The organism is Mesorhizobium sp. M7A.F.Ce.TU.012.03.2.1 (assembly GCF_004006095.1).
GTDB lineage: Bacteria > Pseudomonadota > Alphaproteobacteria > Rhizobiales > Rhizobiaceae > Mesorhizobium.
Window position 1 is genome coordinate 6,568,213 of the sequence record NZ_CP034779.1, and the last position, 57,671, is coordinate 6,625,883.

Here is a 57,671-nt window from a genome sequence, read left to right on the forward strand (position 1 = left end):
TCCCAGTGCTCGTCGGGCAGGTTCTCGATGGCGCCGTCGGGGTTCCTTTCGCCCGTCGGGGTGTTGAAGCCCGGCCCGGCATCGATCCCGGCATTGGCGAACACGATATCGATCGAGCCCGCCTCCCCGGCGACCTTGTCGAAGGCTGCGGCCATGGCCGCGCGGTCGCCGACATCGACAACCTGGCCCCAGACATCGCCACCCACCGCCCTGATCGCGGCCACGGTCGTGTCAAGCCCGGCAGGGTTCAGGTCGAAGATACAGACCTTCGCCCCGTGCTCGGCCATGATCTCGGCATAGGCCTGCCCGATGCCGCTGGCGCCCCCGGTGACGATCACCGACTTGCCTTTGACATCGAACATCTTTTCAAGTGCGGCCATCAGTTTCCTCCCTTGTGCGACAGCACGAAATCGAACTCCACGTCGTAGAACGGGGCCGCAACCTCGACCCTGGCGGCAGCTTCGGCGTCTTCGACCTTGCGGAATTCGGCGAGCAGGCTCTTCTTCACGCCGAAGACGGCATCTGAATCGATGTACGGGTCGTCCGGGTCGAAGATGTGCGTGGTCAGCGCTTCGAAGCCCGCGGCCTCGACGATGTAGTGGAGATGCGCCGGACGATTGGGGTGACGCCCCAGGGCGCCCAGCAGCTTGCCGACCGGGCCATCATCCGGGATCGGGTAGTATTTGGGCTTCACTCCGCGAAACCAGTAGCGCCCGTCCATGCCGGTGCGAAAGACGCCGCGCAAGTTGAAGTCGGGTTGGATGCCCTTCTGCTGCACGTCGTAGAAGCCCTCGTCATTGGCCTGCCAGACGTCGATCTTGGCGCCTGCGATCGGGTTGCCCTCGGTATCGAGGATGCGGCCATGCACGAACATGGGCTCGCCCTTCTGGTCGAGGCAGATGTTGGAGCCCATCGGCAGTTCGGGGGCGTCGGCGACGTGGAAGGGTCCCAGCACCGTCGATTCCGAGGCGCCCGACGGCTTGCGGTTGTTGATCGCATCGACCAGCATCGAGACACCGAGAACATCCGACAGCAGGATGTATTCCTGCCGCCACTCGTTGCAGATCTGGCCTGTCTGCGTCAGGAACATGATCGCGCCGAACCATTCCTCCTGTGTCGGCTCGATCTCCTTCACCGCCTCGTGCAGCTTGCGGGTGATGACCTCCATCACCTCTTTGAGCCGCTCGTCCTTGGCGTTCCTGTTGCGCGCCACCACGACCTCGGCCGAGTTCGCTTCGGTGAAATAGCCGGATTCGTGTTCGTCGATCATGCGATCCTCCTCAGCGCGCCAGAACGGATTTCAAGACCCGGCGCAGTTCGGCCGCCGGATCGGCCGCCAGCGTTTCGGAACGCCAGGAGACATGATGGTCGGGACGAACGATCAGGCAGCCGGTGTCGCGGATCTCCCGTGCGCCGGCCCAGTCGCCGGTATGATCCTCGATCGCGCGGCGCGGGCCGATCACATGGCTGCGGATCGGCAGACCGAGCTCCGCGCCCACCGTCTCCGCCGCTGCGACCCACGCCTCGCCGCCAATGCCGGTCAACAGCGTGAACTCGCCATGCCCGCAAAGATCGAGCGTCGAGACTTTCCTGCCGGAGCGCTCGAAGACCCAGACATGCGGCAAGCGCGCACCGGGCCACGTTGTCGGCGCATAATGCAGCTCGCGATCCTTCTCGAAAGGCGGCTCGCCCTGGCCGTCGGTCACCACCGCGCCGGAGGCATAGCGCTGGTTCATCTCGACGCCATGGGCGTCGAACTCGTACTTCTTGAAGGCGATGGCCTTGCGGAGCGCCTCGCGCTGCGCTTCGGCGACGGGCGTCGCATCGGCGCGAGCCTCCATGTTCCTGTGGATCTTGTCGTGATCCACGCCGCCGTCCATGCCGAGCGCCTCGAAGATCGGTCCGAATTCGGCGATGGACTGGTTCGCCCGTGTCACGATCTGGCGCGCGATCGGTGCGCGCTCGGCCGAGAAGCTGTCCAGAAGCCCGACCCCCGCCTGCCCCTTGACGACCTTGGCAAGCTTCCAGGCGAGGTTGAACCCGTCCTGGATCGATGTGTTCGAGCCGAGCCCGTTCGAGGGCGGATGCCGGTGCGCGGCATCGCCCATGATGAACACCCGCCCCTTCTGCATGTGCGTGGCGAAGCAGTTGTTCACGGTCCAGGTGTTGGCGCCCAGGAGCTCGATCTCGAGCGCGGGATCTCCGACCAGTTGACGCGCGACGCTGGTGGCCAGTTCCGGCGTCACTTCAGGCGGCGGCTGGTTGATGTCGTAACCCCAGACGATCAGCCATTCGTCCCACGGCCGCACCATGCGCACGAGACCCATGCCGATGCCGCCGACGTCGGCGCCGGGCTGCATGACCCAGTAGAGGACGCTCGGCCGGTGGGCGACATATTTCGAAAGATCGGCCCTGAACAGGATGTTCATCGAGCCGCCGACGCCCATCTTGCCCTCGAGCGGCAGGCCCAGATGCTCGGCCACCAGCGAGTTGCCGCCGTCGGCGCCGACGAGGAACTTCGACCGCACGGTGAAATCCTTGCCCGACAGTCGATCGTGGCAGGTCGTCGTCACGCCGTCCGCATCCTGGACATGGCTGACATATTCCGTGCTCATGCGGGCCTGCGTGCCGCGGGCGCAGGCCGACTTGAACAGGATCGGCTCCATGAAGGTCTGCGGCAGATCGTTCATGAAGCAGGGAGACGACAGGAGATGTTCGGCCTTGGAGAGCGGATGGACGCCCCAGCTCTTCATGCGGCCGATCTCCTCGCCGGCCAGGCTTTCGCAGAACACGTTCTCGCCCATCAGCTCCTGCGGGGAGGCGTGCATCATGGCCTCGGCCTCTACCTCCGGCCCAAGGTCTCGCAGCACTTCCATCGTGCGCTGGTTGGTGATGTGGGCACGCGGCGTGTTCGACAACCAGCGATAGCGATTGACGATCATGTTGGCGACGCCGTAGCTGGACAGCAGCGCGGCGGTGGCCGAGCCGGCCGGGCCAGTGCCGACGATCAGCACGTCGGTTTCGATATCCGCCATCAAATTCCTCCCTCGATCTTCGGACCGGTCAGCCTGCGGCGAACCGGAAACAGGTGCAGGCCCTTGCGGGACGCGATCAGGCCCCACAGCCCCTTTGGTGCAAAAAGCATTACGACGACGGCGATGAGGCCGAGCGTCATCAAGTACCAGCTGCCGTAGTCGGCCAGCGCCGAGCGCAGCGCAAAGAAGACCAGCACACCGAGGATCGGCCCCTCGATGGTGCCGATGCCGCCGATGACGACTATGAAGATGACGTTGGCGGTCCAGTCGGTGACGGCAAAGGCCGCTCCCGGCGAGATGCGGGCCGTCTGCAGAAAGATCAGCGCGCCGGTCAGCCCGGTGGCGGCCGCGGCGATCAGAAAGACCGCCCATCTGAGCCGGCCGGTATCGACGCCGACCGATTGCGCCGCGTCGACATTGTCGCGCACCGCCGCCAGCGCCAGCCCGAGGCGATTGCGCAGCAGCCAATAGATGCCGCCGGTCACAGCTACGACCAACGCCAAAGCCAGCCAGTAGGCCAGGACGTCGCGTGCCGCGGCCTCGCGGACGCCGAACAGCGCCCTGATCGCATCGGTGCCCAGGATGCTGCTCGTCGCCTCGCGCGGCAGCGAAGTGCCGGTGCCGCCGCCGAGCGCCTTCCACTGCGCGACCAGCAGGCGCGTCACTTCAGCGATCACCCAGGTGCCGATGGCGAAATAGGCGCCCTGCAAACGGAATGCGAAGAAGGCCGTCGGAACCGCCAGCACCAGCGCCGCAAGCCCCCCCAGTGGGATCGCCAGGACCGGATTCCAGCCAAGCAGGATCACGCCGGCGAACATCGCGTAGGCGCCGATGCCGACGAAGGCCTGCTGACCCACCGAGACCAGGCCGCCATAGCCCGCCAGAAGGTTCCATATCTGCGCCAGCGTCAGCATGGTGAGGATGAAGAACAGATCCTGTATGACGCCCCGCGAGGCCACGGCAGGCAGCGCGAGCGCGGCGACGATGACGATCGGCACCGTGATCGCGGTTACGGTTCCGGCGCGGGTGCGGGTTGTCAGTCGATACATGCCGCCCCTCAATCCACTGCGCGCGGAAAAAGCCCGCGCGGTTTGAGCAGCATCACGGCCAGGAAGGCGATGTGGCCGGCCAGGATCTGCCATTCCGGATTGAGCGCGGCACCAAACGTCTGCGCCACGCCGATGATGATCCCGCCCGCGAGCGTTCCCCATAGGCTGCCGAGGCCGCCGATGATCACCGCCTCGAAGGCATAGATCAGCCGCGCCGGCCCGATCGAAGGATCGAAGTTTGCCCGCATGCCGAGATAGAGGGCCGCCAGCGTCACCACGACCATGGCGATCCCGGTGGCGATCGCGAAAATCCGCTTCGGCTCTATCCCCATCAGCCCCGCCGTCACGGCGTCGTCCGAGGTGGCGCGGAAGGCACGGCCGAGCGCGGTGTGGTAAAAGAGCCCGTTCAGGGCAATGATCATCACGATCGCCGAGGCAAAGGTCATCAGCGGCATGATCCCCACCGTGACCAGCCCGAGATCGAGCGATGCCCCTTCCAACACGCCCACCGGAATGCGGCGGCTGTCGGCGGAGAAGGCCTCGAGCAGGCCGTTCTGCAGGGCGACCGACAGGCCGAAGGTGACCAAAAGCGGCGGCAGGATGTCCTTGCCCAGCACGCGGTTCAGCACGACGGTCTGCAGCAGCCAGCCGAGCGCGAACATCGCCGGCATGGCGACCAGGGCAGCGATCCAGGGCGACAGGCCGAGCAGCGTGACGCCCATCAAAACCAGATAGGCGGCAAGAATGATGAGGTCGCCATGGGCGAGATTCACCAGCCGCATGATGCCGAAGACGAGGCTCAATCCCGCTGCAAACAGGGCATAGAGCCCGCCCAGCAGAATCCCCTGCACGAGGGTGTCCAGCCAGATCATCGCCGCGCCACCTCGATCAGGCCACAAGAGCGCTGCGCGAGCAGATGACGGAGCCTCGGTTTCCGGATCATGCCGCCACTCCGAAATAGGCAGAATGGATGTCTTCGCGCTTGACCTCGGCCGCCCTGGCGGCCAGCGTGACGCGGCCCTCCATCATGCAGTAGACACGGTCGGCGACCGCCAGCGCCTTGCCGATATCCTGCTCCACCAGCACGATCGCGGCGCCGCCTTCGCGGATCCTGGGAAGGGCTGCGTAGATGTCGCGGATGACGACGGGCGCGAGGCCGAGGCTGATCTCGTCGCAGAGCAGCAATTCGGGGTTCGACATCAGCGCCCGGCCGATCGCCACTATCTGCTGCTGGCCGCCCGAGAGCGCTGTGCCGGGGCTCTTGCGCCGCTCGCGCAGGATCGGAAAAAGGTCATAGACGGCGTCGAGGTTCCACGGCCCCGGCACCTTGCGCGCCTGCCCGCCGACCAGCAGGTTTTCCTCGACGGTGAGCGAAGGGAACAGTCGGCGCCCCTCCGGCACCATGGCGATGCCGCGTTTCATGATCTGGGCCGAAGACAGCGCGCCGATCGGCTCGCCCCTGTGCAGCACCATGCCGGGCTCGTTGCCGATCACGCCCGTGATCGAGCGCATCAGCGTGGATTTCCCGGCGCCATTGGCGCCGATGATCGCCACGCATTCGCCCGCGGCCACGCTGATATCCACACCGAACAGCGCCCGGAACTGGCCGTAATTCGCGGTGAGGCCACGCGTTTCCAGCATCAGACCTCGAGCCCCAGATAGATTTCGCGAACCGCCTTCGAGGCCATGATCTCATCAGGCGCACCGATCCCGATCACACGCCCGAAATCCAGCACGAGAAGCCGCTCTACCACCGAATTCAGGGCGTGCAGCACATGCTCGATCCAGATGATTGTCGTGCCCCTGGCGTGGATCGCCTTGATCGTCGCGACCAGGGCCTTGCATTCGCCCTCCGTCAGACCGCCGGCGATCTCGTCCAGAAGCAGAAGCTCAGGGCCTGTCGCCACGGCGCGGGCGAGTTCGAGGCGCTTGCGGTCGAGAAGGCTCAGCGAGCCGGCCACGAAATTGGCCTTCCTGAGAAGCTCCGTCTCCTCGAGGATACCAGCGCAATCGTCGACCATTTCGGCTTCGCGTCCGCCCCGGCCGAAGGCGGCAGCGGTCAAGAGATTTTCGAACACGGTCAGCCCCTCGAAAGGCTGCGGAATCTGGAAGCTGCGGCCGACGCCCATGTGCACCCGCTCCATGGCCGGAGCACGGGTCACGTCGCGGCCGAGCAATTCGATGCGCCCCTCATTTGCAAACAAGTTTCCGGTGATCAGGTTGAAGAGCGTCGATTTTCCCGCGCCGTTCGGGCCGATAATGCCCAGCGCTTCGCCGCGCGGCACGCTGACGGTCACGGAATCCGCAACCTTCAGGGCGCCAAAGGACTTCGAAACGTTTTCCAGCCTGAGTATCATCACTGTCATCCTTGGGTCGCGCCGAACGAGGGCGGCGGTATCAGCCGCCCTCGGCAGCGTCAGGCCAGGGCTTCCATCTTGCCGGCGGTGGGTATCTCGGAGGCGCCGGCGTTTTCGACGATCACCAGATCGAAGCCGCCACCGGCCTTCTTCCGCCACTGCCCGCCGACGAGCGGCGTCTTGCAGACGTTCTTCGCGGCGAAAGGTGGCAATCCCGCGCCGCTCCAGGCCACCTTGCCCACCACCGTCGTCATGTCGGTGGCCGCTATCGCCGCCGCGATCGCCTCGGCATTGGTTGGATCCGACACGCGGCCCATGACATTGGCCGCCACCTCGAACAGCGAATGGACAAAACCGATCGGCTGGGTCCAGGGACGGCCGGTCTTGGCGGTGAAATCCGCAGCGAGTTCGGCCGAACTCTCGCCCGTCAGCGACGATTTGAACGGATGCGAGGCCGACCACCAGACCTCGGACGAGAGGTTGTGGCCGGCATCGCCGAGCGTCTCGACCGATTGCGGGAAAAGGATCGCCTTGGCGACCGTCACCGCCTTGGGGTTGAAGCCCTGCTGGCGGGCCTGGTTCCAGAAGGTGGTGAAGTCGGGCGGAATGACCACACCGGTGACGATCTCGGCATTGGCGGCTTTGAAGGCGTTGACCTGCGCGGTGAAATCGTCCGAAAGGTTCTGGTAGCGGCCAGGATCGGCAAGGCTGAAGCCGGCGGCGTCGAGGCCGGGCTTCAACCCATTCTTCGGGTCGCCCCAGGCATTGCCGTCGGCATCGTTGGGGAACAGCCCGCCCACCTTGCCGTTGGTGGAAAGCTGTTTCCACATGCCGGTGTAGACGGCGATGATGTCTTCGAGACCCCAGAAATAATGATAGGCGAAGTTGAAAGGCTTCCACGAGGCCGGATCGGCCGGATTGCCCTGCTGGCCGATAAACCAGGGCTGCCACGGCGCCATCGTCGAGATGACCGGCACGCCCTCCGCCTCGCAGGTGGTGGCCACAGGGTTGGTGTTCTCGGGTGTCGAGCCGACGAGCATCAGGTTGATCTCGTCATCGACGATCAAGCTCTTCGCCACCTCGGCCGCGCGATTGGGATTCGACTGGCTGTCCTTGACGATGACCTCGAAGTTCTTGCCCGCCTCGGAAGCGAGGAAGGCCTTGATGTTGTAGGCATCGCTCTCCGCGAAGCCGGCAAGCGGCCCGGTCTGCGGCGAAACATAGCCCAGGCGGATCTTGGCGCCTTGCGCGATGGCCGGCGTCGCCAGGCGCGAACCGGCCAGCGCCAGGCCTGTCGCCGCCGAGGCTTTCAGTAGGCTGCGTCTTGTGATCACTGTAGTTCCTCCCTCTTGTTTTATTCTCAAGCCCCCGGACGGCGTCCCTCCCACGCCACCTGAAGGAGTTCCCTTATCGATCCCAGATCGATTGGCCTCGGATTGGCATAGGCATTCTTGACCGCGATCGCCGCCGCGCGGTCGAGATCGGTCTCCTCGATGCCGATCGCCTTCAAGCTCAGCGGAGAGCCGACCGACTGTGCGAAATCCCAGAGCCCGCCGCCCGCCGAGCCGCCGCCGAATGCCTCGGCGATGGGGCGCAGCAGATCGGGCACTGCCGCTTCGTTGAAGGCGGTCGTGTAGGGCAGCAGGATGGCGTGGGTTTCGGCATGCGGCGTATCGAACGAGCCGCCGAAGACATGCGCCAGCTTGTGATGCAGCGCCATCGAGACATAGCCGAGTGCGGTCGAGCAGCACCACGCCGCATAGAGCGCCTGCGTCCGCGCCGCGCGATCCTGCGGGTCGCCGATCAGCCTTGGAATGCCGTCCTTGAAGGCAATCATGGCATCCCTGCACATCAGCACGATCACCGGATTGCGATCGGGGGCATAGAAGGCCTCCATCGCATGAGCGATCGCGTTCATCGCCGAGGTCACGGTGAGACCTACCGGCAGGCTCAATGTCAGATCAACGTCGTAGATTACCGTCTCCGGGCGGATGTCCGGCGAGCGGCGGGTGGTCTTCTCACCGGCCGCCGTCTCGCCGAGGATGTCAGTCATTTCCGAGCCGGCATAGGTGGTGGGAATGACCACCTGGTCGGCGCCGGTGCGCACGGCAATGGCCTTGCCGAGCCCGGTGGTCGAGCCGCCGCCAAGGCTGACGACCGCCGAAGCGCCGCTGCTGCGGAAGGCATCGACGGCCTTTTCCGTGACCTCGACAGGGGTATGCATGACCGCGCCGACAAAGATCCCGGCCGCGAGGCCACCAAGGCTTGCGGCCAGTCTCTCCGCATCGCCCTTCTGATGCGATGTCGACAGCACCATCACCTTGTCATGGCCGAGCCGCCGGACTTCCTCCTCGACGCGAGCCATGCTGCCGGCACCGAAGACCACCCGTGTCGTCAGGCCAGGAAAGGTGAAGCTGTCCATCATCGCGCCGCCTCCATGCGCGGGCCACGCCCGGCCGCGAGGTCGTCGAGGATCGTGCCCAGCATGGCGATCTCGGCGTCCGAGACCTCATGGCCGCGGCCCGGGAACAGATCGGCCCGCAGGCTCGCGCCAAACCGGCCCAGCGATTGCGCGGCATCGGCAAACGCCGAGACCGGAATCCAGGGATCAGCATCGCCACCGGAAAGATAGATCGGCATTCCGGCCGGCGCCGCCTCGGATCTTTCGTCCGCCGGAACGCCGACACGGCAGCCCGTGAAGGCCGCCAAAGCGTCCGGCGGCGGCAGCCCCGCGCAGAGATACTCGATCGAGAGACACGCCCCTTGCGAGAAGCCCGCGAGAAGAAGCGGCAGTCCGGGCAGTTCGGCCCGCGCCGCGACCATTGCGGCCGCAAGGTGGTCGAGCGCATCCGAAAGCTGCGCGCGGGCGACCGGCGTCAACGGATCGACGGCACGCGCCTCCCACCAGATGCCGTGCGGTGCACGCGGCAGGATGAAGGCCACGGCAGTCGCGGAAAGCCGCGACAGCACATGCGACTGCATCTCTTCGGGCGATTGGCCGCGGCCGTGGACGAAGACGCAAATCGCCTTCGCCTCCGGACCTCTTGGCCCAAGCCGGAGCGGACCGCTGCCTGAACTCACGCGAAATCCGCCTCTTCCAGGCCGGCCTGCAATTCACTCTCGCGGTCCTTGAACCATGGCGGGAAGACCAGCGTCTTGCCTATCTGGCCCGGGGGCTCGTCCTTGGCCCAGCCTTCGGGCGTGGTCCAGGCAATTTCGAACAGCGCGCCTCCGGGGGAGCGGACATAGCAGGACTTGAAGTAGTTGCGGTCCTTCTGCTCCGAGATATCGGTGAAGCCGAGGCCCTCTATATGGGCGCGCAGTTTCAACTGGTTCTCTTCGTCGCCGGTGTTGAGGGCGAGGTGGTGGATCGTGCCGCCCGCCAGCGTCCAGGTGCCCTGCGGGCTGTCGCGGTCGACAATGACCTCCACGCGCTGAGCGACGCCGGCCGCGTCGGGCACGCGGAACACCAGCCCTTCGTGGTCGTCGGCCTCTTTCTCCATCGGCAATGCGATGGTCAGGAAGTCGTCCATGGCGGTGCGGTCCATCACCGCCACCACGGCGCCGTAGATTCCCTTGATGCCGTGGGCCTTGCCGATGCCCTGCGTTTCGTTGGCGATGGGCGCGCGTGGATCCCTGTCGCTTTCCACCAGCTCATGCGGGATACCGCAGGGATGTGCGAAAGCCGCACGGTCGGCGCCAAAACGGGTGATCTTGATGGCCTCGATGCCACGCGCATTCAACCGGTCGACCCAGAAATCCGCGGCCCCCTTGGGGATCGACTGCATGATGGTACGCGACTGGTTGGATCCGCGTCGGCCATAGACGCCTGGCTTGCGGAACGGGAAGGTGGTGATGATCGTCGAGGCATCGCCGTTGGGCGAGCCGTAATAGAGGTGATAGACCGGGATGACGCCATCGAACAAGACGGTGCGCTTGACCGAATGCAGGCCCAGTGCCTTGGTATAGAAATCAAAATCTTCCTGAGCGCTGTCCGTCGAGAGCGTCAAATGGTGGTAGCCGCTGACACGTGCCATCGGTCATCTCCTCCCAGAGGTTTCGGTTTCGCCCCGCCGCTGCGGGCAGAGCACGAGGTTGAGGTCGAGCGCGTGCTTCCGTTTTCCTCCGTTGGGCGGCAGCGCGCGGAACTCGGCCATGAGTTCGGGTTTGACCCCGAAGATGGCATCCCGGCCGATCGCGGGGTCCGACCGGTCGAAGATGTGGGTCGTCAGCGTTTCGAAGCCCTCCGCCGAGACGCGAAAATGGATGTGGGCCGGCCGCTCGAGGCCAAGGCCAAGTGCCGACATCAATTGGCCGACTGGGCCGTCCGACGGCAGCGTGTAGCCCTTCGGCTTCACCGTCGTGAAGCGGAACCGCCCCTGCGGATCGGTACGGAAGCGTCCGCGCAGATTGAATTCAGGCTGCCTATCAGGTTCCTGGTTCTCGTAGAGACCCTCGGCATTGGCCTGCCAGATCTCGACCATCGAATCGCCGATCCCCGCGCCGTCGAGCGCGACGATCCGGCCGGCAACTTCCAGCGGCTCACCCTTGTGATCGCGCGAAATGTTCGCGCCGAGCGGCATCTCCGGCACGTCGGCCCGGTAGAAGGGGCCGGCCAGGGTGTTTGGGGTCGCCCCAACAGGGCGCGGGCTGTTCTGATCCTCGATCAGCGAAGACACGCCCAGGACATCGGCGAACAGCACCCATTCCTGGCGCCGCGCATCGGCGTAGTGGCCAACCTCGGTCAGAAAATCGATCGCCTGCCGGAATTCCTCGCCGGAGGGCCGCAACTCGACGATCAGCGCGTGCAAACCGTCGACGGCTGCCTGTGCCGCCGCCGCCAGGCGGGACTGGCCCATTGCCGTCAGGCGCCGTGAGAATTCCTCGGCCTGTGTCGAGATCGCCTTGGGGAATTCATCTCGCTTCGGGTCGTGCTGGCCGTGCATCCCGCCGGGGCCTCCCTTCCCCTTGCCAAGCGGGATAGCACGGCCTGACGCGATGCTTGATGAGATGTGGCGTCCCTTGTATAGCGTTTTGCTATGAAGCTGAACGAGCGCCACCTCATGCAGCTCGCCGCGGTGCTGGATGCAGGCGGCGTGTCGGAAGGAGCCGCTATGCTGGGCCTGACCCAGCCGGCAGTCAGCCGATCGCTGGCCATGCTGGAGGCACGGGTGGGCGAGCCGCTTTTCCTCAAGGGCCGCCGGCCGCTGCAGGCGACACCGCTCGGCTTCCAGCTGGCGGCGCAGGGCCGCACGATCATCACCGCGTCGCGCAAGGCGTCGGATGCGGTGCAGGGCTTCATGAAAGGCACCAAGGGCGTCGTCCGTGTCGGCGGTGTGCCTTTCTTCATGGATGCGATGATCAGCCGGATGATCGGAGAATTCCAGAAGCTCGAGCCCGAGGTCACCGTCCAGCAAAGCTACATGAACCTGCCCGAGATGGTCGCGGCGCTGGAGAGCAACCAGATCGATCTCGGGATCGTGCCGATCGGCGTGCTCGACCTGGGACCCGGCTTCGAATTCACGGAAATCCTGCCCGGACGCAACGTCGTGGCTTGCCGGCCCGACCATCCCCTGCTGCGAAATCGCCGCCTCAGGGCGCATGACCTGACCAGCTTTCCCTGGGTTGCCCCGCTACCCGGTTCTCCGCTGATGTCGGACCTGCAGATGATCCTGATGAGCATCGGCATGTCGGACCTCAACGTCCGCTATTCGGGAGGCTCGCTGATGAGCGTGATCAACTTCCTTGCCGAAACCGATGCGCTGGCGGTGCTGCCGTTCTCCGTGGTCTTCGCGCAGCGCAAGGAAAACCGGGTGACGGTGCTACCCTATGAAATTCCGCAGCCCAGCCGCTCGCTTGGAATCCTGCGCCGGGTCAGCGGGCCACGCTCGCCCGCGGCAGAGCGCTTCGCCGGCCACGTCACGACCGCCTTCGAGAATCTGAAGCACATCATCAAACGGCACGAGAATGCCGTCGTCTGGGGGCGGTAATCCAGCCTCGCTATTCGAATGATGCGGTGGCGTCACATAACGCGCATGTTTCCTCCAGCCGGAGGCGCTTCATCCCCGCGTCGCCGGTTAGGCTCGACGGCCGCCCGCCCCCAAAAGCCGTCGGGCCGCCAGAAATCCCGATATCCTATTGGCTCACCCTCCTCCACCTCGCCATCACTGCGTAAACGCCTTGGACATCTGATCCACAAAGGGTTTCAACAGATAAGACCAGACATTGCGTTCATCGGTGCGGATATGAACCTCGGCGGGCATGCCTGGCCTCAGCACCTTCGCTTCCGTCAGGCAGTTCGATTTGCTTTCAACCTTGATACGCGCCGAGAAATAGGAAAGCTGACGTTGCGGATCTTTAATCAGATCTGCCGAGATGTGTTTCACTGACCCTTGGCAGACCGGAGTGGTTCCCACGTCGAACGCCGGAAAACGGATCGATACCGGCTGCCCCGGGCGGACGTCGTCGACCCGCGACGGCGGGATCAGCGCGTCCACCACAAGATCATCGGCATCAGGTACAATGGTCATGAGCATCTCGCCAGGCGCGATAACGCCGCCGACGGTATGGACAGCCGATTCCTGTATCGTTCCGGACTGCGGCGCGCGGATCGTTGTCTTGGTCAATTCATCCTGGGCCACAATCCTCCGTTCGTTGAGTTCGGTCTGCTTGGCTTCCGTCTCGCGGAGTTCGGTCGTCACGTCAGTGCGCCTTTGGTCATCCAGTTGCAGCATCTGCAACCCCGTTTCGCTGATGCGCGCCTGCGCTTCAGCTACTGCTGCAGCGAGGCGCCCCGATTCTCCCCTGGCCCGGGTGGCATCCAGCTTGATGTTGCTTAGCCTCTCCTTGGAGACGAGTTTTTTGGCGTAGAGGGAATCAACGTCCGCGAAATCCTTGTTCAGCAGAGCAACCGATTCATCCACCGCGCTCTGTTGCGCCTTAAGGCCGTCGATCTGACGTTCAAGTTGCTGGGATTGGCTTCTCAACTGTGCCTTCTGTCCAGCCAAAGCCGAAGCGCGCGTTTCAAAGAGGGCGCGCTCGCCATTGACGAGCGCAGCCAGCTCCGGTTGGTTCATTCGCGCCTTCAGGTCGACCGGCAGTTGCATTTCCGCCAGGCCCGTGCGCTCGGCCTCCAACCGGGCGAGGCGGACGGTCGCGCGATCGAGATCCTCGCTGATGATTTGCAGGTTCGCGCGAGTCAGCGTGTCATCCAGCCTGACCAGCACGTCGCCGGCTCGCACATGATCTCCGTCCTGCGCGAAGATCCCGCCCACTGTGCCTCCGGTTTGATGCTGGACCTTCTTGACGTTGGTTTCCACCACCACGGTGGCTGGTGCAACCACAGCGCCGGCGATCTTGGTCAATCCCAGCCATAGACCGCCGCCAAGAACCAGCAGACCGGTAATCGCCAAGCCGAATATCAGGTTGGCCCGTATACCGTCCGACAGATCTGGCGCGCTCACGGCAGGCGGTTTGCTGCCACGAAGGGTCCGAGCATACGACGAGAAGGTGACGAATGTTTCGAGCAGAGCCTCATGCATGCCCGGCAACCCCCGGTATCGGCGCCAAAGAAGATGGCCGAGGTGAAACAGGCGGTGAAGGTCGGAGCACGTTCGCCAAGACCTGCTCGCGCGAGCCAAAGGCATGAACCGTTCCATTCGACATAACCAGTACCTGATCGATGTTGGCGAGTGCCGAAGGACGATGCGCAACGACAATGACGATGCCTCCGCGCTGACGCACTGCCCGTATGGCGCCGGCCAGGGCAGTGTCCCCGTCCACGTCGAGGTTCGAGTTCGGCTCGTCGAGCACGACAAGAAACGGCTCGCCATAAAGTGCTCGGGCGAGACCCACGAGTTGCCTCTGCCCTGCCGACAGGGCCGCTCCGCCCTCGCCGATGCGGGTCTGAAATCCCTGGGGGAGTTGCATTATCATTTTCTCGACGCCGGCTGCTCTTGCCGCCGCAAGGACGCCTTTTGGATCCGTCTTGCCTCGGAACCTCGAAATGTTGTCCGCTACCGTGCCGTCAAACAACTCCACATCCTGCGGCATGTAGCCGATATGGGCGCCGAGCTGTTCCGAGTTCCATTGATCGAGAGAGGCGCCGTCCAATCTCACCGAGCCATGGAGCGGCTTCCACACCCCGACCAACGAACGCACCAAAGTTGTCTTGCCGGAACCGCTTGGGCCGATTACGGCCATCCCAGCGCCTCTCGACAGATGGAAGCTCACATTGACCACGGTTGGCTTTGGCAAGCCGGGCGGCGCAATGGTCAATTGCTCGACCGCAAACCGCGCCTGCGGCCGAGGCAACTCCATTGGCTCGTCCTGGCGGCCGAATGCCGCCATGACCGCTGCCAGCTCGGAATAGCTGCGCCGGGCCGACAGAAAGCCTCTCCAGTTTGCGATCGCAGCATCGACCGGGGCCAAGGCGCGGCCAAGCAAAATGGAAGATGCGATGATCACCCCAGGTGAAGCCTCGCCGCCGATCACCAGGTAAGCGCCGAGACCGAGAACACAGGACTGCAACGCCATCCGCAGGGCCTTCGACAGCGAACTGGCGCCACCAACGACGTCCGAGAGACGTTCCTGCTGGGCGAGATAGGTTCTGCTGACGTCGCTCCAGCGTCGAGCCAGTCGACCAGAAAGCCCCATTGCGTGAACGACTTCGGCGTTGCGGCGGCCGGAATCGGCAAGCGCCCGCTGCGACAGCAGCTCCTCCGAGGCACGCGCGGCGGGGCCTCGGCTAAACACTTCCGCAATCGCTGTCAGGAGGACCACGGCGATCGCACCGACCGTCGCCAGCAGGCCGAGCGAAGGATGGAGCAAATAAATGATCAGCAGATAAAAGGGGATCCACGGGGCGTCGAAGATAACCGTCGGTCCCGTTCCGGAAAGAAAGCCGCGCAGTCGGTCGAGATCGTGCAAAGGCTGCAGACGGTCCGCATCACGCCCTGCCTTGAGCGGCAGGGACAGGGAGATGGAGAACACCTTTTGCTGCAAATTCCTATAGAGACGGCTGCCGATGCGGACCAACACGCGAAGCCGCACGAAATCCAGAAGCCCATAGACCGCATACAGACCCAGCATTCCGATCGTGAACCCCACCAGGGTGGGAACGCTCTGCGACGGCAGAACGCGATCGTAGATCTGCAACATATAGACCGAACCGGTCAGAGCGAGAATGTTTATCACTGCCGAGAACAGCGCCACGCCAAGCAGCCCAGGCATGCAGGCGAGAATGGCGGAACGTAGCTCGGGAGATCCGGCCCCCGATGTTTTCATGACCAGCGGTCGTTCGCGCGACACTGCCGCGCCGTTACTTCCGTAAGTTGTAATGGCTCAAACCTTTCTTAGTGCGCATAGCAGCCGCTATCCGTCGCCCCCCCTTATTACGCTCTGCTTACATACGTCGACTTTGAGGAAAATGCAGCGGATTCTTGGCCTGAACCAGCGAAACGCGACCGCCGACGTCTCCCTGTCTGGGGATAACTTCCCGAAAGATGACGATTTTCGCTAAAGGAACTGGTCAGAACGGAGCCGGCAAAAGAGGCGTATGTCCTTGCTCCCAAACACTTTCAAAGGTGCCACGGTCGGCTGAGCAAAATACCTGCTACTGAGCAACAACTTAGATCAATCAAACATTCTATCCCCCTGTGTTTCGTATTTGATTTCATCCTAATGTAGCAATCACCTAAGCAGACGCGGGGCAAGAATCGAATCAACCAAAGGATCATTGGATGACACTCCATTATGCGTCCGGTGGATCAGCCACCGAAGTCGCAACCGCCGGGTTCAACCTTGTCGATGTTCAATATCTCTCGCAGGTCAATGCTTTGCCGGACGGCATGAAAGGCCTCGTCTATCTCGGCGAGCACGACGGCGTCACCTCCTCCTTCATTGAAAAAGTTACACCATTTCTGAACAATCCGAAGGTGTTCGGATTTTTCCTGATGGACGAGCCGGATCCCACCGGCAGGTGGGGCACATATGCAACTGCCGAAAACCTGAAAGCGGAATCGGATTGGATCCATTCCCATTTTCCGGGCGCCAAGACCTTCGTCACCATGATGAATATGGGGTCTCCTACAAATCCGGATTTTTCCAATACCTATAATCCGGCCAATACAGGCATCGACTATTACGGGTTGGACCCGTACCCGGTGCGCGATGACGTGAGCACGGTCGACTACAACATGATCGACAGGGCCGTGGGCGCGGCAGTGAAGTCCGGCATCCCGATCGACAAGATCATTCCGGTCTACCAGACTTTTGGCGGTGGCAACTGGACGACCGACACGGGCGGGAAGCATCAGATGCCGACGACGGAACAGATGCAAACGATGATAGATCATTGGGCAGCACTGGTTCCGTCGCCTGCTTTCGATTATGCCTATGCTTGGGGTTCGCAGAACGGAGACACAGCTCTGGAGAATTCGCCGGCGCTGCAGGCCTTCTTCCAGCAGCACAACCTCCAAAGCACCGGTGGCTCTGCCGCCCCCCCAGTAACCGATCCGATCGATACCACGACCCCGCCTCCAACCGACGTCGCCGCCCCTGCTCCGGCCACGCCTCCGACAGATGCCGCCGCTCCAGTTCCGGCCGCGCCGGCCCCGTCGGACAGCGATCATGTCTTCCATGGCACGCGCGGCGCAGACGTTTTTCACGCGACCACGGGCAATGACAAATATCTCGTCAACAATGCCCATGACAAGGCGATGGAAGCGCCAAGCGGGGGGTTCGACAAGGTCGCGGCCTCGGTGAGTTACGCTCTTACGGCGGGCTCACATATCGAGCAGCTCTCCACCGCCAGTTCGGGTGGCAGGGGGTCCATCAACTTGACCGGCAACGAATTCGATCAAGCTATCTATGGGAATGGCGGCGCCAACAAGATTAATGGTGGCGGTGGCGCCGACAAGATGACCGGATATGGTGGCAATGACACCTACTCCGTCGACAATGCTCACGACAAGGTGGTGGAGCAGAAGGGCAGCGGCATCGATAAAGTCCTCGCCTCTGTGAGTTTCGCCCTATCGGCTGGCTCGCACATCGAACAACTCGCGACCAGCAAGGCGTCCAGCAAGGCCGCGATCGACCTGACGGGCAATGAGTTCGCTCAGACCGTCAAAGGCAACGCCGGCGCCAACAAGATCGACGGCGGCGGTGGAGCCGATACTTTGACCGGCGGCCGCGGCAGTGATGTCTTCGTTTTCAGTACCGCTCTTGGCGACGGAAATGTCGACAGGATCACTGATTTCAACAAAGCCCAGGACAAAATCCACCTCGATCATTCCATCTTTGCCGGTCTCGATCAGGGGGGCCTCTCGTCGGACGCTTTCTTTGCCGGCAAAACCGCGCATGACAGTTCCGATCACATTATCTACAACAGTTCGACGGGAGCTCTTTCTTTCGACAGCGACGGCGTCGGAGGCGCAAACCAGATCCATTTCGCGAGCCTCTCTCCGCATCTGTCGATTACCGCATCGTCTTTCCTGGTCACCTGAACCAGCCCAGCGAAGAAATGCTTTAAGAAGTCGGCGAGGCCCCTGGGCCTCGCCGACAGATGTTCCGGATGAGTGGACCAACAGCTGACGTGCCGGTTCCGTCCTGAAGACCGGGCGACGCGGGCCGAGGGCCGACTTGACGGCCCAGCGCAACCACGCGTCAAAGATTTTTTGCCATCAGCGAACCGCGGAGCTCAGGCACCGCGCCGCCGCAATTGGACACTCGAAAACCTTTGACAACCAAGGTGCGCAGACCAGCCACCCGTACCGGCTCAGGCAAGCACCGCGCTCATCCCGCAAGACACGAGTCACATGAACGCTCCGGCAATCGCGAGGGAATCTCGCCTCGCTGGTCGCCACCCTTCCAAACATCCCTTGTGTCATTCAAACGGACGAGGACAGGCACCTGGTGTCCCCCTAGCGTGCACTCGGGCGGCATGCGCTCAGAGGTGATGAAAACCGGGCCATGGCAGCATCGAGAGCCAATCGGCCATGTGCGCTTGGGAGAGGCAGATGAACCCGCACCTGGTCTGCGTAGGAGGCGAGGATCACGCCTTGAGAGTTCCCTTCCTCATCGCGCTGCGAGAGAAAGGCTTTCGCGTTACGGCGGTCTCGAGCGGTTCTCCCGTACCGTTTCTTCGGCATGACATTTCGCATCACAGGTTCTCCTTCGACCGCTTTGCAAGCGGAGGCGGGGAATGGCGCACTCTCCGAACGATGCGCCGCTTGATGCAGGAGCTTCAGCCTGACCTCATCCAGAGCTTCGACACCAAGCCAAATCTGTTGACGCCCCTTTCGGTACGGGGAACTGTTCCGGTCATTCGTACCATCAACGGACTGGGGTGGACGTTCTCATCGCTGGAGCCTCGAGCCCTGGCCTTGCGTCCGGTCTATTGCGCACTGCAATGGCTTGCGTCTTCCTGGACGGCAGCGACCGTATTCCAAAATCGCGACGACCAACTGTTCTTCGAGCGCTTTCAGCTGATCGGCCGCGGAACTTCGCGACTGATACGCAGTTCCGGAATCGATGTCGATGCGTTCGCAACGGTGCGCCATCTCGGGTCCTCAGCAACGAAGATGCGAAAGGACCTCGGCCTTCAGTCCGCCGAAGTGGTGATCTTCGTCGGCCGTTTGACGCGCCAGAAAGGCGTGGCGACCCTTCTCAATGCGATCCCTCGCATCCTGTCCGCAAGGCCCGCGGCGCGGTTTGTGCTCGTCGGCCCACGAGAATCCGAGGGCTCATTCGCAATCGACAAATCGGAGCTCGATCGGCATGCACCTCATGTGCTGGCCTTGGGTCCGCGACGCGATGTCGCCGATCTCCTTGGCATGTCCGATGTATTCGCCTTTCCCACTCAGTATCGCGAGGGGGTTCCCCGTGTATTGCTCGAGGCGGGGCTGGCGGGACTGCCCATCGTGGCCTCAAGGATGCCAGGCTGCAGCGACGTCGTCGAAGACGGATGGAATGGCTACCTGGTTGCGCCGCATGATGCCGAAGCCCTCGCCTCGCGAACGATAGACTTGCTGTCCGACCGCGCGGCGGCCAAGGCGATGGGCGCCCGTTCTGTTGAACTTGTCCGGAGGCGGTTTGCCCTGCCACTGGTGGTCGACCAGTACTGCGACCTTTACGAAAACACACTCCGCGCGGGGCACATGCGACCGCTCCCTGCGGTCGGGCTTGGAGGCGGCCTCGCAAATCACCGAGGCGGGGCACATCAATGATCCGGGACGCCTTGCTCGCCCTGGGCGTTGCTATGTCCTATGCGACGCAACTAGGCGTTCCGGGATTGCCGCTCGGCTATGGCGAATTGTTCATCGCGATCTGGATCATGCTGGCGATTGGACGAATACTCGCCGGCGGCCGTCTCCAGATCACACCCGCTTTTGTCCAACTGGCGAGCTTCTGGCTGCTCCTGTCGCTCGCTTTGGGGATCGGCACGATCGTCGGTTACCTGACCACCGTTCTTTATCTGACCGGGCTGGTACATGACGTTATGGCCTATGTGTTGCTGGCAAGCTTTACGTGCCTGGCCGCGGCGGAGCCGGACGCCGATCGGCATCTGCGCCGCAGCGCATGGTGCGTGGTCGCGTTTGCCAATGGGGCCTTTGTGATACAGCTTGGTTTGGCTTATGGTGCGATCCACCAGTCCGGCGTCGATCCCTGGTTCTGGGACCGGTTCCGTGGCTGGTCCGAGAACCCGAACCAACTTGCGCTCTATTGCGCGCTTTTTGGCCCGCTGGCTTTGCATCTTGCTACGACCACCCGCAATCCATGGGCTCGTTGGCTTGCATTCTCATGCCTGCTCCTGACCTTCTATGTCGGCCGGCTGACGAAGAGCGACACCTATCTCTACACCAGCATCCTGAGCTGCCTCATCTTTATCGGATTGCGGCTTCGTGCATGGATAGCAACGAGTGGCCGCGCCAGCATGCCCCGCATGGCGGCAATTCTGCTGTTGGCGGGTTCCTTGCCTCTAGCGCTTGCAATGACGCCGTACGCGCTCACCGAAGAGACCAGCGTCGCCACTTTTGCCAAGAGCCTTACCAAAGACGATGGCGGGGAAGGGACCATCGAAACGTTCGAACTCCGGCTCTATTTGTGGCGGGAGGCCGTGGAAAAAGGATTGAAATCCGGCTCACTGGGACTTGGTCCTGGCCCTCATCTCGAGCGGCCTCCCGTCGCCGACCGTCAATTTCTGCAGCGACCTTTCGAAGCGCACAACACCGTTCTCGACCTTTACCTGCAGGGCGGATTGCTTGCCGTGATGGCGTTGGTCTGGATCGTGGGCGCCGCCATGTCCTTCGCCTGGCGAGCGGGATTCGACGCGCTGCTGGTGCTCGGGGGGTCGACGATAATCTTCAGTATGCCTCACCTGATCATCCGCCACCCGATCGTGTGGTTTTCGCTGGCTTTCTGCCTCGTTGCCGGAAATCCGACCGCACTTCGGCGGCAGCTTGCTGAACCGAGGGTGGCCTAATGTGTGGGATCGCGGGAATTCTGTTGGCTTCCGACGCTCTGGACACAAAGCCGCTTGGAGCGATCGGGCGGATGACTGCATCGCTGCGTCACCGAGGGCCGGATGGCGAGGGGCTCTGGATCGACCGCGAAGCTGGAATCGCACTGGGCCACAGGCGGTTGGCAATTGTCGACCTGTCAGCCGCCGGGCACCAGCCGATGCATTCCGCCAGCGGTCGGTACGTGATCACCTTCAATGGTGAGATATACAACTTTCGCGATTTGCGTTGTGAACTCGAGAGTGCGGGCCAAACCTTTCAAGGCGCCAGTGACACCGAAGTGATGCTGTGCGCAATCGAGCATTGGGGGCTTGAGGCCGCCCTCAATCGTTTTGCCGGAATGTTCGTGTTCGCATTGTGGGATCTCAAGACAAGAACCCTGCATCTGGCCCGCGACAGAATGGGCAAAAAGCCCCTCTATGTCGCCTCGACCCGAGATGCGCTGGTTTTCGCCTCTGAGCTGAAGGCGATCAATTGCTTTCCGGGCTTTTCTCCCGACCTTGATCTTGATGCCGCCGCGGCAATGCTTTCGACGGGATGGGTGCCGGACCATCGCTGTATCTGGCGAAGCGTGTTCAAACTGCCGCCTGGTTCTGTCCTTTCCGTCACGGCGGCGAATTTTGCCGAAGACCGCAGCGCGGACCGACTTTCCCGATGCGTTCACCGCTGGTGGTCGCTGGCTGCCGTCGCTGCCGATGGGCGACGGAATCCCGCCATCGGCACCGACGAAGATCTGGTTGACGAACTGGACAACCGGCTTCGGCTGGCTGTGCGGGAACGTATGATCGCCGACGTGCCTCTGGGCGGCTTCCTGTCGGGCGGGATCGACAGCTCAGCCGTGATCGCCTTGATGCAGGCCCAATCCTGCAAGCCGGTTCGCAGTTTCACGATCTCGTTCGCGGAGGGCGGCTTTGATGAAGCTCCATACGCAGCGGCCGTTGCCCGTCATCTGGGTACCGACCACTCCGAACTTCACCTCTCGCCAAGCGCCGCACGTGACGTCATTCCCGAGTTGCCCCAGGTCTGGGATGAACCCTTCGCCGATGAATCACAAATACCGACCCTACTCGTTGCCAGGCTCGCTCGTCAGCACGTCACCGTAGCGCTGTCGGGCGACGGTGGTGACGAGTGCTTCGCAGGGTACGGCCGCCACTTTATGGCGGAGCGGCTGAAACGACACCTGCGCCTGCCCCGACAACTGCGCCGAACCTTGGCGGCAGGGGCAGGTTTTTTCGCACGCGCCGGACGTGACGATGCCGTTGGCAAGCTGCCGCTCTCTGCCAGCGCGAGGCATTTTATCCGGAGCGACCGAATGGAACGCCTCGCCCGGCTGCTCACGGCATCGAACGAAGACGAATTGTTTCAGCGGCTGGCGCGGCCACAGGCTGAAAACCTGGGATATCAGCGGCCGACCGAACCAACCCACGGCTACGGTGGTCCGCCGCTTGACGACCTGCTCTCCCGTCTTCTCTACGATGACATGGCGGGCTACTTGCCTGGCGATATCTTGGTGAAGCTGGACCGTGCCACCATGGCCAACAGCCTTGAGGGTCGGTGTCCGCTGCTTGACCACCGCGTTGTCGAATTCTCCTGGCGGCTGCCATCCAACATGAAAGTTCGTGATGGCGCCGGCAAATGGATCCTTCGCCAATTGCTACGCCGCTATCTCCCGCAGCACCTGATCGAGCGTCCGAAACAAGGCTTCGATGTCCCTATCGCTGCATGGCTGCGGGGTCCGCTGCGCAACTGGGCCACCGATCTTCTCGCCGACATGCGAACCGAAAGCAGTGACGTATTGGACACCGCGAAGATCGACGCCTGCTGGCGCGATCACATTGATGGCCAGAACCGCTCGCGCGAATTGTGGTCCGCGTTGATGTTCCAGGCCTGGCGGAGCAAGGCCAATCGGCAAGCACAGCAAACCGGCCCAACTCATGAACTCGACCTGGCAGGAGTGTAAGATGGTAGGTTCCGCAATCAGCCCGATCCAGCTGCCACGGGTCAATCAACTACCAGCACCGGTTCTTGAAGGCAGAGTGCACGTGCGGTCATTGCGTGAATATGTCGAGCCGCCCACCGCGTCGCGCCAACTCTTCGTGATTTTGGCAAGGAGAAAATGGTCTATTGTTGCTTTCGCTGTGTTGGGCGGCTTGTTGGCGGGGTTGCTGGGAAGCCTTCGACCAGTTCTCTACGAGTCAACAACCCAGCTTATCGTCGACGCCCCCTCGCGCGGTTCACTGCCCGTCGGCGCCCCGTCTTCGCAGGACCTCGTTGATTCAAGCATAGATGACCACATCACGATGCTATCGTCGCAAGATCACCTGCGCCGCGTCATGGCGGCACTGCGCAAGACAGGTGCGGCGGAAACCGGACAGGACAATTCCGCTAGCAGGAATTCCCGGCTTGAACCGTCTGCCACCCCTCCCCCGAGGACACGCTCGCTTGCCGGCGGTCTACTGGACCGGCTGTGGCCAGGGGCGGACCAGGCAGCCAACGGTCCACAAGCCGAGGATGCCTCCGAGTTGAGAGCTTTGCGGCGAGGCATGCGGGTCGGGCAGGAGCTGCGATCGAGAGTAATCTCCGTCGCTTTCGCCGATGACAGCCCCGCGCGGGCGGCGCTCGTGGCCAACACATTCGCTCAGGTTTATGTCGACACCCTAACGAAGAAAAGGCAGGCATCCGACCAGCAAGAGCTCGATGCAATCACCGCCAGTCTGCCCGGGCTGCAAAATGATCTGCAGGCAGCGGCTGACCGCCTTGAGAAATATCGGCTGAGCCACGGAGCCGTCGACCAAGGCTCGGCGGACAATGCAGCCAGGGAACGGGCCGACCTCAGCCAGCAATTGTCGATGTCAAAGGCGGATCTCGCCGCCGTGGAATCTCGGCTACGGTACGTCCAGCAGCTTCGAGAGCAAGGGGCCACTCTCATCACCCTGGCCGAAGCTATTGGCGCGCCTGAACTTGCCGACCTTGCGGCTCGACAGGCTCTCGCGCCGGCAGACCAGGAACTCAGAGCCACGACGCAAAGCAAGATCGAACAAGGCGTCGACAAGATTGCTGCCGATGCAAACATTTTCCGTGCACAGATCGCCGCTCTCGAAAGCCGAAAGAACATCCTGGATGCGGTCATGGCCGACACCGCCAGCCGGCTTTCCGGTTTGCGGGCTCTCGAGCCGCAGGTCAGCCTGCTGACCCAGCGATATAACGAACTCCTGGGTCGACAACAGGATTTGACGCGGCGTATCGGAGTTCCCTCGGCTGGAATTTCGATCCTGTCTGCGGCTTGGCCGCCGACTATCCCGCAGACATTGCCAGCCATCTTCCTGGTTCCCCCCGGGATGATCCTATTCGCTATCCTTGGGGCGATGTACGTCACGATGCGCAATCATTTTGACCGGACTTTCCGTGGCGAGGCCGAGGCGGAAGCGGTGCTCAAGGTTCCATGTATGGGGCAGATCCCCGAAGCATGCGGAATGCATGCCAAACAACTGCGAAACCTCGTGCTGGGGGAGCGCAGGTCCGCATATAGCCGCGCCGTGACGTCGTTGCTGATCGCGGCGGCACCAAATGCGCTAAGGGCTCGTTCGTCGTACACGGCGCTTGTCACCTCCAGCGTGCCGCAGGATGGCGGGACCGAGCTCGCGTGGAGCCTGGCGCTCGCCGGCACGCGACTGGGCGGTCGAGTCCTGTTGGTCGATCTTGAACGCAAGGGCGTTCAGCTCACGCTCGAGTTCCTGCACCAGTTCAGCGAGCGCAAGAACCGCCATTCCTTCGCTGACTATGTTTGCAATCGCTGCGACCTGGAAGGTGCCGTTGCCAGGCTGCATGAAATCGGGATCGACGTGATGACCGCCGCTCCGTCGGACGACCTGCTGGCGCTGCTATCATGCGAGGACGGAGGCAAAGTGATGGCGGATCTGCACGCGACCTATCGCATCGTGATCATAAACCTGCCGTCGGCGCTGGGGCGGCCGGAAGCCAAATTTCTGCCAGGATGGGCGGACGTGGTTCTTTTCGCCATCCGGTGGAGGAAAACGCCACGCACCCTCGCTCGCGGGGTGCTGGAACTCCTTCAGGGCAACGGTTCTCTTGCAATACCTGTCGGCAGTGTCCTCACGCGAGTGAATCTGAAGAAACATGCCGGATATCGGCTCGAGGACAGCGCTGACCTCTTGCGCGAGCAAATAGCATGACGGCCACAGGCTCGTCCTTGGGCTACGTACGATCCGGGGGCGGTTCATCCAGGGAGCGGCCAGGACGATTCACGGTGCAGCCTGTCAGCAGAGCGCGTCATTCAGGTGAATGATGGCAAGGTCCGGTGTGCATCGTAGGCTCCGGCAATCCCCGATATTTGCCTCCCTCGGAAGCGCGAACCGATGGCACCAAGCGACCTTCTGAGACCCAAGACGGTTCCTGCGGCCGGCACAGCCATCATCGTTGTTCGGCCGAGCCCGATCGGCTCGATCATTCGTGCGGCAAGCGGAGTGTCGGCAATGGCGATTGTCGGCCAGCTCACCCTTCTTGCTGCAATCCCGGTTTTGGCGCGGCTCTATTCGCCGGCTGATTTCGGCGTCTTTACGATTTACCTGTCGATCGTGAATATACTCGCCGGGGTCGCGGCATTGCGCTTCGAGGCTTCGCTCTATGGGGTCAAGGGGAGCGCGCAGGCCTATGTGACGGTCAAGCTTGTTCTCTTGGCTGTGTTCGTGACGACCGTCCTGGCCTTTTCGGCCGGACAGATGCTGTCGAACCTTGCTCCCGATCGCCTCGGCTCGCTCGCCTGGCTCATTCCGATCGGAATGGGAGGCGCAGGTCTGGTCGAAGCCATGAACTGCTGGAGTCTGCGTGCCGGGCTTTTGCGCGATTTTGCTCTCGGGCGCCTGATCCTGCCGGCGAGCATGGCTGCACTGCAATTGGTTTTCGGCATCGCCCACCTCGGCGGCGAAGCCATGATCCATGCGCATATTCTGAGCCAGTTCGTCTTCATCGGGGTGATCGGCTATCGGGTGATGAGTTGGGAGGATTTGCGTGGCATCGCCTGGGCACCTTGGCGTGCGGTATTGGAAAAGGCTCGGCGGGAATACAAATTTCCTCTGTTCGATATTCCCGCAACGCTCGCGAGCATAGCAATCAACAATCTTCCAGCAGTCCTTGTCGGCGGGCTGTTCGGCACCGCATTTGCCGGATATTTGGGCGTGGCCGCGCGGCTGGTCACCGGTCCGGTGACGCTGATCGCCACACCGCTCAGCAATGTTTTTGTCGCCGAAGCAAACCGGAACAGCAATCGTGGACACCTGCTTGGTGTGGCGCGCGGGCTTCTCCTGCTGGCCGCCGCCTTTACCGCGGTGCCGATCTTGCTGCTCGGCCTCGCCGCGCCTTATGTGGTCGTTCCGCTTCTGGGCGAGCCTTGGATGCCCACTGCGGAAATCATGACCGCACTGGCGCTGATGGGCGCGGCACAGGCGTTGTCGACTCCGCTCAGCGACGTTCCCGCTCTGTTACGGCGGCAAGGAACAAGACTGGTCATCGACCTCGCACGGGCGGTTCTCGTGTTTGGCCCGCTGCTCGCCGGCGCCCAGGCGGGCTGGCAGCCAGTCACCGTCATCTATTTCATGGCCGCCGGCGGCGCGTCGGGTTTCGCTCTGAAAATGGCAGCATCACTCTACCTGTTGACCCACGACCCTCAACCAGCAGGCGCTGCAACGTGCGTCCAACATGAATGTCTCGAGGAAAAAACACCATGAATTCGTCGTCGATTGACAACCTTCAAGCGGCAGTTGCGGTCACCCAGCATGACCGGGCCGATGTCTCATGGTCACGCCCTTTCATCTCGGTCGGGATACCAACCTTTCGTCGACCGGATACGATCCGCAGGGCGATCGACAGCGTCTTGGGCCAGGATTACTCCGATTGGGAGTTGGTCGTGAGCGACGACGAGGGACCGGAGGGCGAGACTTGGGCTATCGTGACCGACTACGCACGGAGCGAACCTCGCATCCGCATTATCGAAAACAGTCGAGGTCGCGGTCAGGTGGAGAACACCAACAACGCTATGCTGGCTTGCTCCGGACGATGGATCAAGTTGCTGCATGACGATGACTGGCTTGCGCCAGGTGCACTCAGGACATTCGCCGAAGTTGCCAAACAGTATCCCTCAGTCGCCTTCATGACGTCAGCCGCAAACATAATCGAGGACAAGCGAGTGCGATTTCGCCAAGTCCCCAAGGAGCAGGAACCGATCTCGCTTTATTCCAGCCAGCAGTGCCTGATGGACCTCTATCTGGTGCGTGCGACACGCTGCCTGGGGATTATTCCATCCACATTGTTGATCAACAGCGACGTCATTCGTGCCGGCTGCTTGATGCGCACGCACAAAGAGATTCCGGCCGGAGTGGATCAACTGTTCTTCGTCGATCTAGCCAGCCATGGGGACATGGTGGCGATAAGCGATCCGCTTACCTTTTACGATGCGACGAACCATCCAAGCATTACAACGTCAAAGAGTTTCCGCGAGGTCGACGAAGTGACCCTCGCCGTCAAGCAGCTTAACTGGAATCTCATCAAGGACCGCAACCATCTCCCGCCTCCCGAGACATTGCTGCGGGCATTGCGGGTTGCTCGTATTCCCATGAGGTTCCACCAGCAGTCCTGGTTGACCACGTTCCTGGACGGGATTCAGATCTTCCGGCCTTCCGTCATGAAGGTGGCGGGCTGGCACGTGCTTAACCACGTGTTTGCAATCCGCCCAAGATTGGGCCGGGTGCGCACACGACGGCGGTAGGGTGAGTCTGGCGGACAAGCACGCCAGCAACAGATTGCGCGCGCACAAGCCTGTTGCGCGCGCGCATGGTACGGCCGTTACCTCACGGCAGGACGCATATGCGCCCAAGAAGAGCTACCAGTTCCGCCTGGCGCCGAGTTTCGGTCTTGGCGAACAGCGACGCCAGCTGTGACCTTATCGTGGTCCGGCTCAAGCGCCGCTTGCGGGCTATCTCCAAAGGGGCATCGCCCTGCGCCAAGCGCAGCGCGAGTTGCGTTTCGGCACTCGTCAGACCAAACATTCTTTGCAGCGTCTGGGGATTTGGCCCGGACCTGTTTTCACGATCCAGCAGCGCCACGATACTCGTCGCGTCAGGCGTTGCTATGCCCTTCTCGTTCAAAACCAAGGGCCTGTCGCCCATGCCGCGGATCACCACCCATGAAAGCGTGCCGGGAAGAAAATTCCCCGGCACGTTTGCGATCAGCCGCCTCAGAGCAACCGACACCTTGCCGGCCGTATCAGCTGCCTCGCCCTCGCGCTCCAAGGTGTTTTGAGCGGCTGAATTCCACTCCATGACCTTCCTGTCGCTGTTCAGGATCAGATAGCCACACCCGATGCGATCAAGCATTCCCACAACAGATGCAAGGCTGCTCTGCTTTGGCTCGACGGCCACGCCGTCGAACCTTTGTGGTGCTTGGTGCCAGGCGGAACCATGGCCACCCTGCGTTCTCAAGGCCGAGACGGGCTTTCCCCCGAAACCTCCATATTGGCGACCAAGAACTCCATCATCTTGCCTACCAACCAATGCCATTTTCTTACCTCCCGCAAAACGGCAACGCCCCCTAGTCAAAAGGAGGTGCCTTAAACATGTCAGTCAGGTCGCTTGGAGAGTTGCGGTCAGATCCGCCCCCGACATCGGACAAAATGCGCGCTACAATCCCGGGGAACAATCCTGCGGTCGGACTAGTCTGTACGCTTTTCGGTCTAATCTCGACGGACTAGTCAGAAGGTTCTAATCTGGCACATGCGTTTGCATTCGCTCAGTTTGCACCCGAACAGCTCAAGCAAGTTGCTAACCCACCTTGCCTCGATGTCGCTCCTGATCGCGACACTTGCAGTGGAGACAGCGCTGCCGGCGTCTCTGGCATACGACATCGGCTTTTTTGAGTTTGTTCCCACCATTATTGCCATCTCATATCTCGAAGATCGCCTGGTCGCCCTTGCGGCAACGTTTGTGATGGCGGCTGTCGGCTTGTTGGCGCGGGATATCCTGAACAATCCAATTGACGTCGAGGTTTGGATTAGGGCCATTCTGCTGCTGGTTGCAGGCGGGATGATCGCCCTGACTTTCCACCGGCAGAGGCAGGACTACCGCACCCTTTTGCAGGTTGCAGAGGCCAGACTCGTGGCCTTGGAGGCAACCGAAAACAGCTATCGCTGGGCATTCGAACGTGCCGCCATTGGCTTTGCCAACATGAGCGAGAACGGAGAGTTGCAACGGTCCAACAAACGTCTTTGTGAGATGACAGGGTATGTCGAGGAGGAGCTTTCGAGTCTGCCGCTCAGGGCACTCGTCCATCCTGACGACAACCACACTTTGGCGGAAGCGTTGACTAGCCTCAAAGACACGACTTCTTTCGGCTCGGAGATCCGTCTCCTGAGAAAGGATGGCACGGTTTTGTGGACAAGATTGGCGCTGTCTTTGGCCGTGCCAGCCGATGCTCTCCCTCAAAGCATCTTTGTAATGGTGGACGATATATCTGGAGAGCGAACCGCCCGCGAGGCACTCCAGGCTCAAAAGGAATGGTTGGACCTGGCACTGTCGTCCAGCCGATTGGGAACGTGGCGTATAGATTTCGAGAGCGGGTCCGTGAATGGCTCAGCCGCGTTCTGGGAAATGATGGGACTGGCACCCGCGCCGAGCCGTCCATTGCAGGAATTGGCCGCGGTCGTTCACCCGGCCGACTTGCCTAATCTGGCGGCCCCGGGAGAGCTTGCATCAGGCGCCAACTATGATGCGGAGATCCGCATCAGGCGAGCTGGCGGGCATATCCGCTGGATTGCTCTTCGGGGCCGGGACGAATTGCGCGACGGTCGTGCACAGCGAATAGGAGTCGCCGCGGATCTCACCGATCGACGCATAACCATTCTGCTGCGGGCTGCGGCGAAGAAGCGAGAGCGGGCCATGCTTGAACAGCGCCATAGGCTCAACAATCTGTTTCCGGTGATCACGGCGCTTGTAAATATGGTCGGTGCCCCCGACAACGATATTGCCCGTTACAAGCAGACACTGATCGAAAAAATCGGCGCACTCCAGGCGACGCATCTGCTTCTTTCACGCGATGGCAGCCTGTCGGCTTCCCTCCGTGACCTCATTGCTCAGGAATTGCAGCCCTATATGGGGACGCACAACATTTCGATCAGTGGACCCGAAGTAAAAATGGCAGAGGGTTCGGCTGAGAGCTTCGCAATGATCGTTCACGAACTTACGACCAATTCCGTGAAGCATGGGGCTCTCGGCACTCCGGCAGGCCGGATCGAGGTCGTGTGGCAATTCGCAGCCCAAGAGCCCGGCGCCGACATAGTGTTTGAATGGTCGGAATCGGGAGAGCGCCGGGTCTCCACCTCGGCTCGGCGTGGCTTTGGGTCGTTGATTATTGGAGCTGACGGTGAACCTATCGTGGGCCACTCTTCCAAGCTTGAGATGCTGGATCACGGACTGAAATATTCGGTCCGGCTGCCGCCAAAAGCAATCGGCGCTAGTTGACGTCTCTGGCGGCCCATGTCTTCAGCAGAACCGCGGCCTCTGTCCGATTTCGTGCCCCAAGTTCGCGCAGGACGGCGGCGGCATGAATCTTCGTCGTCGCTTCTGCAATTTCAAGAGAGCGGGCAATCTCTTTGTTCGAGTAACCCTCGGCCATCAACCTGAGGACTTCCTTCTGTCTGGACGTAAGCCTGCCCAGATTGTTGACGCTGGTGGTCCTGTGGGGCATTTGCGTGGGAGCCACGGATGGAAGGCGTACCGACTCCTTGGGCCTTTGTGAAAGAAGTGCCGGAACGTAAATACGGCCGGCCAGGATTTCGTTCACCGCCAGGACCACCTCCTCGTCCGTTTGGGACTTTACGATATAGCCATGAAGCCCAATCGAAAGGGCAGTCAGAATCTCGGCGCGTGAATCGGTCCCCGAAACAATTGCAAACCGTGTGTCGGGATGAGCCGGTAAGACGTCGCGAAGATCATCCTGACCCGACAGTCCCGGCATGTTCAGGTCGAGGATGGCGAGATCGACGGGCGCCCGATCTTCAAGCAGGCTTAAGACGGTATCAAAACACGCCGCTTCGAATATTTCCAAGTCTGGCATGCCGGCCATCAATGCCAGTCGCAGCCCACGACGATACAGGCCGTGATCGTCGGCGATGATAATACGATACATGAACCACCCACCTTTTGGCAGCCCCGCATGTGTCCCTAGCTGCCGAAACCTCCGTCTGGATGGACCGTACGGTGACCCAACACAGATCAGCCGCCCGCTGATCCCCCGTATGTCGACGCTCGCCGCCGCCCATCCGCATATTTCAACTTTCTAATATAGCTTACACTCGCACGCATTTCAGGGCCAGATATTGAAGTGTTTTTTTCGTACGAATGGTAGCGATGCCCTTCCGAGAAGGTCGTTACCGGCGCCGGACATGCGCACAGCAGTTGCCAGTCGAGCGGCTACAGCTCCCCAGCGCTGATTGATTGCCCTGCCGCGCCATGCCCTGCCGGCTGGAATATTGAAATCAAAAGGCCGGGAAAGTGCCATTCAAATGCACGACGACGCCTTCTCGGGCGCCACTTACCATCGCTGCACTCCGGAGAGGCGAAGCCAACACTGGCGTACCTTCCGGCCGGGTGGGCTGGACCCATCACACCGCGACAGTCGTATCAACAGGAGGACGAGATGAAAGCGGTCATTCAGTGCGGTGGAATGGGAACACGCCTTCGGCCTTTCACATCCATCTTGCCCAAGCCTCTCATGCCGATCGGTGCTCGACCGGTTCTTGAATTGCTTTTGAAGTGGCTGCGACGGAACGGCATTCAGGATGTCTACGTCACGACCGGCTATCTGGGGCACTTGATCCGCACCGTATGCGGAGACGGATCACAGTGGAATCTAAGGATACGCTATACCCAGGAGTTGGAACCTCTCGGCACTATTGGCCCGCTCTCCCTGATCAGGGAGGAACTGGACGAGCCGTTCATTGTTCTCAATGGGGACGTACTTACCGATCTCAGTCTCAGCCGGTTTGTGGCGTCACACCGCACTCATACGGATCCAGTCACCATAGCCACAGCTTCCCGCATCATCAAGATGGACTTCGGCGTCATCGACGAGGTCGGCAATACTGTCCAGGTATTTCGCGAAAAACCGACGCTGTCTCATCTGGTAAGTATGGGTATATATTGCATGAACCCAGATGTTTTTCGTTTTATACCTGACGGCATCGCCTTTGGATTCGACGACCTCATGCTGCAGATGATGCAAAACGGCACGAATGTGCACGTCTACAAACATGACGGGCTTTGGCTGGATATCGGACGCGTTGAAGATTTTCAAAACGCACAAACCATCGCCTGGGAAGAGCAGTCCGCATCGATCGAGGTCTCGGCAGCGGCCGCTTGAGGGCTGAACGCCCTGCCGCGCCAATATGAGGAGGTCGTAATGCTCTTGGTCAGCGCTCCTATTCTTGGCTTTCCGGAAAAGGCAGCCCTGGCCAAAGTTGTCGACAGTGGGTGGCTGACGATGGGGGACCAGGTAAGAGCCTTTGAAGAGGCCTTCGCAGCCGTGCATGGTGCGGTCGATTGCGTCGCCGTCAGCTCTTGCACCGCCGCCCTGCATCTCATTCTCCATGGACTTGGGATCGGCCCCGGAGACGAAGTGCTGGTTCCCTCGCTGACCTTCGTGGCGACCGCGAATGCAGTGCTCTACGTAGGAGCAACACCGGTATTCGTCGACATAGAGTCGGCCGAAGTGCCACTGATGTCCCTAAGTGACGCGGAGGCCAAATGCACCGGACGTACCAAGGCTGTCATTCTCGTCCACTTTGCCGGCTATCTTGCCGACCGGGAAGAATGGCAGAGATTTGCCCGTGTGCGAGGACTGCATATCGTCGAGGATGCCGCGCATGCTCCCGGCCTTAAGGAGGTGGGGACTTACGGTGCGGCCGCGGCCTTCAGCTTCTACGGCAACAAGAACATGACCACCGCGGAAGGTGGGGCCGTTATTGCCCGGGATGCACAGCTCCGTGAAACGATCCGCCAGGCTCGCGGACATGGAATGACCAGTGGCACACATCAGCGGTTGAACAGCCGCACGCCGCAATACGACGTGACGATGCTCGGTTTCAATTATCGCATGGACGAGTTGCGCGCCGCTATTGGCTTGGTCCAACTTCAGAATCTGCAGGAATGGAATGAAATCCGGCGCATATTGGTCGTCCTCTATCGGCGTCTGATCGCAGATTATTGCTCCGCTGTGACAGTCCCGTTCGGCAAACCGCGGACCTCGGCGTACCACATCATGCCTGTCCTCCTGCCACATGACGTCGACCGGCAAACGGTGATCGACCATCTGCGAACGAAGGGGATACAGACTACAATCCACTACACGCCCGTGCACCAGATGACACTTTATCGCCAAATGTTCACTGAAATCCATCTGCCGAAGACCGAGGACTTCGCGCAGCGGGAATTGACGATTCCACTACACCCGCAAATTACGGCAAGTGCGATCGAGTCGGTGGTTGTTGCATTAGCCACCGCGATTGAAAGCAGCGGGCGTGCGGGAGCCGCGGCATGAACGCACTCGACGTGACGATGCATCGGCCCGCCGTCGCTGGCACCAGCCACGGAATTGCCAGACGCGCGATGGACATCATCCTCGCTGCAGCAGCGGGAATGGTACTCGCTCCACTAATGCTCCTGATTGCCGTTGCACTCTTTGTCGAAGGTGGTTGGCCGGTGTTTTTCGTACAGACGCGCCTGGGTGCCGGCGCAAAACCGTTTCGCATGTACAAGTTCCGCAAATTCAAGACGACAGCCGATCCTTTCGGCCTTGCGCTGACCATGAACGATGACAGCCGCATGACGCAGGTAGGCCGTTTTCTCGCGGCAACGAAACTTGATGAGCTGCCCCAACTGTGGAACGTTTTCACGGGGGACATGGCAATTGTCGGGCCGCGGCCGGAAAGCCTTGCCTTCGCCGATTGTTTCCGCGGCGGCAATGAAGCTGTCCTACAGTGGAAGCCTGGCCTGCTCGGCCCGACCCAGGTTCTCTTCCGTCACGAAGCCTGTTTTTACCCGCCCTCCCTTGATCCGCTCCTGTTTTATCGAGAGGTCCTGTTCCCGGCCAAGGCAACGATCGACCTCGCCTACTATCCGCGGCGCACGATTGCATCGGACCTCGTCTGGATAATGCGGGGCTTTAGGGCGGTTTTCGGCGTGTCCCTGCCTCCCGCGGCAAGTGGGTAGAGTTGGCAAGTGAGGAGAGTTGGCATGAATGGATTGTTGTTCGTTCGCCAGTTTGACGGCTCACACGATCGAAGGAGTGCACGGTCGTGAGCTATCGCGGCAGGAAAGTCCTGGTCACCGGTGCGGATGGATTTATCGGATCCCACCTCACGGAAGCGCTGGTGCGCGAAGGGGCCGATGTCACGGCACTGGCCCTCTACAACTCGTTCGACAGCCATGGCTGGCTGGATGATTTGCCCGACCACGTTCGAAGCCAGTTGCAATGCATTCGTGGCGACGTTCGTGACAGCGCGTTCATCAACCGGATCGTGCGCGGCCAGGCGGTGGTGTTTCATCTGGCTGCGCTGATTGCGATTCCCTATTCCTATGCGGCTGCCCAATCCTATGTGGAAACCAATGTGCTGGGTACCGTGAATGTCCTTGAAGCGGCACGCCACTGGGAAACCGAGCGCATTGTGCATACGTCCACGAGCGAGGTTTATGGCACCGCTCTGACCATGCCGATCCACGAATCCCACCCGTTGCAGGGACAGTCCCCCTACTCCGCATCCAAGATCGGCGCGGACATGATGGCGGCGTCTTATGCCAGGTCCTTCGATGTGCCGGTGGTAATCCTGCGGCCGTTCAATACATACGGGCCGCGCCAGAGCGAGCGGGCCATCGTGCCGACCATCATAAGGCAGGCTCTGGACGAGAACTGTCCGGCGATCATGGTCGGCGACACCAGCCCTATCCGCGACCTTACCTTTGTGGAAGACACTGCGGCGGCATTTGTGGCGGCAGGGGCCGCCGAGCTTGAATTTGGCCATGCCTACAATGCCGGCAGCCAGCGCGCCATCAGTGTCTCGGACGTTTTGGAGTTGGTGCTCGAGTTGAGTGGCACCAGGAAACCGGTCCGTCGCGACGAAAGCCGGATGCGGCCGCAGAACTCCGAGGTTCGCGCGTTGCTCGCCGATTCCTCGAACCTTGAAAGTAAAGTCGGATGGCGGGCGCATACAAGCCTGCGTGACGGTCTGGAAAGAACCATCGAGTGGTGGCGTTCGCGCCTCAGCGAGGGCCGCGTCCGTCGCGAAATGAGCTATATGACATGACCTTTCCGCGGCTCATACCGGCTGTGCTGCTGATGGCCGCTCTGCTGGCGCTGCACACAGCCGGAAACCGGCCGAGCGGTGCGGCAGGCACGGAGCCGGCAATGGATCTGCCCGCTTACCTGAAACCTGCAACCGATCCGGCGACAGGGATCAGCTTCACTCGGATCACCAAGCCCGGAGCTCTTGGCGGCGGAATTGTCTGCGGCAAAATATATTGCAGTCATCGGTACTCGAGCGCGCAAGCGTGGAATGCCGATCAGAGCCTCCTTGTCCTCATGAACGGCTGCAACGGCATGTGCTTCCTCGACGGGAAAAACTACGTTCCTTTGTTCCATCGCAACAAGCCGGGTGAGTGCGAATGGCACCCTCGAAACGCGGATCTGATGATTTGTGTCGATGATCAGAAGATCTCGACCTGGGCGCCCCGCAGCAATCGTGAGGACATAGTTTTTGCCGCTGCGAAATATCGGGATCTCAAATTCGGCCCGTCCAAGGGAAATCCAAGTCGTGACGGCAGCCGCATTGCCGTACGCGCGACCCGCGATGATGGTGCTGCCGTCGCCTTCGCATATGATCTCGACCGGCGTCTGAAATACCCGGACATCAATCTCGCCCAGGTTGCCGGAACGACCAGTTCCTGCACCATTTCTCCGCTTGGAGAAAACATCCTGTGTTTCCAAAACCTGGCCGACGGCACCGAGCAGCGAGCCATTTTCGCAATCGACGGCACCTTGCGCCAGACGTGGAAGGACCATCATCGGCCCGGCCATGGCGATATGACTCTCGACGCGGACGGCAGCGAAATTTACGTCGGAATCAGCAAATCCAGCCCGGACAAATATCAGGTGATCAAACGTCGGCTGTCCGATGGAAAGGTCACGTCGCTCATGAAGTTCGGCGAGGCCGAGCATGCGTCGCTGCGCGCTTTGGACCGGCCCGAATGGGCATTCATGAGTTACGGGGGCAATCCCGAGGAGGTTCGAAGCCAGCCGGACTGGGCTCCATACTCGCGCGAGGTGATCGCGCTGCGTGTCGACGGCAGTCGAGAGGTCCGACGGATCGTGCAGACGCGGAACGCTCCGTTCGATTATTGGAGCGAGACACACGCCTCCCCGTCCCCTGATGGGTCGCAAGTGATCTGGTCTAGCAATTGGGGGGTACCGGGCGGACCGGTCTACGAATTCGTCGCCCATCTCGATTGGCCGCCGCAGCCGGTTCTGAATCAAAAGGAGATTGCCACCAATGGCCTTCGTTAGCCGAATTTCCTTTGCAGCACTTGTCGGATGCCTGGCCTTGAGCAGCGCAACCGCGGCCGAAGCGCCGGCCGCCTACAAGCTCTCCCCCGGCGACACGGTGGAGATAGGAATTGCCTCCATAGCGGAACGAACGCAACGCGCGGTTGTCCAGATGGATGGCTCGATCGCGCTGCCCGAGTTCGGGATGATCCCGGTTGGCGGGTTGACGCCGGCCGAATTGCAGACGCGCATGGAAGCGGTGCTGCCAACCAAGATCGTCCACCAGCGTCTGCCTGATGGACGGGAGCAAATGATCGTCATCAAGCCGAGCGACGTCACGGCCGTGATCGCGGAGTACCGGCCGATCTACGTGACTGGCGATGTGCTGACGCCAGGGCAGCAGGCTTACCGGCCACTCATGACAGTCCGGCAGGCGATTGCGGTCGCCGGCGGTTTCAGCCTTCTGCGGTCGCGGGCAAGCCAAAGCGGACCTGATCCCGTTGATCTGCGACGCGACTACGAGTCGATCTGGGGGGATTACATCAGAGACTACTTTCATGGCGCCCGCATCCGCGCCGAACTTCAGAACCAGGCAGAATTTGACATGCAGCCGCCGCAGGGCTCGCCCCTGTCGAATGTATTGATATCGGCGGTCGCGCAGGCGGAAGCGGAGGGTCTCAGAATTTCGCTGAACAATTTTCAACAGGAGCAAAGCTATCTCGACAAGACCGCCAAGGATGCCGAGGCTGAGGTCGAGGTTCTGCTCAAGCGCGAGCAGACGGAAGCGGCAGCGGTGAAACAGGATGAGGACGATCTGGCGCGGGTCACCAAATCGTTCGAATCGGGCAACCTGACCAACAGCAGGCTCGCCGATGTCAGACGTGCGGTGCTGATGTCGTCGAGCCGGGCGCTCGAGACCTCGGTCGAACTCATGAGAACGCGGCGCCAGCAGGAAGACTTCGTCAGGCAGCAGGAACGCAATGAAAATCAACGAAGGATCGGCCTTCTGAACGAGTTGAGGGACACCGACCTTCGCCTCGCCGAGACCACTGCAAGGCTCCACGCAGCCAGCCAGAAGCTTCAGCCATCAGGGGCGTCCGCTCTTCCACTGCCGGTCGCCGGCGAAACCTTCCAGGCGCGGATCACAATAACCGGTGGAGCCGGCGACGCGTCGAGAAGTCGACCGGTCGACCAGGACACTGAGGTCGCGCCTGGAGACACCATCGAGGTGAGGTTCAGCAGCGACCTGCAGAGCGCGGCGATCCAGTAGTTACGCGACGTGAACCGACCCGGGAACGACGGTGGCTGATGCCTCGCCTCACGGCATGAAGACCCGGGCGACCTGAGAAATCGGGCATGGGCAAATCAAGAAAGCGGGGTTGTCGTGATTGGTGAAATAGATGTCGCCAGCGCCTACATCACCGGCCGCATCGGCTTCATGGGGCTGAAGTTGGTTGTCGCGCCCGGCGTGCTCGTCCCTCGCCCGGAGACGGAATTGCTCGGCAGCACCGCCCTCAATGTGCTTCGTGAACTTAATCGGCCGGTCCCGCGTGTCGTGGACATGTGCTGCGGAGCGGGCAATCTCGCCTGCGCCATTGGATACAAGGTCCCCACCGCGCGCGTCTGGGCGAGCGATCTCACTGACAGCTGTGTCGAAACCACCTGCCGGAATGTCGCCCATCTTGGCCTGGCCGGACGCATTTCGGTGCTGCAGGGCGACCTGTTCAATTCCTTCTCGGGTCTGGAGCTCGAAGGCACGATCGATCTGGTCGTTTGCAACCCGCCTTACATCTCCGAGAAGCGGCTCGAAAACGACCGCGCGCATCTGATGGAACTTGAACCACGTGAGGCGTTCGCTGCCGGGCCTTACGGCCTGAGCATTCATATGCGGGTGATCAAGGAGGCGCGGCGCTATCTGCGGCAAGGTGGTATGCTGCTTTTCGAGGTTGGGCTTGGCCAGGACCGGCAAGTCATGAATTTGGTTGAGCGTTCCAAAGCCTACGAGAGCATTCGCACGGTTGCGAACAAAGCTGGTGAGGCCAGGGTGGTTTGTGCACGGGCCAAAGCGCCAGTATGAGCCGCGCCATGGGTTGCGCGCTCGGTTGGGAAGACGCCCTTAAACCGTAGCCCGGCGATCAGTTTTCCTTGCTGAGGACGTAACGTGCAATTCCCTGGATGGAATCGAAATTCTCAGGCAGAAGTTCATTGTCCTCGACAGTGATGCCGAATGTCTCCTCGACGAAGCCGATAACTTCAAGCACTCCAGTCGAGTCTATGATGCCCTGGTCGAGCAACGACGTTTCAACCTCCAGCGCACGCGGGTCGGCCACGTAGAAGTTTGACGCCAGAAAGGCGCGTATCTGATCGCTGTAGGTGTCAATTCTGTTGTTCGTGCTCAGCATTGAATTGGCCTCCGATCCAAATGATTTCCAGGTGTTCGCTTTATGAAAGCGCTATTTTCTTGAGCTTGCCCGTGTCCGTCATCGGTAGACTGGACACAATCTGGATGGACTTCGGAATCATGAAGTTTTCCAGCCGCTTCTGACATTCCATCCGCAGCTGCTTTTCGCCCATGATCGTTCCTTGCTCCATGACGACAAACGCTTTCACTGCTTGCCCTAGCAGGTCGTCGGGAACTCCAACGACCGCGGCTTCCCGTACTCCCGGGATTTCCATCAGCACGTTTTCGACTTCCCTGGGCGCCACCTTTTCTCCCCGCGATTTTATGATCTCATCGCTGCGGCCGACAAAATAGAGGTAGCCTTCCTCGTCCATTCGGCAGTAGTCGCCGGTGTACAGAACCTGCTCGCCGGGCGAAGGGCCAGGCTTGAGCTTCCTCGCGGTAGCCTCCGGCTTACCCCAGTAGCCCTTCATGACCGTTGCCCCGCGAATGACCAGCTGGCCGACGACATTGGGACCGACCCTTCGGTCATCCTCATCGACAATCCACATTTCGGTGTTCGGGATGGCGATCCCCACGCTCAACGGTTTTCGAGCAAGATCTTCCGGCGGAAGATAGGTGCAGCGTTTGCATTCGGTCAGGCCGTACATCGAATAGATGCGAGCATCGGCAAACAGTTCCTGGAGCAGGCGAATGTGCTTGAGCGGCAGTGCCGCGGCAGTGTTCGTGACATACCTTATGCTTGCAAAATCATCTGCCTTCAGCGTCTTGAGATCCGACAGCGCGGCAAAGATGGTTGGCACGCCGGGAAAGCCTGTAACTCTCTCCCTTTCGATGATCGCAAGTATCTGTGCGGGGAAGGCAAACGAGCGCTCGAGGACCAAGCGCGCCCCGGTACGGAATGCCATTATCATCTGATAGAGGCCGTAGTCGAAGGCCAGGGGCAAGACATTGAGGATCACATCGTCTTCGCCAAGTTCGAGGTACGAGGCAATCGACGTGCAGGCTGCCATCATGTTCCTGTGCGTCAGCATCACGCCTTTGGGTTCGCCGGTCGAGCCCGACGTGTAGATGATGGCTGCGAGATCGATATCGATGCGGCGGCGGGCCGGCGCTTTGCCGTGGCCGGCAGCCGCCTCATCCCAGCGCACGGCATGCGGCAATCCCCGGAGCTCGGCGACGTCCACCGGACCGGAGACAATGAGCCGCCGCAGCGACGGACAGTTACGCGCCGGTTCAGTAAAGATTGCCTGCAAATGTTTGTCGGTGATCAATGCTGCCGGCAGGCAATCGTTGAGCAAATACCCCAGCTTGTCGCTCTTGGTGAGCGGATTGACGATGCACACAACGGCGCTCGCCTTGAGAACCGCCCAGAAGCTGACCACGGTCTCGACGGTGTTGTCGGCGAAGATCATGACGCGGTCACCGGGGGCGACCCCGGACGTGACGAGATGATGGGCGACCGCGTTGGAACGTGTCTCAAGCTCATCATAGGCGAGCCGGTGCCCGCCGCACACCAGCGCCACCTTGTCGCCGAGCCGGCCGGCCGAATGGCTGAGGTAGTCGTGCAGCAGAGGGACGGCGCCATGCATCATACCAGCACCTCTTCCCTGTGCAGGCGATCGATATCTATCCTGAGGTCGACCGCACGCCCGCTTGATGGACGGCTTGCGACAAACTGCTGATGGAGGAGCTGCGTCGACAGCACGCCGACCAGCGCCATGTTGTCCGAGTTGGACAGATCGCCATCGCCGGTCTTGGCAGCGCATTTGTCCAGCAGGCGCGCGACCGAGTTCGGATCAAAGACATTCGCCGCGCGCAGGGCAGTCTCCGAGAGTGCTTCGCGGACATAGGCGGGTGCGCTATCGCCCATGAAGCAAAGTGCGTTGGGCGCCCGGTAGGGCTGCTTCTTGCGGGCCACGACTTCCGCGGGGACGATCGATTTCGCCACACGCTTCAGCACGTGTTTCTCATCCAGAATGCGCAGCTTGTAGTCGGCCGGTAGCGAATTCGCCAAGGCCACGAGCCTGTCGTCCAGGAACGGGAAGCGCCCCTCGACGGAGTGGGCCATCAGCATCCTGTCACCCTGAGAGGAGAGCAGGTAGCCCGACATCAGCGTCCTGATCTCAAGATACTGGTCCTGCGCGAGAGGACCCCATCGTGGAAACTCTTCGGGCAGACGGCAGAGCAGGTCCGCCACTGCGTCGTGGCGCGCCGCTTCGGCATGCATGTCGGCCGAGAACAGCCGTTTGATGGCGCTGGTGGTGCGCCAGCGGGTGTCATGCGCGAAGCCGGGCGCGCCAAATGCATGAAGACCGTGTCCGAAGAACTGGCGCGCCATCGCCTGCTGCTTGACCGGCGAGCGGCTCAGATAGGGGTAGAGGCGTTCCAGCAGTCGCGCGCGGCGGGCGGATGCGGGCTGCCGCCCCCAGAAGCGGCGGACCTTGCCTTCCCGGAACAGGTCGTAGCCGGCGAACATCTCGTCGGCCCCCTCGCCGGTCAGCACGACCTTGATACCATGTTCGCGCACCAGCCTAGAGAGAAGGAACAACGGCGCCGGCGCCGTCCTGAGAATCGGACGCTCGGCGTGACGGATCACATCCGGGAAGATGTCGGCGATGTCACCGCGCGAAACCACCACCTCGTGGTGCTCGCCGCCGCTCGCACCGGCAACCAGCCGCTGGTAACGGGTTTCATCATACTCGGCGTCAGCAAAACGCAACGAGAAAGTCTGGAGCGGCGCGCCGGCGAAGCGCCTCCCGAGCATGGCGACAAGTGAGCTGTCGAGCCCGCCGGAAAGGTAGCAGCCGACCGGCACATCCGCCTTGACCATTCTAAGCGCCGTCGCGGCCTGCAAGGCGCCGCGCACTTCGTCCACCGCATCCTCCAGCGAGCCCCTGAAGGTGCCATGGGCCAGGTCCTCGCTCTCGGGATAGCAAGGTTTCCAGAAAGCGTGCTCACGAACGCTGCCATTGTCGTAGATGCGGACGTGGCCGGGGGTAAGTTCCTGTATCCCCTGAAATACGCCTTGCGGCGGTACGACCGTCCACAGCGTGAAAGTCTGGTCGACCCCCGCCGGATCGAAGGCCCGCGGTATCGCCGGGTCGGCTGCGAAGATGGCCTTAACTTCGCTGGCGAAATGCAGGCGGCCAGCGTGTTCGCACAAATGCAGCGGGCAGATGCCGAACCGATCGCGCGACAGGACGAGGCGGCCTGTCAGCGAGTCCCAGATGGCGAGTGCCCATTGCCCGTTCAGCCGCTCGAACGCGCCCACACCCCAGGCGCGGTAGGCATGCACGACGACCTCCGTATCGCTGCGGGTGCGGAAACGATGTCCCAGGGCTATGAGCTGGTCACGCAGCTCGACGTAATTGAAGATCTCGCCGTTGAAGACGATCCAGGTGGTATTGCCTGTGTCGGCAAGAGGCTGCTGTCCGGTCGAGAGATCGATGACCGACAGGCGGGTATGCGCCAGCCCCGCTCGCCTGTCGCGGTAAAGGCCGCTCTCGTCCGGGCCTCGATGGGAGAGCGCGGCTGCCATTCGTAGAAGCGCGGCTCGTGAAGGAGGCTCCGCAGCCGCGTTCAGCGCCACAATTCCGGCGATGCCGCACATGGGTCAGTCCCTGTCCATCGCAGCGGGCAGCTGTGGCCGTGCGTGAAGATAGCGTGCAGCGCGGCGTTTGCTGACGATATCCTTATAGACCTTCTCGACTTGCGCGGCAGTGAGGCCGGCGGCAGCGGCAACCACGCCGGCCGAAATTCCGTGATTCATGCCGTAGAGGCACAAATCCATCAGCTGATAGGGCAAGGCGAAGTAGAACTCCTCCTGGGTTTGCGCCATGGAAAACGTGTCCGTGGTCGGCGGCCTTGTTCGCACCTCCTGGTCAATACCAAGATATTCCGCCAGATAGTAAACCTGGGTCTTGTAGAGATGGACGATAGGCATCACGTCGGCGACGCCGTCGCCCTGCTTGACGAAGAAGCCTTGGTCGTATTCGAGCCGGTTCGGCGTGCCTGCCACTGCATAGTTGAGGCGGTCCGCGTGATAATATTCAGTCATCTTGCGAACCCGCTGCTTGTAGTTGGTGGCAGCGACGATCTGCAGGTAAGCCGCCGGCGACAGACGCACGGTGTCGATCTTTCCGTGCGGATCCTCGACCGTAAGGCGCGTGATATTGAGGCCGCTGCTCTCCAGCACCGATGCCATGACCAGCTTGCATTTCCAGCCTTCGCCATATCCAGGGACGGCAGTTCGGATGGCCTCGATCTGTCGGGCGTAGGCGCCGATGCCTTCAAGCGCCGGCTCGATATCTTCAAGGATTGTGTCGATGCCAAGCTGCCCGGCGACGCTGCGGCCAAGCCTCAACGAGTCGCCTGACGAATGGCGCTCCGGCATGAACAGGCCGAGCACCTTGTCCTTCCCGAACGCCCGTGCGCACAGCGTTGCGACGACCGAACTGTCGATGCCTCCGGAGAGCCCGACGACCACTCCGCGACGCCGTTGTGTGCCGAGAACCTGTTCGCGCAAAGTCTCGACGATGCGATCGATCTCCAGCCGGGCATCGAGCGCCAGCACATCGCTGCTGAATTCCCCGATCAGGTCGATGACACTGCCTCCTGTTGGCGTGACTCGACTGAAGAGTAGGTCTCGGTCACAGCGTTTTCGATGAGCGGGCGATTGATGGTCAGATGGGGCTCCACGACCATGTCGATGTGAGTGCCGGCGATCGGAATGACGTCCAGATGGACGAATGCCCGGTCCCACCCGAGTGCAAGCGGCATTCCGGGCCGCGCGCAACGGAACAAGGTGCCGGTGATCGGCAGTATCGGCCTGGGTTCTGCCAGCCATTGGAAGAAGGCGCGCGCCCGCAGAACCTCCTGCAGTTCCAGTTTGGTTCTGAAGCTCGTCGGGTTGAACTGACCCTCGGCATAGCGGTCGAGGAAGCTGGCAAGCCGGGATTCGCAGTGCATTTTGACCGCGACCTTGGCAAGCGCGCGGCACGCCACCCGACTAGCCGATATACGATTGGTTCGGATCCGGTGAAATGTCCGGGTAATGGTCTCCCAACGCTTGCTGCGCTCGCCGACCAGACTGGTATCCAGAATGCCCGTGAACGCTACCGCTCGCCCTTGATCAAGCAGACGCGCGGCAACCTCAAAAGCGACCGCTCCTCCGAGCGAGTGGCCAAGCAGGCGAACACAGCCGGTAGGCTGCACGCGGTTGATATGATCGATTGCAGCTTCGACCATTGCGGCGACAGTGTTCTGACCTTGCAGGATCATGCCCAGGGCCGGATATCTGATGGGAGACACCCTGGCGACCTTGCTTATTGCCGATGCGAACGAAGCAAGGCTCGGACCATAGCCGACCGAACCGGGGAAAAGGAAAAGCAGCGGAGGCTCGTGTTTCCAGGCGGGCGCGTGCTCTCCGCCTCCTTGAGCGGAAATGACCGCTGCAACCATCTCATCGAAGCTCATTCCAACCGTGAAGGCTTCCAATCCGAGCTCCTGCCCGATCGCGCTTTCGATTTCCATCACGCAATGGAGCAGCTTAAGCGAATCTCCCCCCGCTTCATCCCAGCACCCCAGGGCGACCCGCGTCTTAAGGACCTTGGTCCAGGCACGCCGTACTATCTGATGAGCAGGAACTTCATTTCCCGCATGGGCGATTTGCGGTGGGGGCGTTGTTTCCCGAACCGAAAGGTCGATTGCAGCCAGCGTTGCCATATCGATCTTTCCGCTGGCCAGTCGCGGTATCTCGGCGCTTGCATGGAGCCGCAGCGGGCAAAGCGCCGGCGGCAATTTTGTCCTGGCAAGTTGGCGCAGCTCGTCGCAAAAACTGGCTCCCGCCCCGCCGTGCGGGACGGCGAACGCAACCAGTTCATTCGCCGGGGTGACGATAACCACGGCATCCTTCACCGACGGCGCGCCACGCAGAACCCGTTCGAGTTCGGCCGGCTCAACGCGCCGCCCATTGACCTTTATCTGGCGCCCTTTGCGACCGATGATCCGCAACAGGCCATCACTCCCAATTTGCACAAGATCGCCCGTCGCAAAGATACGAAGCGTCTGGTCGTCGGGATCTATTTCAAACGGAACGACTGCCCCATTTTCCCAATATCCGAGTGCGACATACGGGCTTCTGATCAACAGTTCTCCGATCTTGCCGGGCTGAACCGGGTAACCCTCTTCATCGACAATCGCGAAGCCGATTCCCGGAAGCAGCCAACCGACGGGAGCTGAGGAATCGAATTCCGGCCAATCGTGCGGCAAGAACCACTGCGATCCAGTCGTTTCCGTCGATGAATAGCCGATCTGCACCAGGCAAGTTGGCGGGACAGCCTTGCGCACCAGGCGGATGTCGGCCGAGGACACCTTCTCGCCTCCAATTCGGGCAACCCTGAGTGAACCAAAGGCGTCCGCGGGCTCATCCGCCAGGAGAGCGCGAAGCAATGCCGGCACCAGATAGGTGATCGTCACGCCTTCCGATTGCATGCGGCCGCGAACCGCGCGCAGGCCCACGGCTTCGACCTCCACAAGCTGCAACGTAGCACCCGTAAGAAGAGCGGCAAGGATTTCCCGACAACCGGCGATGGTTGCCGGGCCGGTCAGGGGCAGGAAAACATCCTGCGCATTGATGTGGCACGCGTCGACATATTGCTGCACCCGGCACAGCAAGTTCCGCTGGCTGTTGACAATTCCCTTGGGGCGGCCCGTGCTGCCGGAGGTATAAAGCACGATTGCCGGTGCATCGACAGAAACGGTACGGTGTCCAGCTGGACGAAGCGTTGCCTGCAACGATTGCGCTATCTCGATCCGGGCAACGTGCTGGGGCAGATCAAGGCCGTGGAGGCCTTTGTCGCCAATTATGGCGGAGAGCCTCGCGTCGGCGACGATTTCGTTGATGCGCGAGTCCGGATCTCGCACGTTAAGCGGCACCGACGGTCGACCGGATGCCATGCTGGCCAGCATGGCAACGGTGTACCAGACCGAGTTGGCCTGAAGTATTCCAACCGCATTTCCGTCGGGAACGACGGCTTCAATCCGGCTGGCCAAGGCCTCGACCGCCCGAAAAAGCTCGGAATAGGTCAGTCGGTTGGTGCCGTCGCTGGCGGCTAATTTCTCGGAATAACGCCCGGCGATTTCCCTCAGGTGATCAAAGACCGGAATATCGACGAAGCCAGTTCCCATCCGTTGATGCAGGCGTAGAACGGGCCCGCCCTCGTCAAGAGCATGATCGGGAACTTTTGACCATCGACAAGAGACCACCGCTTGGTAGTCAGCCTGCACCGTTTGAATCGCCCTCGAAGATTCTAAATGCGCCAGAGACATAAGGGCCCCACGCTAGGATTGTTGCCGCTTATCGCCCCGCGGCATGATCTTTTCATCAATCATTCGGATGATGCGCGAGGCGGTCTTGATCGCTTAAATCGTTCGAAGTTGAGCATGCCAGCCTGCGCTCGCTCGGCTGTGCTACCTTACCGAAGTGTCGGGCTGTGCGCTGCGGTCCGCTTCGCCAGTGCCTGAAACGAAGCAGTATGCGAATACTTCCCCTCCAAGCTCATCCGTGACACGAACCCAGTTGTTTTCCCATGTCCTCAGGGTAACCTGGCGTCCTGTTGATATAGTCGCCGCCGTGAACGGGCTGGACGCATTGACATTACTCGCCGCAACCACGTCGTCCCCTTCCATTTGCTCTACCAGGTATGTTTGCATCACTGCTCCTGACTGCAGGGCATGGCCGGTGCAATTGCGTGTAGCTGGAGGCATGACCTTCCAACCGCAGGGAACGGATTTCGTTCCATGCAACAGGCAACCCTGCCGCCGGCAGTCAGCGTTCAGTCGCCCCGCCGCCCCCGGGCAGGACCATGGCCTAGCCGCTGAATGACTTGGTCAGGACTGAGCTATGCTTTGGCGAAGGTGGAGCCTCGCGCTGCGCCGCATGCTTCTGGAACAGTGCAATCTTGTCGGGATAAGTAATCCGGATTTCGCTGTGACACCCCTCGCAGCGATATTTGGATGCAACCTGAAACCAGCGCCCGGGTTTCAGCAAAGCCAATCCGCAACGCGGGCATTTGAACGTCATTTCAAGAGGGCATAGATTCTGACACAGCGGCATTTCGCAACTTCCATAAGAGATATCTAATGTTAGGCAACGGCAGCCGGCCGGAATCGTTCCTAGACGCCGTTCTTTTCGTCAGGCCGATGACCAACCCGGACGCCGGGAGACCATTTGCCCGCGATGCCAGCTTGACTGACGCAGGCCTGAACTCAGGCGCATCCCGCTTTCATGGTGACGTCGCGCCTGAGCGCCGATCGAACGGTTGTCAGAAGGTTTTGTGGGAACTTGTTCACCGGACCTCGGCACCGAGCGTGATCGCTTGGGGCGACGACGGGCCGCACGGTCGACGACACGACCTCTAATCCGGACGCCGAAACAGCGCCGCGCGCCAGCACAAGAAGGACGAAAGCAGCGCAACCAGGCGGCACTCCTTGAGCATCTCGCCTATACCGGTGCGCTCGACAGCCGCGATCCCGACCGAATTGATATGGATATGGAGGCGCTATTGAAGAGAACCGACGCATCCCTTGGGGAATGCGTCGGTTCCAGAAGCTTACGCGTGGCGGATTTCCGTTCCCAGCACCTTCAAACATTCGCGGATGAACGCAGCAAGCGCCGTCCAGCCTTTGGCAGAAACCATTGTCCCGTCCACATAGGCCTCGGTCGGCGACAGGTCGATATAGGTGCCACCCGCCAGTGTCACTTCAGGCTCGCAGGCGCCGAGTGCTGCGACCTTCTTGCCACGCACCACGCCGTCGACAGCGATCAGGATCTGCACACCGTGGCAGATGGTGAAGATCGGCTTCTTGGCCTCGTGGAAATGGCGCACGATCGCCTGCACGCGCTTGTCGGTGCGGATGTATTCCGGGCCGCGGCCGCCCGCGCAGTAGACGGCATGATATTGATCGAGCTGCCTCTCAGCTTCCGAGAAAGTCTTGTTGATCAGCGCATAGTGGCCGAGCTTTTCGGTGTAGGTCTGGTCGCCCTCGAAGTCGTGCAGCGAGGTCTTGATCAGATCTCCGGCGTTCTTGTCCGGGCATACCACGTGGATGGTGTGGCCGACGGCTTCCATGGCTTGCTGATAGACAAAGATTTCGTATTCTTCGGTGAACTCACCGGTCAGCATCAGTATCTTTTTGCCTGGCATGGCTCTTCCTCTCAGTGTTTGAGCTAGGCGAGGCGCAGACCGCGCCCTGCCTTTCGGTGAAATCGGATAGGGTTAGAATGGCGAGTCAGGGAAATAGTATTCCTTGGCGTTGGCTTGGGTGATCAACGGCGCGTCGAGCTTGACGGTGCCACGGACGGGTGCCTGGCCGATCAGGTTGGCGACGGTCATGTAGATCGCGGTCTTGATCATCGACGGCGGATATGGCGTCTCGACCGGCGTCATGGCGTCGCCGTCGATCACCTTCTTGACGATGTCCTTCATGCCGTTGCCACCGAGCGCCAGCTTGATATCGGTCCGGCCCGATTGCTTGACCGCTTCGAGCACGCCAAGCAGCATGTCGTCGTCATTGGCCCAGACCGCATCGATATGCGGGTACTTGGCCAAATAGTCCTGCATCAGCTTGAAGGCCTCGTCGCTGTTCCAATGCGCGTATTGGATGTCGAGGACTTTCAGGTTCGTACCCTTGATCGTGTCCTGGAAGCCCTTGATGCGCTCGTCGTCGATGACGGTCGGAATGCCGCGCAGCACAACGACGTCGCCCTTGCCGCCGAGCTTGTCGATCATGAACTTGGCTGTGTTGGTGCCAACCGCGATATTGTCGCCGGCGAGGTAAAGATCCTGGACGGAGGCGTCAGTCAGACCGCGATCGACGACGGTGATGAACGTGCCCATGTCCTTGATAGCCTTGACCGGCTGAGTCAGCTCTTCCGAGCTGTAAGGCAGGATCACCAAAGCGTCCAGCTTGCGGCTGGCCGACAGGTCCTCAAGCGCGCTGACCTGCTCCGCCGCGGACGGCGACGTCTTCACGACCACCTCGACGTTCGGGAACGCAGCATTGATTTCCTTGGCCGCCGCTTGTGCGTGATAGACGATGCCCGCCGTCCAACCGTGGTCGGCTGCCGGTATCGACACCGCGATGACCTTCTTGTCTTGCGCCATGGCCTGGCCGGCCAGCAGCAGCGCGCCAAGTGTCGCCGCCGCAATCCATTTTCTACTGAACATTGTCTTCTCCCTTGGACCTACAAGAACGTTGATCCGCGTGGTCCGGACGCGGCGCTATTTCGAATTCGAAAACCGCTGGATGAGCATGGCGATGATGATGATGACGCCCTGAACAGCGGCGACGAGGTATTCGGAGACGAAGTCCGACAGCACCATGAGGTTGGCGATGAGCTCCAGGATGACGGCGCCGGCGACTGTTCCCCACACATGGCCCTTGCCGCCGCGCAGCGCGGTGCCGCCAATCACCACTGCGGTGATGACCTGCAGTTCCCAAAGCTGTCCGGTCGTCGGCGTTGCGGCGCCCAGGCGCGGCACGTAGCAGATCGCGGCAATGGCCACGCAGACACCCTGGACGATATAGGCGACGGTCCGTGTCCTGATCACCGAGATGCCGGAATAACGGGCGACATCCTCATTGGCGCCGACCGCCGCGCATTTGCGGCCGTATTTCATCTTGTACAGGATGAAGGATGCGACCGCGGCGACGGCGATGGATATGAGGATTGGAACCGGGATGCCGGCAACCGTGCCGAAATAGACAGGCCGGTAGGCCTCGCGCAGCGATCGGTCGATCGGTATCGTGCCGCCGTCGGTCAGATAGGTTATCAGCGCCCGGAAAATCCCCATCGTGCCCAGCGTGGCGATAAACGGTTCGATCCTGCCGACCGTGACGATGAGGCCGTTGGCAAGCCCGCACAGCAGGCCGACCAGGATCGCCACCGCCATGCCGGCGGGAATAGCCCAGATACCGGCATGCGGCGCCACCGTGTTCATGAACATGATGGTGATGCCGGTGATGAAGGCGGCCATCGAGCCGACGGAAAGATCGAGCCCGCCGGACGAGATCACAAATGTCGCGCCGACCGCGATAATGGCGATGAAGGCGCTGCGAGTGATGACGTTGGCGAGGTTGGTGGCGGACAGGAAATCGTGGTTGATGAGGTAACCCACGACCAGGAGGGCCGCCAGCGCAAGGAAGGGTCCGATGTCGGTCCAACTGACATTGAGATCCAGGGCGCGACGCCTGGGTGCGGATTCGGTCATGACAGCCATTCTGTGCCTCCCTTGGCTTTTGGCCCTGGCTTGGGGCCACTGGTCGCCAGTACCGCCACGTTGCTTTCGGTCATTTCGGCGCCGCTGACCTCGCCGGTGATGCGGCCTTCGCGCATCACCAGGATGCGGTCGCAGATGCCGATCAATTCCTGCATCTCCGAAGAGATGACGATGCAGGCCTTGCCCTTCGCCACAAGCTCCTGGATGAAGGCATAGATCTGCGCCTTGTTGGCGATGTCGATGCCACGCGTGGGCTCGTCGATAATGACCACCGAAGGATCGGTCAGCAGCACCTTCGCCAGCAGCAGCTTCTGCTGATTGCCCCCGGAAAGCTGGCCCGCTTTGGCGCCGAGGCTCTTCAGCCTGATGTCATATGCCTCCACGGCCTGTTCCAGGGCCTTCGCTTCACTGCGCCGACCCATCGAGAGGCCGGGATGGAACACACCGAGCGCCGACAGCGTCAGGTTAGGCGCCAGGTGCTCCTGCAGCAGCAGTCCCTTGCCCTTGCGATCCTCGGTCAGGTAACCGACGCCGGCGTCGATCGCCGCGCGCGGCGATTGGAAATGGATCGACTTGCCCTCAAGTTCGACCTTGGCGGCCGACGGGCGCAGGCCGATAATGCCTTCGAAGAGTTCGGTTCGGCCTGCGCCGACCATGCCGGCGAACCCGAGGATCTCGCCTTTGTGGACCGTGAACGACACGTCCTCCGCATAGCCGGGAACGGAGGCGTTCCTCACGCTCAGCATCGGTACATCCGAAGGCGCTGCGGTCCTTTCAGGATAGAGTGCGGTCAGTTCGCGACCGACCATCAGCCGCGCCATATCCATCTGGCTCAGCGTCTTGCCGGGATAGGTGCCGACCATCTTGCCGTCGCGCAGAACGGTCACCTTGTCGGCCACCCGTTGCACCTCGTCCAACCGGTGGCTGATATACAGCACGGCGGTGCCGTGAGCCTTCAGTCGCAGGACGATCTCCAGCAGGCGCTCGACCTCGCCACCGGTCAGAACGGCGGTCGGCTCGTCGAAGATAACCAATTTATAGTCGTCAAGCAGAGCACGAGCGATCTGCACCATCTGCCGGTCTGCCAGCGAGACGTCGCGCACCAGTGCCCTCGGCGAGACCACGCAACCGATCTGCTCCAGTTTCTCGGCTGCCAGCCGGCGCATGGTGCGGTCATCCACGACCAGGCCACGCGAAAGCTCTCGCCCGAGAAACAGATTGTCGGTGACCGTGAGCCCCTCGGCGAGCAGGATCTCCTGGTGAACCAAAGCGATACCGGCATCCTGTGCCTGGCTGGGCTTGGCAAATTTCACCGCGTGTCCGTTCATCGACAATGTGCCGTGGCTTGGCTCGACATAGCCGGACAACAGCCGCATCAACGTCGACTTGCCGGCACCGTTCTCGCCAATGATGGCGTGGATCTCACCAGGGAGGACGTCTAGGGTGACGTCCGACAACACCGTCACCGGGCCGTATTGCTTGGACAATTGCTGGGCGCGCAGCACCGGTTCGAGCGAACCATGCGCATTGCTGGACAACGTGCTCCCGCCCTCCCCGGCGATATTCGCGGCAATGGACATCCGTTCCGACCTCAATCGAATGCCGGGAGCAGGCGATCGCGCGAGTGCTCTATATGGATGCGCATCGCCTTTGCGGCGGCATCGGGATCGGCAGAGCCGAACGCGGCAAGAATCGCCTCGTGTTCGTCAAGTGCCTCTTCGGTCACACGTGCATGAAACATCAGGCGGAAGATGTGGAAGTGCGTGTGCTGGTGGCTCAACGTCTCGCGGATGAGTTCGTTTTGAGAAAACTCCAAGATCTTGTCGTGGAAGATCGCATCCTGCCTGGCGAAGTTCGAATAGCGTACGCGATCATCCTTGCCTTCGCGGCGTGACATCACGCCGGCGGCTTCGAGCAACACATTGAACTTGGCCTCGTCCATCATTGCGGCGGCCTTCGCGGCGCCATGCGGTTCGAGCAGCAGACGCATTTCGTACAATTCGTCGAAACGGCGCCGGGTGATCTGGGGTGCGGCACGATAACCGATCAAATGCGTCTTGAGCACGAGGCCTTCGCCTTCGAGCCGGCCAAGGGCTTCGCGGATCGGCGTGTGCGAGACGTTGAATTCCTTGACCAGGCTGTCGACTGTAATGCGTGAGCCTGGTGGGATCTTCAGCGCCATCAACTGCGCGAAGATGGCTTCATAGACATCTTCGACGAGACTGTTGGCGCGCTGGATGCGACCAGCTCCAATGGTGGCGTCGCTTGGGTCGGGTAAGTTTGCGGTCTGCATATTTTGCCTCTTGACAGTGAGGACTGCTAACACGATGGTTCCGTCGATGCAATCCTATATCCTATACGATTTTAAAGCGGATATTTTTTAGGGGCGAGAGACACGCTCTTAGACCGTCCGATCCAAGCCCAGTTCAATGCCTCCGTTTCCAGTCAGCCGCCGTCAAAGGACCGATCATGACCCTCTTCGCCGCCCTGCGGTTGCCGCGTGAAATCCTGTTCGGGAAGGGGCAGCGCCATGTGTTGCCGACGGTCGCCGCCCGGTTCGGCCGACGCGCGCTGGTCTGCACCGATGAGCGTTTCGCGGGCACAGCGGTATTCGCCGACATCATCAAGTCCCTTCAGTCAGCCTCGATCGAAGTCCTTGTGCATGACCGCGTTCTGCCCGACGTGCCACGCGACACGGTCGGCATCTGTGTCGAGGAAGCGAAGGGGTTCAGGCCGGACATGGTGATCGGAATCGGCGGCGGCAGCTGTCTCGATTTCGCCAAATGCACCACGCTGCTTCTCAGCCATGGCGGCAAGCTCCAGGACTATTACGGGGAGTTCAAGGTGCCGGGTCCGACACTGCCGCTGATCGCCGTGCCTACCACGGCCGGCACCGGCTCCGAGGTGACGCCGGTCGCGGTGATTTCCGACCCGGACCGGACGCTCAAGGTCGGCATATCGAGCCCTCACCTTATCGCCGCAGTAGCTCTGTGCGATCCCGAACTGACTATGACCTGCCCCCCCGGCCTGACCGCGATCGCCGGCGCTGACGCGCTGACCCATGCGATCGAGGCCTTCACCGCCATGCGGCGCGGTGAAGACCCCAATCTGCCGCAACAGCATGTCTTCATCGGCAAGACTGCGCTGACCGACCATTTCGCGTTGCTCGCGATAAAACTGCTTGGCAGGAGCCTGGAGAAAGCCTGCAGCGACGGCACCGATGCCGACGCGCGCGCCGATGTCATGATGGGCGCTCTGGCGGCGGGCTGCGCGTTCGGCACCGCCGGCACGGCGGCGGCACATGCCGTGCAATATCCGGCAGGCGCCCTCACCCACACCGCCCATGGTTTGGGCGTGGCGACAATGATGCCTTACGTGATGACCTATAACAGCCGCGTCGCCGCTCACGAGATGGCAGAGATCGGCGCGGCACTTGGCTTGGAGACCAAGGCCAGAACCGCCGCCGAGATGGCAGCCGCCACAATCGAGGAGATCAGGCGATTGTTCGCGGCGATCGGTATTACGCCGACACTGGCGGATTTAGGCCTCCCCGCCGATAAGCTTGACTGGACAGCCGAGCAAGCGCTCGGCATCGACCGCCTGATCAAGAACAATCCGCGTGCCTTCGATCTCGGCACGATGCGACGCCTCGTCCAGGCTGCCCATGACGGCGACCTCGCCGCCTGCGTTATGTGAAAAACGGAACAAAGCGATGAACTTGAACGCTCAGCAACTCGACCAGGACGGCTATGACGTGCGCGGTTTTTCGCACGGGCTCTACATTGACGGCACTTGGCGACCGTCCTCCGACGGTCGGCTCATCGATGTCGTCGATCCCTCCTCCGGGGCGGTGATCGCGGCGGTTCCCGATGCGACAGTCGAGGACGCGACCGCCGCCGTCGAAGCCGCGGCCAAGGCGGCCAAAGGATGGCGGGAGACGGCGCCGCGCAAACGCTCGGAAATCCTTCGGCGCTGTTTTGAACTCATGGTCGAACGCTCCGAAACGCTTGCCATGCTGATCTCCCTGGAGAACGGCAAGGCGCTGCGCGACGCGCGCGGCGAAGTGGCGTACGCCGCCGAGTTCTTCCGTTGGAATGCTGAGGAAGCGGTCCGTATCACCGGCGAGTTCGGCACCGCGCCCTCCGGCAGCAATCGCATCGTGGTGGATTATGAGCCGATCGGAATTTGCGTGCTGATCACACCGTGGAATTTTCCGGCCGCTATGGCGACCCGCAAGATCGCGCCGGCGCTGGCGGCAGGCTGCACTGTCGTCCTGAAGCCGGCAAGTGAAACACCGCTGACGGCCTATGCGCTGGCGGCACTCTACAGCGAAGCCGGCGTGCCTGCCGGTGTCGTCAACGTGCTGACCACGACCAGTCCCGGGCCGCTGACTTCGGCCATGCTCGCCGATCCGCGCGTCAGGAAGCTGTCCTTCACGGGGTCGACGGGTGTCGGCCGAACCTTGCTCGGCGAGGCTTCAAAGCATGTCATTTCCTGTTCGATGGAACTCGGCGGCAATGCCCCGTTTGTCGTCTTCGACGATGCCGAACTCGACGCCGCCCTCGACGGCGCGATGATCGCCAAGATGCGCAACGCCGGCGAAGCCTGCACCGCCGCCAATCGCCTCTATGTACAATCGGGAATTTGTGATGCTTTTGCCGACGGGCTCCGCAAGCGCATGGCGGCACTTAAGGTGGGAGCGGGACCGAATGCAGACACAGAATGCGGGCCGATGATCACCAGAAAGGCTGTCGACAAGATCGACCGCCTGGTCAAGGACGCCGTGGGCCGGGGGGCCAAGGTGCTTTGCGGCGGGTCAATTTCGGAGGAAGAAGGATTCTTCTATCCGCCCACAGTGCTGTCCGATGTGCCGCCCGATGCGGAGATGGCGCACGAGGAGATTTTCGGCCCGGTGGCACCCATCACACGCTTCGACACCGAGGCCGAGGCGATCGCACATGCTAACAACACGGAATATGGCCTGGCCGCTTATATATACACACGCGATATTGGACGCGGCATGCGGGTGGCGTCGGGGATCGAGGCCGGCATGATCGGTCTCAACCGAGGACTGATGTCGGATCCGGCCGCACCATTCGGAGGCGTCAAGCAGAGTGGCCTTGGCCGCGAAGGCGGCCAGCACCACGGCATCGCCGAGTTCATGGAGGCTAAATATATTGCCGTCACCTTCTGAACCGGCAGTCATGTCAAAGGACCCTTTCCGCACGCGCGACCATGTGGCCGACTTTGACGATATCGTGGCCGACATAGTAAGCCGCAGCGCCGAAACCCGGGCGACCCTGCCAATGTCGGCTGATATCGCCTATGGCGAGGGCAAGGCCGAAAGGTTGGACCTGTTCTTTCCGCCCGGCGCGCGCAGGGATCTTCCCGTGCACATCTTCATCCATGGCGGCTACTGGCGCATGTTCTCCAGGAGCGACTATTCTTATGTAGCGAACACAGTCACCAAAGCTGGGGCGATCGCGGTCATCGTCGACTATGCGCTGATGCCCGAATTCAGGATGGCGGCAATCGTCGCCCAGGTCCGGCGCGCCAAACAATGGGTGCTGGACAATATAGCCGCTCATGGCGGTGACCCTGCCCGGCTAAGCGTAAGTGGTCATTCGGCGGGCGCACACCTGGCCTCATTCCTGTTCGAAAAGACGCCAATGCCATCGCGCATACGTGCGGCGCTGCTGCTAGGCGGCCTTTACGACCTCAAGCCCCTTCAGACGTCCTTCGTCCAGCCGCTAATCGGAATCACCGATGAGGAGGCAGCTGCCTTCACCCCAATGACGCGGTGGCATGACCCGGAGACGGCAGCGACCATTCTCGTGGGAGATCAGGAAACGTCACCTTTTCACCAGCAGGCCGCCGACTTCGGAAAGCGCTTGCGCGCGCAGGGGCACCTTGTCTGCGACCTCCGCCTGAATGACCGAAACCACATGAACAGCGTGCGTGATCTGGGCATCAGCGGCACACAATCTGGCGATTGCCTGATGGCGATGATCGAGGGAAACTGCCTATAGGACGGAACCTGGGGAAGCAGAGCCGCTTGACTGCCGGGCCAGACACTCCCGTCACTCAAGAAAGTACCGTCACGGGATCGCGGCACGCTACCGGCATCGGGCTGAGCTTTGCGGCAGGTGAAATCCGGCAGAGGACACAACCGACGATTCCTCATCCTCTTTCTCCACACTGACGAACTGCACAGCGCATCAGAAAATCGAAATTGCCCCTGGCGCCCTGAGTCGCGATGGTCTTAACGCAAGCAGCCGGCTTAGGGCTGTGGAGGAAACGTCGTCGCGGCAAAGCCCCTGGGGCAAGGCCGCTTTGGCACGCCGCTGGTTCAAACCGGCAGCGAGGGAGGAACTGACTTGGCTGGTTCGGGCAAATCCGACACCGCGCGCTTGGGCATCAAAATGTCCCAGGAACTCGTCGTCGGCGCGATCTCGGCCGTCCTGTTCCTGGTGTTCTCGGCGACGCTCAACAATTTCCTGAGCCAGGGCAACATCCTTGCCATTCTCAAGAATGTCTCGATCCTCGGCACGCTGGCCGTCGGCATGGGGTTCATCGTCGTCGGGCGCGGCATCGACCTGACCATGGTGGCGGTGATGGTGGTCGGCGTCGCCTTCAGCATTTGGATCTCCACCTGGGGCGTCGACTTCACGCTGGCCATCATGTGCGGCGCCATCCTGGTCGCGGTCATCGGCCTGTTCACCGGCGTCATGGTGGCAGTGGCCGAAATTCCGCCGATCTTCGCCACCCTTGCCATCGCATCCTCGGTCTACGGCTCTGGCCGCATCGTCTTTGCGTCCGACGTGCTCTATGCCCCCTCCGATATTGGCTGGCTGAAATTCGTCGGCAACGGAACCATCCTCGGCATCCCGATGTCGGTGATCATCTTCGCGGCGGTGGCCGCGCTCATGGGCTTCTTCCTGAGGAAGACCCGCTTCGGCCGGCTGGTCTATGCCACTGGCGACAACCCGAACGCGGCCCGCACCACAGGGCTGCCGACGCGCCCGATCATCGTGACGCAATATGTCATCAGCGCCCTCATTGCCTATACCGCCGGCATCATCATGCTGGGGCTGGTCACCGGCATCGACACCCGCCTCTACAATTCCAGCCTGATCTACGACGTGCTGCTGGTGGTCGTGTTGGGCGGCATCGGCCTCTCCGGTGGCCAGGGCGGCGTACGCAACGTCATCGTCGGCACCATTCTGGTCGGCATCCTGACCAACGGCATGACGATCCTGAACTTCAGCTACACCAGCCAGAATCTGATCAAGAGCGTGATCCTGCTGGGCGCGCTGGCGATCGACGCCATCATCAATCCGCGCGACGAGCAGACCTCGCAAAGCGGCGACATCTGAAACAAGAACCGAGACATAAATCTGGGAGGAGAAACATGAAATTGTTCAA

At 61.4% G+C, this 57,671-nt stretch carries 47 protein-coding genes (2 of these 47 only partly in view); 21 read left to right on the plus strand and 26 right to left on the minus strand.

Features of this window, described 5'->3' with window-relative positions:
• The 12 genes from EJ079_RS32495 to EJ079_RS32550 form a co-directional block, all read right to left on the minus strand.
• Window positions 1-380, minus strand: partial view of an SDR family NAD(P)-dependent oxidoreductase gene (locus tag EJ079_RS32495; protein WP_127396231.1) — the 5' end (the start) only. The gene continues 439 nt to the left of window position 1, outside the view; only the first 380 of its 819 coding nucleotides appear in the window; it begins with the start codon at window positions 378-380; the stop codon falls past the left edge of the window.
• Entirely contained in the window at window positions 380-1,270 is an 891-nt protein-coding gene (locus tag EJ079_RS32500) for an intradiol ring-cleavage dioxygenase (protein ID WP_127811179.1), read from the minus strand. Before EJ079_RS32500 ends, EJ079_RS32495 begins: the two co-directional genes overlap by 1 nt.
• A 10-nt stretch (window positions 1,271-1,280) precedes the next feature.
• Entirely contained in the window at window positions 1,281-3,035 is a 1,755-nt protein-coding gene (locus EJ079_RS32505) for an FAD-dependent monooxygenase (RefSeq protein WP_127811180.1), read from the minus strand.
• On the minus strand, window positions 3,035-4,084 hold the full coding sequence (locus EJ079_RS32510; protein WP_127318880.1) for a branched-chain amino acid ABC transporter permease: 1,050 nt from the start codon (window positions 4,082-4,084) through the stop codon (window positions 3,035-3,037). The genes EJ079_RS32505 and EJ079_RS32510 overlap by 1 nt, the downstream gene beginning before the upstream one ends.
• 8 nt (window positions 4,085-4,092) lie before the next feature.
• Window positions 4,093-4,956, minus strand: coding sequence for a branched-chain amino acid ABC transporter permease (locus tag EJ079_RS32515; RefSeq protein WP_127811181.1), 864 nt, complete (start codon window positions 4,954-4,956; stop codon window positions 4,093-4,095).
• 67 nt (window positions 4,957-5,023) lie between these two features.
• Entirely contained in the window at window positions 5,024-5,725 is a 702-nt protein-coding gene (locus tag EJ079_RS32520; protein WP_127399096.1) for an ABC transporter ATP-binding protein, read from the minus strand.
• Window positions 5,725-6,441, minus strand: a complete 717-nt coding sequence (locus EJ079_RS32525) for an ABC transporter ATP-binding protein (protein WP_127811182.1) — start codon at window positions 6,439-6,441, stop codon at window positions 5,725-5,727. The genes EJ079_RS32520 and EJ079_RS32525 overlap by 1 nt, the downstream gene beginning before the upstream one ends.
• A 59-nt stretch (window positions 6,442-6,500) precedes the next feature.
• Window positions 6,501-7,775: an ABC transporter substrate-binding protein gene (locus EJ079_RS32530; protein ID WP_127266438.1), complete on the minus strand. Its 1,275-nt coding sequence runs from the start codon at window positions 7,773-7,775 to the stop codon at window positions 6,501-6,503.
• A gap of 26 nt (window positions 7,776-7,801) precedes the next feature.
• Window positions 7,802-8,866, minus strand: coding sequence for a maleylacetate reductase (locus tag EJ079_RS32535; RefSeq protein ID WP_127811183.1), 1,065 nt, complete (start codon window positions 8,864-8,866; stop codon window positions 7,802-7,804).
• On the minus strand, window positions 8,863-9,522 hold the full coding sequence (locus EJ079_RS32540) for a dienelactone hydrolase family protein (RefSeq protein ID WP_127811184.1): 660 nt from the start codon (window positions 9,520-9,522) through the stop codon (window positions 8,863-8,865). Before EJ079_RS32540 ends, EJ079_RS32535 begins: the two co-directional genes overlap by 4 nt.
• Entirely contained in the window at window positions 9,519-10,478 is a 960-nt protein-coding gene (locus EJ079_RS32545; RefSeq protein ID WP_127318892.1) for a VOC family protein, read from the minus strand. The genes EJ079_RS32540 and EJ079_RS32545 overlap by 4 nt, the downstream gene beginning before the upstream one ends.
• Before the next feature lie 3 nt (window positions 10,479-10,481).
• Window positions 10,482-11,387, minus strand: coding sequence for a dioxygenase (locus tag EJ079_RS32550; protein WP_127811185.1), 906 nt, complete (start codon window positions 11,385-11,387; stop codon window positions 10,482-10,484).
• Window positions 11,388-11,480: 93 nt separating this feature from the next.
• Here EJ079_RS32550 and EJ079_RS32555 point away from each other — a divergent pair, with 93 nt between their 5' ends.
• The gene (locus EJ079_RS32555; RefSeq protein WP_023808937.1) at window positions 11,481-12,431 is read left to right on the plus strand and encodes a LysR family transcriptional regulator; all 951 of its coding nucleotides are present in this window, start codon (window positions 11,481-11,483) and stop codon (window positions 12,429-12,431) included.
• Window positions 12,432-12,605: 174 nt separating this feature from the next.
• Here EJ079_RS32555 and EJ079_RS32560 read toward each other — a convergent pair whose 3' ends face one another.
• Window positions 12,606-13,982, minus strand: coding sequence for an HlyD family type I secretion periplasmic adaptor subunit (locus EJ079_RS32560; RefSeq protein ID WP_127811186.1), 1,377 nt, complete (start codon window positions 13,980-13,982; stop codon window positions 12,606-12,608).
• A complete protein-coding gene (locus tag EJ079_RS32565) occupies window positions 13,975-15,726 on the minus strand; it encodes a type I secretion system permease/ATPase (protein WP_164873899.1) in 1,752 nt (583 codons plus the stop codon). Before EJ079_RS32565 ends, EJ079_RS32560 begins: the two co-directional genes overlap by 8 nt.
• 455 nt (window positions 15,727-16,181) lie before the next feature.
• On the opposite strand from EJ079_RS32565, the gene EJ079_RS32570 reads away from it, so the two are divergent.
• The 7 genes from EJ079_RS32570 to EJ079_RS32600 all read left to right on the plus strand — a co-directional run bounded on the left by EJ079_RS32570 (window position 16,182) and on the right by EJ079_RS32600 (window position 27,741).
• Window positions 16,182-17,945 carry a calcium-binding protein gene (locus EJ079_RS32570; RefSeq protein ID WP_127397553.1) on the plus strand — a complete coding sequence of 588 codons (1,764 nt, stop codon included), beginning with the start codon at window positions 16,182-16,184 and terminating at the stop codon, window positions 17,943-17,945.
• A 513-nt stretch (window positions 17,946-18,458) separates the two neighbouring features.
• The gene (locus EJ079_RS32575; RefSeq protein WP_127811188.1) at window positions 18,459-19,667 is read left to right on the plus strand and encodes a glycosyltransferase family 4 protein; all 1,209 of its coding nucleotides are present in this window, start codon (window positions 18,459-18,461) and stop codon (window positions 19,665-19,667) included.
• On the plus strand, window positions 19,664-20,923 hold the full coding sequence (locus EJ079_RS32580) for an O-antigen ligase family protein (protein WP_127811189.1): 1,260 nt from the start codon (window positions 19,664-19,666) through the stop codon (window positions 20,921-20,923). The genes EJ079_RS32575 and EJ079_RS32580 overlap by 4 nt, the downstream gene beginning before the upstream one ends.
• On the plus strand, window positions 20,923-22,920 hold the full coding sequence (asnB, locus tag EJ079_RS32585) for an asparagine synthase (glutamine-hydrolyzing) (RefSeq protein ID WP_127396546.1): 1,998 nt from the start codon (window positions 20,923-20,925) through the stop codon (window positions 22,918-22,920). The genes EJ079_RS32580 and asnB (EJ079_RS32585) overlap by 1 nt, the downstream gene beginning before the upstream one ends.
• A gap of 1 nt (window position 22,921) precedes the next feature.
• Window positions 22,922-25,153, plus strand: coding sequence for an exopolysaccharide transport family protein (locus EJ079_RS32590; RefSeq protein WP_127396545.1), 2,232 nt, complete (start codon window positions 22,922-22,924; stop codon window positions 25,151-25,153).
• Between the two features lie 183 nt (window positions 25,154-25,336).
• The gene (locus EJ079_RS32595) at window positions 25,337-26,704 is read left to right on the plus strand and encodes a lipopolysaccharide biosynthesis protein (RefSeq protein ID WP_127811190.1); all 1,368 of its coding nucleotides are present in this window, start codon (window positions 25,337-25,339) and stop codon (window positions 26,702-26,704) included.
• A complete protein-coding gene (locus tag EJ079_RS32600) occupies window positions 26,701-27,741 on the plus strand; it encodes a glycosyltransferase family 2 protein (protein WP_127267494.1) in 1,041 nt (346 codons plus the stop codon). Before EJ079_RS32595 ends, EJ079_RS32600 begins: the two co-directional genes overlap by 4 nt.
• An 82-nt stretch (window positions 27,742-27,823) precedes the next feature.
• Here the strand turns inward: EJ079_RS32600 and EJ079_RS32605 are convergent, their stop codons facing one another.
• Window positions 27,824-28,531, minus strand: coding sequence for a helix-turn-helix transcriptional regulator (locus EJ079_RS32605; RefSeq protein ID WP_127267495.1), 708 nt, complete (start codon window positions 28,529-28,531; stop codon window positions 27,824-27,826).
• A 213-nt stretch (window positions 28,532-28,744) separates the two neighbouring features.
• On the opposite strand from EJ079_RS32605, the gene EJ079_RS32610 reads away from it, so the two are divergent.
• Window positions 28,745-30,487, plus strand: a complete 1,743-nt coding sequence (locus EJ079_RS32610) for a PAS domain-containing protein (protein WP_127396529.1) — start codon at window positions 28,745-28,747, stop codon at window positions 30,485-30,487.
• Here the strand turns inward: EJ079_RS32610 and EJ079_RS32615 are convergent.
• Entirely contained in the window at window positions 30,480-31,154 is a 675-nt protein-coding gene (locus EJ079_RS32615) for a response regulator transcription factor (protein WP_127811191.1), read from the minus strand. The genes EJ079_RS32610 and EJ079_RS32615 overlap by 8 nt on opposite strands.
• Before the next feature lie 510 nt (window positions 31,155-31,664).
• On the opposite strand from EJ079_RS32615, the gene EJ079_RS32620 reads away from it, so the two are divergent.
• The 7 genes from EJ079_RS32620 to EJ079_RS32650 all read left to right on the plus strand — a co-directional run bounded on the left by EJ079_RS32620 (window position 31,665) and on the right by EJ079_RS32650 (window position 38,637).
• Entirely contained in the window at window positions 31,665-32,387 is a 723-nt protein-coding gene (locus tag EJ079_RS32620) for a sugar phosphate nucleotidyltransferase (protein WP_127396530.1), read from the plus strand.
• Window positions 32,388-32,426: 39 nt separating this feature from the next.
• A complete protein-coding gene (locus tag EJ079_RS32625) occupies window positions 32,427-33,563 on the plus strand; it encodes a DegT/DnrJ/EryC1/StrS aminotransferase family protein (RefSeq protein ID WP_127811192.1) in 1,137 nt (378 codons plus the stop codon).
• On the plus strand, window positions 33,560-34,234 hold the full coding sequence (locus tag EJ079_RS32630) for a sugar transferase (protein ID WP_127811193.1): 675 nt from the start codon (window positions 33,560-33,562) through the stop codon (window positions 34,232-34,234). The genes EJ079_RS32625 and EJ079_RS32630 overlap by 4 nt, the downstream gene beginning before the upstream one ends.
• An 86-nt stretch (window positions 34,235-34,320) precedes the next feature.
• Window positions 34,321-35,325 (plus strand): SDR family NAD(P)-dependent oxidoreductase, encoded by a 1,005-nt coding sequence (locus tag EJ079_RS32635; protein WP_127398900.1) that lies wholly within the window; start codon window positions 34,321-34,323, stop codon window positions 35,323-35,325.
• Window positions 35,322-36,581 (plus strand): hypothetical protein, encoded by a 1,260-nt coding sequence (locus tag EJ079_RS32640; protein ID WP_127811194.1) that lies wholly within the window; start codon window positions 35,322-35,324, stop codon window positions 36,579-36,581. Before EJ079_RS32635 ends, EJ079_RS32640 begins: the two co-directional genes overlap by 4 nt.
• On the plus strand, window positions 36,568-37,830 hold the full coding sequence (locus EJ079_RS32645; protein WP_127267486.1) for a polysaccharide biosynthesis/export family protein: 1,263 nt from the start codon (window positions 36,568-36,570) through the stop codon (window positions 37,828-37,830). The genes EJ079_RS32640 and EJ079_RS32645 overlap by 14 nt, the downstream gene beginning before the upstream one ends.
• A gap of 114 nt (window positions 37,831-37,944) precedes the next feature.
• Window positions 37,945-38,637, plus strand: a complete 693-nt coding sequence (locus EJ079_RS32650) for a class I SAM-dependent methyltransferase (protein ID WP_164873900.1) — start codon at window positions 37,945-37,947, stop codon at window positions 38,635-38,637.
• A gap of 58 nt (window positions 38,638-38,695) precedes the next feature.
• Here the strand turns inward: EJ079_RS32650 and EJ079_RS32655 are convergent, their stop codons facing one another.
• From EJ079_RS32655 to EJ079_RS32710, 10 genes are all read right to left on the minus strand, one after another.
• Entirely contained in the window at window positions 38,696-38,962 is a 267-nt protein-coding gene (locus EJ079_RS32655) for an acyl carrier protein (protein ID WP_127398978.1), read from the minus strand.
• Window positions 38,963-39,002: 40 nt separating this feature from the next.
• Window positions 39,003-40,556, minus strand: coding sequence for an AMP-binding protein (locus tag EJ079_RS32660; RefSeq protein WP_164873901.1), 1,554 nt, complete (start codon window positions 40,554-40,556; stop codon window positions 39,003-39,005).
• Window positions 40,553-42,574 carry an asparagine synthase (glutamine-hydrolyzing) gene (gene asnB, locus EJ079_RS32665; protein ID WP_127811195.1) on the minus strand — a complete coding sequence of 674 codons (2,022 nt, stop codon included), beginning with the start codon at window positions 42,572-42,574 and terminating at the stop codon, window positions 40,553-40,555. Before asnB (EJ079_RS32665) ends, EJ079_RS32660 begins: the two co-directional genes overlap by 4 nt.
• A gap of 3 nt (window positions 42,575-42,577) precedes the next feature.
• Complete coding sequence (gene nadE / locus EJ079_RS32670) at window positions 42,578-43,561, minus strand: NAD(+) synthase (RefSeq protein ID WP_281040166.1); 984 nt, start codon at window positions 43,559-43,561, stop codon at window positions 42,578-42,580.
• On the minus strand, window positions 43,558-46,251 hold the full coding sequence (locus EJ079_RS32675) for an AMP-binding protein (RefSeq protein ID WP_348629343.1): 2,694 nt from the start codon (window positions 46,249-46,251) through the stop codon (window positions 43,558-43,560). Before EJ079_RS32675 ends, nadE begins: the two co-directional genes overlap by 4 nt.
• 1,325 nt (window positions 46,252-47,576) lie before the next feature.
• A complete protein-coding gene (locus EJ079_RS32690; RefSeq protein ID WP_013533129.1) occupies window positions 47,577-48,170 on the minus strand; it encodes a DJ-1/PfpI family protein in 594 nt (197 codons plus the stop codon).
• Between the two features lie 72 nt (window positions 48,171-48,242).
• A complete protein-coding gene (locus EJ079_RS32695) occupies window positions 48,243-49,193 on the minus strand; it encodes a substrate-binding domain-containing protein (RefSeq protein ID WP_023808960.1) in 951 nt (316 codons plus the stop codon).
• Between the two features lie 54 nt (window positions 49,194-49,247).
• Window positions 49,248-50,246, minus strand: a complete 999-nt coding sequence (locus EJ079_RS32700) for an ABC transporter permease (protein WP_127395959.1) — start codon at window positions 50,244-50,246, stop codon at window positions 49,248-49,250.
• Entirely contained in the window at window positions 50,234-51,826 is a 1,593-nt protein-coding gene (locus tag EJ079_RS32705) for a sugar ABC transporter ATP-binding protein (RefSeq protein ID WP_127395958.1), read from the minus strand. The genes EJ079_RS32700 and EJ079_RS32705 overlap by 13 nt, the downstream gene beginning before the upstream one ends.
• Before the next feature lie 11 nt (window positions 51,827-51,837).
• Window positions 51,838-52,539 (minus strand): GntR family transcriptional regulator, encoded by a 702-nt coding sequence (locus tag EJ079_RS32710; protein WP_127267874.1) that lies wholly within the window; start codon window positions 52,537-52,539, stop codon window positions 51,838-51,840.
• Between the two features lie 176 nt (window positions 52,540-52,715).
• On the opposite strand from EJ079_RS32710, the gene EJ079_RS32715 reads away from it, so the two are divergent.
• The 5 genes from EJ079_RS32715 to EJ079_RS32735 all read left to right on the plus strand — a co-directional run.
• Entirely contained in the window at window positions 52,716-53,942 is a 1,227-nt protein-coding gene (locus EJ079_RS32715) for an iron-containing alcohol dehydrogenase (RefSeq protein WP_127811197.1), read from the plus strand.
• A 16-nt stretch (window positions 53,943-53,958) separates the two neighbouring features.
• Window positions 53,959-55,440: an NAD-dependent succinate-semialdehyde dehydrogenase gene (locus EJ079_RS32720; protein WP_127811198.1), complete on the plus strand. Its 1,482-nt coding sequence runs from the start codon at window positions 53,959-53,961 to the stop codon at window positions 55,438-55,440.
• 10 nt (window positions 55,441-55,450) lie between these two features.
• Window positions 55,451-56,275: an alpha/beta hydrolase gene (locus tag EJ079_RS32725; protein WP_164874025.1), complete on the plus strand. Its 825-nt coding sequence runs from the start codon at window positions 55,451-55,453 to the stop codon at window positions 56,273-56,275.
• Between the two features lie 393 nt (window positions 56,276-56,668).
• Window positions 56,669-57,622, plus strand: coding sequence for an ABC transporter permease (locus EJ079_RS32730; protein WP_236383139.1), 954 nt, complete (start codon window positions 56,669-56,671; stop codon window positions 57,620-57,622).
• A gap of 35 nt (window positions 57,623-57,657) precedes the next feature.
• A protein-coding gene (locus EJ079_RS32735; RefSeq protein WP_127320431.1) for a sugar ABC transporter substrate-binding protein crosses the window boundary here: on the plus strand, window positions 57,658-57,671 show its 5' portion. Its footprint extends 1,003 nt past the window's final position; 14 of the gene's 1,017 nt are visible here — the first part of the coding sequence; the start codon lies at window positions 57,658-57,660; its stop codon lies beyond the right edge, outside the window.

What these genes read in the sequence shown, in the direction of transcription:
- EJ079_RS32500 (WP_127811179.1), bottom strand. Translation starts at nt 1,270, where the DNA reads ATGATCGACGAACACGAATCCGGCTATTTCACCGAAGCGAACTCGGCC.
- EJ079_RS32505 (WP_127811180.1), bottom strand. Translation starts at nt 3,035, where the DNA reads ATGGCGGATATCGAAACCGACGTGCTGATCGTCGGCACTGGCCCGGCC.
- EJ079_RS32510 (WP_127318880.1), bottom strand. Translation starts at nt 4,084, where the DNA reads ATGTATCGACTGACAACCCGCACCCGCGCCGGAACCGTAACCGCGATC.
- EJ079_RS32515 (WP_127811181.1), bottom strand. Translation starts at nt 4,956, where the DNA reads ATGATCTGGCTGGACACCCTCGTGCAGGGGATTCTGCTGGGCGGGCTC.
- EJ079_RS32520 (WP_127399096.1), bottom strand. Translation starts at nt 5,725, where the DNA reads ATGCTGGAAACGCGTGGCCTCACCGCGAATTACGGCCAGTTCCGGGCG.
- EJ079_RS32525 (WP_127811182.1), bottom strand. Translation starts at nt 6,441, where the DNA reads ATGATACTCAGGCTGGAAAACGTTTCGAAGTCCTTTGGCGCCCTGAAG.
- EJ079_RS32535 (WP_127811183.1), bottom strand. Translation starts at nt 8,866, where the DNA reads ATGATGGACAGCTTCACCTTTCCTGGCCTGACGACACGGGTGGTCTTC.
- EJ079_RS32545 (WP_127318892.1), bottom strand. Translation starts at nt 10,478, where the DNA reads ATGGCACGTGTCAGCGGCTACCACCATTTGACGCTCTCGACGGACAGC.
- EJ079_RS32550 (WP_127811185.1), bottom strand. Translation starts at nt 11,387, where the DNA reads ATGCACGGCCAGCACGACCCGAAGCGAGATGAATTCCCCAAGGCGATC.
- EJ079_RS32555 (WP_023808937.1), top strand. Translation starts at nt 11,481, where the DNA reads ATGAAGCTGAACGAGCGCCACCTCATGCAGCTCGCCGCGGTGCTGGAT.
- EJ079_RS32560 (WP_127811186.1), bottom strand. Translation starts at nt 13,982, where the DNA reads ATGCATGAGGCTCTGCTCGAAACATTCGTCACCTTCTCGTCGTATGCT.
- EJ079_RS32565 (WP_164873899.1), bottom strand. Translation starts at nt 15,726, where the DNA reads ATGAAAACATCGGGGGCCGGATCTCCCGAGCTACGTTCCGCCATTCTC.
- EJ079_RS32570 (WP_127397553.1), top strand. Translation starts at nt 16,182, where the DNA reads ATGACACTCCATTATGCGTCCGGTGGATCAGCCACCGAAGTCGCAACC.
- EJ079_RS32575 (WP_127811188.1), top strand. Translation starts at nt 18,459, where the DNA reads ATGAACCCGCACCTGGTCTGCGTAGGAGGCGAGGATCACGCCTTGAGA.
- EJ079_RS32580 (WP_127811189.1), top strand. Translation starts at nt 19,664, where the DNA reads ATGATCCGGGACGCCTTGCTCGCCCTGGGCGTTGCTATGTCCTATGCG.
- asnB (WP_127396546.1), top strand. Translation starts at nt 20,923, where the DNA reads ATGTGTGGGATCGCGGGAATTCTGTTGGCTTCCGACGCTCTGGACACA.
- EJ079_RS32590 (WP_127396545.1), top strand. Translation starts at nt 22,922, where the DNA reads ATGGTAGGTTCCGCAATCAGCCCGATCCAGCTGCCACGGGTCAATCAA.
- EJ079_RS32595 (WP_127811190.1), top strand. Translation starts at nt 25,337, where the DNA reads ATGGCACCAAGCGACCTTCTGAGACCCAAGACGGTTCCTGCGGCCGGC.
- EJ079_RS32600 (WP_127267494.1), top strand. Translation starts at nt 26,701, where the DNA reads ATGAATTCGTCGTCGATTGACAACCTTCAAGCGGCAGTTGCGGTCACC.
- EJ079_RS32605 (WP_127267495.1), bottom strand. Translation starts at nt 28,531, where the DNA reads ATGGCATTGGTTGGTAGGCAAGATGATGGAGTTCTTGGTCGCCAATAT.
- EJ079_RS32610 (WP_127396529.1), top strand. Translation starts at nt 28,745, where the DNA reads ATGCGTTTGCATTCGCTCAGTTTGCACCCGAACAGCTCAAGCAAGTTG.
- EJ079_RS32615 (WP_127811191.1), bottom strand. Translation starts at nt 31,154, where the DNA reads ATGTATCGTATTATCATCGCCGACGATCACGGCCTGTATCGTCGTGGG.
- EJ079_RS32620 (WP_127396530.1), top strand. Translation starts at nt 31,665, where the DNA reads ATGAAAGCGGTCATTCAGTGCGGTGGAATGGGAACACGCCTTCGGCCT.
- EJ079_RS32625 (WP_127811192.1), top strand. Translation starts at nt 32,427, where the DNA reads ATGCTCTTGGTCAGCGCTCCTATTCTTGGCTTTCCGGAAAAGGCAGCC.
- EJ079_RS32630 (WP_127811193.1), top strand. Translation starts at nt 33,560, where the DNA reads ATGAACGCACTCGACGTGACGATGCATCGGCCCGCCGTCGCTGGCACC.
- EJ079_RS32640 (WP_127811194.1), top strand. Translation starts at nt 35,322, where the DNA reads ATGACCTTTCCGCGGCTCATACCGGCTGTGCTGCTGATGGCCGCTCTG.
- EJ079_RS32645 (WP_127267486.1), top strand. Translation starts at nt 36,568, where the DNA reads ATGGCCTTCGTTAGCCGAATTTCCTTTGCAGCACTTGTCGGATGCCTG.
- EJ079_RS32655 (WP_127398978.1), bottom strand. Translation starts at nt 38,962, where the DNA reads ATGCTGAGCACGAACAACAGAATTGACACCTACAGCGATCAGATACGC.
- EJ079_RS32660 (WP_164873901.1), bottom strand. Translation starts at nt 40,556, where the DNA reads ATGATGCATGGCGCCGTCCCTCTGCTGCACGACTACCTCAGCCATTCG.
- asnB (WP_127811195.1), bottom strand. Translation starts at nt 42,574, where the DNA reads ATGTGCGGCATCGCCGGAATTGTGGCGCTGAACGCGGCTGCGGAGCCT.
- EJ079_RS32690 (WP_013533129.1), bottom strand. Translation starts at nt 48,170, where the DNA reads ATGCCAGGCAAAAAGATACTGATGCTGACCGGTGAGTTCACCGAAGAA.
- EJ079_RS32695 (WP_023808960.1), bottom strand. Translation starts at nt 49,193, where the DNA reads ATGTTCAGTAGAAAATGGATTGCGGCGGCGACACTTGGCGCGCTGCTG.
- EJ079_RS32700 (WP_127395959.1), bottom strand. Translation starts at nt 50,246, where the DNA reads ATGGCTGTCATGACCGAATCCGCACCCAGGCGTCGCGCCCTGGATCTC.
- EJ079_RS32705 (WP_127395958.1), bottom strand. Translation starts at nt 51,826, where the DNA reads ATGTCCATTGCCGCGAATATCGCCGGGGAGGGCGGGAGCACGTTGTCC.
- EJ079_RS32710 (WP_127267874.1), bottom strand. Translation starts at nt 52,539, where the DNA reads ATGCAGACCGCAAACTTACCCGACCCAAGCGACGCCACCATTGGAGCT.
- EJ079_RS32715 (WP_127811197.1), top strand. Translation starts at nt 52,716, where the DNA reads ATGACCCTCTTCGCCGCCCTGCGGTTGCCGCGTGAAATCCTGTTCGGG.
- EJ079_RS32720 (WP_127811198.1), top strand. Translation starts at nt 53,959, where the DNA reads ATGAACTTGAACGCTCAGCAACTCGACCAGGACGGCTATGACGTGCGC.
- EJ079_RS32725 (WP_164874025.1), top strand. Translation starts at nt 55,451, where the DNA reads ATGTCAAAGGACCCTTTCCGCACGCGCGACCATGTGGCCGACTTTGAC.
- EJ079_RS32730 (WP_236383139.1), top strand. Translation starts at nt 56,669, where the DNA reads ATGTCCCAGGAACTCGTCGTCGGCGCGATCTCGGCCGTCCTGTTCCTG.